A 56,804-nucleotide genomic window follows, 5' to 3' on the forward strand; every position below is an offset into this window, starting at 1 on the left:
GCGGCCGCCGCGGCTATCTCGTCAGCCTCGCGCCGGCGGTGCTCACGACGCTGCTCGGCGCGACGCCCGTGCAGTGCGCAAGCGTCGACTGAGGGTTTCACCTTCGTGGCAGGCCGTGCTCGTTCGGTAGAATGGGCGCCGTTTCGGCCGGTCGGACCGCACGACCGGCCGAAACGGCCTCCCGGCGGTTCGCCGCGACGGCGCCCGCCGCAACCGGCCGGCATGCCGCGTCCGGCCGCCAATTCACCGATACGTTGAAAGAAGAGTTCTCCGCATGCAGATCCTGCTCGCCGCACTTGTTGCCTACCTGATCGGTTCGGTGTCGTTCGCCGTCGTCGTCAGCGCCGCGATGGGCCTGGCCGATCCCCGTTCGTACGGGTCGAAGAATCCCGGCGCGACCAACGTGCTGCGCAGCGGCAACAAGAAGGCCGCGATCCTGACACTCGTCGGCGACGCATTCAAGGGCTGGCTCGCCGTCTGGCTCGCGCGGCACTTCGGGTTGCCTGACGTCGCCGTTGCGTGGGTCGCGATCGCCGTGTTCCTCGGCCACCTGTATCCGGTGTTCTTCCGCTTCCAGGGCGGCAAGGGCGTGGCGACCGCGGCCGGCGTGCTGCTCGCCGTGCATCCGGTGCTCGGCCTGGCGACCGCGCTGACCTGGCTGATCGTCGCGTTCTTCTTCCGCTATTCGTCGCTCGCGGCGCTGGTGGCGGCCGTGTTCGCACCGGTGTTCGACGTGTTCCTGTTCGGCACCGGCCACAACCCGGTCGCGTGGGCTGTGCTCGCGATGAGCGTGCTGCTCGTGTGGCGTCACCGCGGCAACATCTCGAAGCTGCTGGCGGGGCAGGAAAGCCGGATCGGCGACAAGAAGAAGGCCGCGTCCGACGGCGGCGCGCAGGACGGCGGGAAGGCCTGAGGAAGGGGATGACTGCTGCCGCCCGCAGGGGCGCCCGGCATGCGGGGCCCGGCGGCGCGGCGTGACCGGCGACGCTGCGGTCGATGGCGTCGATCAGTCGCGGAAGTTGTTGAAGTCGAGCGGGGTGTCGGTCACGTCCTTGCGCAGCATCGCGATCACGCTCTGCAGGTCGTCGCGCTTCGTGCCGGCCACGCGCACCGCGTCGCCCTGAATGCTCGCCTGTACCTTGATCTTGCTGTCTTTCACGAGCCTGACGATCTTCTTCGCGAGGTCGCCCGTCACGCCCTTCTTCACGGTGACGATCTGCTTGACCTTGTCGCCGCCGATCTTCTCGACTTTGCCATAGTCGAGGAAGCGCACATCGACGTTGCGCTTCGCGAGCTTGTTGATCAGCACGTCCTTGACCTGGCCGAGCTTGAAATCGTCGTCGGCGAACAGCGTCAGCTCGCGCTCCTTCTGTTCGACGCGCGCGTCGGAGCCCTTGAAGTCGAAGCGCGTCGAAATTTCCTTGTTCGACTGCTCGATGGCGTTCTTCACTTCGATCATGTTCGCTTCGGAAACGACGTCGAACGATGGCATGGCATTCTCCCTTGAGATGCGTGCGCCCGGCTCGCGCGCGGGCACTCGCTATAATTGCGGACTGTTTGCCATTTTACCGATGCCCTTCCGTTTGCCCAAGGCCGGCCGTAAGGCCGCCCGGCGGACGTGACCGCGAATGCCGATGCCTCCTGACGATTCCGCCCTGTCGCTGCTCCCCGACCATCCGCTTGCTGCGCACAATACGTTCGGCATCGCCGCGAAGGCGCGCTTTGCCGCGCGCATCACGCACGCGGCGCAGTTCGAGGCGCTGCACCGCGACCAGCGCGTCGCGTCGCTGCCGCAGCTCGTGCTCGGCGGCGGCAGCAACGTCGTGTTCACGCGCGATTTCGACGGCGTCGTGCTGCTCGACGAGATCGCCGGCCGCCGCGTCGTGCGCGAGGACGACGACGCGTGGTACGTCGAGGCCGGCGGCGGCGAGACCTGGCACGCGTTCGTCGCGTGGACGCTCGAGCACGGGATGCCGGGCCTGGAGAACCTTGCGCTGATTCCGGGCACCGTCGGCGCTGCGCCGATCCAGAACATCGGCGCATACGGCCTCGAGATGAAGACCTGTTTCGATTCGCTGGTCGCCATCGAGCTCGCGACGGGGCGCAGCGAGCGCTTCGACGCCGCGCGCTGCGCGTTCGGCTATCGCGACAGCTTCTTCAAGCGGGAAGGGCGCGGCCGGTTCGCGATCGTATCGGTGACGTTCCGGCTGCCCAAGCGCTGGACGCCGCGGCTCGGCTACGCGGACGTCACGCGCGAGCTCGACGCGCGCGGCATCGCGCCGGACGCGGCAACGCCGCGCGACGTGTTCGATGCAGTCGTCGCGATCCGCCGCGCGAAGCTGCCCGATCCGCTCGTGCTCGGCAACGCGGGCAGCTTCTTCAAGAATCCGGTGATCGATGCCGCGCAGTTCGACGCGCTGCGCGCGCGCGTGCCGGACGTGGTGTCGTATCCGCAGCCGGACGGGCAGGTGAAGCTCGCGGCCGGCTGGTTGATCGACCGCTGCGGCTGGAAAGGGCGCGCGCTGGGGGCGGCGGCCGTGCACGACCGGCAGGCGCTCGTGCTGGTGAATCACGGCGGCGCGACGGGTGTCGAGGTCCTCGCGCTGGCGCGCGCGATCCAGGACGACGTGCGCGAGCGGTTCGGTGTCGAGCTCGAACCCGAGCCGGTGTGCCTGTAACGCGGTCTTTCGTACCGCGCATTTCATTCGCTTCCGCCGCGTACAAACAAAAAGCGCCGATCGACGATCGGCGCTTTTTTGCATGCCGCCGGATGCCGGCGGTGCTCGGGTGCTGCGGGGTGCTGCGATCAGTGCTTGAGCCGGCCGAGCAGCAGGAACTCCATCAGCGCCTTCTGCACGTGCAGGCGGTTTTCCGCCTCGTCCCACACGACGCTCTGCGGGCCGTCGATCACGCCGGCCGTCACTTCCTCGCCGCGGTGCGCGGGCAGGCAGTGCATGAAGAGCGCGTCCGCGTTCGCATGGCCCATCATTTCCTCGTCGACGCACCAGTCGGCAAATGCCTGCTTGCGCGCTTCGTTCTCGGCTTCGAAGCCCATGCTCGTCCACACGTCGGTCGTCACGAGATCGGCGCCCTTGCACGCTTCGTTCGGATCGTCGAACACCTCGTAGAACGGCGCGCTGTCCGGCGACACGAGCTTCATGTCGAGCGCATAGCCCGGCGGCGTCGACAGGCGCAGCTTGAAGCCGAGGATCTGCGCGGCTTCGATCCACGTATAGAGCATGTTGTTCGCATCGCCGACCCACGCGACCGTCTTGCCGGCGATCGGGCCGCGGTGCTCGTAGTACGTGAAGATGTCGGCGAGCACCTGGCACGGGTGGTATTCGTTGGTCAGGCCGTTGATCACCGGCACGCGGGAGTTCTCCGCGAAGCGCTTGATGACCTCCTGCTCGAACGTGCGGATCATGATGATGTCGACCATCCGCGAGATGACCTGCGCGGAATCCTCGACCGGCTCGCCGCGGCCGAGCTGCGTGTCGCGCGTGCTCATGAACACCGCGTGGCCGCCGAGCTGGAAGATGCCGGCTTCGAACGACAGGCGCGTGCGCGTCGAGCTCTTCTCGAAGATCATCGCGAGCGTGCGGTCGTGCAGCGGGTGATAGGTCTCGTAGTTCTTGAACTTGCGCTTCAGGATACCCGTGCGTTCGAGCACGTACTCGTAGTCTTCCAGCGAGAAATCCTTGAACTGCAGGTAGTGACGAATGGTTTTGGCGGTCATGAAACGAAATACGGCGGGTCTGAACCGGCAGCGGAGCCGGACGGCGCCGCCGTCGGGTGTGGATAACTCAAAGCAGCATAAAGGATTTTCTGTGCTTTGACGAGCCGCGCCGAAAACCGGGGCGCGATCGCGGCGCACACTGGAGGATGCCGGAAGAGGGGGCGCGAGACGACGCGCGATGTCGCGCTGCGGTATAATTCAAAAGTTTTCTCCAGCCCGGCAGGCAAGGCTCTTCGCGCTCTGCCGGACACAAGCCATGCGCTGCACAAATCCGGTGCGGCGCGTCGGCGGCACGCAGCGACGGCCTGTTTTCGGGATATCGGAGCGCGTCTGTCGTCGTCCACTCCAGCTTTGTGTTCGCGTATCCAGGCGCCGTCGCCTGGACATCGCCGGGCCGTCACTTGGGTAACCACATGGCTGAAACCCCTCCGACCGAATTCTTCATCCAGGGCATCACGAAAGACGGGAAAAAGTTTCGCCCGAGCGACTGGTCGGAGCGTCTGGCCGGCGTGATGGCCTGTTTCGGGCCGGGTGCGAGCGGGCCGAACGCGCGCCTGAAATATTCGCTGTACGTGCGCCCGACGATGCTCGGCGACCTGAAATGCGTGATCCTCGATTCCCGGCTGCGTGACATCGAGCCGATGGCGTTCGATTTCGTGCTGAACTTCGCGAAGGACAACAACCTCGTCGTCACCGAGGCGTGCGAGTTGCCGGACTACAACGAGAAGAAGTGAATTCGGCGGGCGAGGGGGGGCATCCCGCGCCCGCGCCTGACGGTCGCCCGGCGCGATGCGCAGGCGACGCGCAACAAAAAAGCCCGCCTAGGCGGGCTTTTTTGTGATCGCAGGAAACAGGAACGCCCGCGAGAGCGGGCGCGCCGGATTTACGCTGCTGCCTGCAGGCCCTTGACGGCTGCGGCGAGGCGGCTCTTGCTGCGAGCGGCCTTGTTCTTGTGAACGATCTTCTTGTCGGCGATCGTGTCGATCGTCTTCACGGCAGCCTTGAACAGCTCGGCAGCCTTTGCCTGGTCGCCGGCTTCAACAGCCTTGCGAACCGACTTGATCGCGGTACGGAATTTCGAGCGCAGCGCCGAGTTGTGCGAATTTGCCTTCGCGGCTTGGCGGGCGCGCTTGCGTGCTTGTGCGGAGTTAGCCATGACGGTTCCTTATCCTGTCCTGTTTCCAGAGCTTGGAGCCTGACGGCCAAGCGCTGCTTTTCGATCCGTCCCCTGAGAGCGATTGCCCAGGGGCGCATAAAAAACGGTGATTTTAACCGAGGCCGAGACATGAAAACGACAGGCGCCGTGCATGTAACAGGCTCAGAAACCGGCGATTATAGCAACAAAATCAAGCGCGTGGCAAGGTCAACGTGACGTCGGACGGACGGGGCGCCGGCGACATGGGCCCTTTTCGGCATCCGTCCGTGCCGGGACACGCAACGTCCGTATAATAAGCGCCCCATGAATCTATTCCGAGCCCTGCTGACGGTCAGCGGCTTCACGCTGCTGTCGCGCGTGACCGGACTGGCCCGCGAGACGCTGATCGCCCGTGCGTTCGGCGCCAGTCAATACACCGACGCATTCTACGTCGCTTTCCGCATCCCGAACCTGCTGCGCCGCCTGTCCGCCGAAGGCGCGTTCTCGCAGGCGTTCGTGCCGATCCTGGCCGAATTCAAGAACCAGCAGGGGCACGATGCGACCAAGGCGCTCGTCGACGCGATGTCGACCGTGCTCGCCTGGGCGCTCGCCGTGCTGTCGGTCCTCGGGATCGCCGGCGCGTCGTGGGTCGTGTTCGCGGTCGCGTCCGGCCTGCATACCGACGGACAGGCGTTCCCGCTCGCGGTCACGATGACGCGGATCATGTTCCCGTACATCGTGTTCATCTCGCTGACGACGCTCGCGTCCGGCGTGCTGAATACCTACAAGAGCTTCTCGCTGCCGGCATTCGCGCCGGTGCTGCTCAACGTCGCGTTCATCGCCGCGGCCGTGTTCGTCGCGCCGCACCTGAAGGTGCCGGTCTATGCGCTCGCATGGGCCGTCATCGTGGGCGGCGTGCTGCAGTTCATCGTGCAGCTGCCGGGGCTGAAGAAGATCGACATGGTGCCGCTGATCGGCCTCAACCCGGTGCGCGCGCTGCGTCATCCCGGCGTGAAGCGCGTGCTCGCGAAGATGGTGCCCGCGACGTTCGCGGTGTCGGTCGCGCAACTGTCCCTGATCATCAACACCAACATCGCGTCGCGGCTCGGGCAGGGCGCCGTGTCGTGGATCAACTACGCCGACCGCCTGATGGAATTCCCGACCGCGCTGCTCGGCGTCGCGCTCGGCACGATCCTGCTGCCGAGCCTGTCGAAGGCGCACGTCGACGCCGATTCGACCGAATATTCGGCGCTGCTCGACTGGGGGCTGCGCGTCACGTTCCTGCTCGCGGCGCCGAGCGCGCTCGCGCTGTTCTTCTTTGCGACGCCGCTCACCGCGACGCTGTTCAACTACGGCAAGTTCGACGCGCATACGGTCACGATGGTCGCACGCGCGCTCGCGACCTACGGGATCGGCCTCGTCGGCATCATCCTGATCAAGATCCTCGCGCCGGGCTTCTACGCGAAGCAGGACATCAAGACGCCCGTGAAGATCGCGATCGGCGTGCTGATCGTCACGCAGATCTCGAACTACGTGTTCGTGCCGCTGATCGGCGCTGCGGGCCTCACGCTGAGCATCGGCGTCGGCGCATGCCTGAACTCGCTGCTGCTGTTCCTCGGGCTGCGCAAGCGCGGCATCTACCAGCCGTCGCCGGGCTGGCTGCGCTTCTTCGTGCAACTGATCGGCGCGGCGCTCGTGCTCGCGGGCCTGATGCACTGGTGCGCGATCAGCTTCGACTGGACCGGCATGCGCGCGCAGCCGCTCGATCGCATCGCGCTGATGGCGGCGTGCCTGGTGCTGTTCGCTGCACTATATTTCGGTATGTTGTGGGTGATGGGCTTCAAATACGCTTACTTCAGAAGGCGCGCCAAGTGATGACCGCAATGACCCGCGTCCTCGACTACTTCAGCACGCTCGTGGCGGACGACGACAGTCTGCCCGTCACGGAAGCCGCGCTGTCGCTGGCGCAGGACGCGTATCCCGACCTCGACCTGCAGGGCACGCTGGCCGAACTCGACATGCTGGCGGCGCGGCTGCGCCGGCGGCTCGCCGACGATGCGGACCTGAAGGGCCGCGTCGCCGCGCTGAACGATTTCTTCTTCCGCGAGCTCGGCTTCGCGTGCAATCACAACGATTACTACGACCCCGATAACAGCCACCTGAACGCCGTGCTCAAACGGCGGCGCGGGATCCCGATCTCGCTGTCGGTGCTGTACCTGGAACTCGCCGAGCAGATCGGCGTGCCGGCGCGCGGCGTGTCGTTCCCCGGCCACTTCCTGCTGCGCGTGACGCTGCCCGACGGCGACCTCATCATCGATCCGACCAACGGCCATTCGCTGTCCGAAGCCGAAATGGTCGAGATGCTCGAGCCGTACGTCGCGCGTGCGGCGGGCGCGGTCGACAGCGCGTTGCGCGCGCTGCTGCAGCCGGCCACGAGCCGCGAGATCATCGCGCGGATGCTGCGCAACCTCAAGACGATCTACCTGCAGACGGAACGCTGGCAGCGGCTGCTTGCCGTGCAGCAGCGGCTCGTGATCCTGCTGCCGGAACAACTCGACGAGGTGCGCGACCGCGGCTTCGCCTATGCGCGGCTCGACTATCTGCGCCCGGCACTCGAGGATCTCGAGCAGTATCTCGGCGAGCGGCCCGATGCGGACGACGCGACCGTCGTCGAATCGCAGGTGACCGAGTTGCGGCAGCGGATGCAGCGCGACGGCGAGGAGTGAGCCGTCACCGCATCCCCGGAGCCCCGAACGTAAAAACGCCCGCATCGCGGGTGTTTTTCGTTTGCAATTGCGTGACCCTTACTTCGGCTGCATCCGGATCGCGCCGTCGAGGCGGATCACTTCGCCGTTGAGCATCGGATTCTCGACGATCTGGCGCACCAGCATCGCGTACTCGTCCGGTTTGCCGAGCCGCGGCGGGAACGGCACCATCGCGCCGAGCGCATCCTGCACGTCCTTCGGCATGCCGAGCAGCATCGGCGTCTCGAACAGCCCGGGCGCGATCGTCATCACGCGGATGCCGTGGCGTGACAGATCGCGTGCGATCGGCAGCGTCATGCCCGCGACGCCGGCCTTCGACGCCGCGTATGCGGCCTGGCCGATCTGGCCGTCGTAAGCGGCGACCGACGCGGTGCTGACGATCACGCCGCGCTCGCCGCCGTCGTTCGGCGCGGTCGCAGCCATCGCAGCGGCCGCGAGCCGGATCATGTTGAAGGTGCCGACCAGGTTCACGTTGATCGTTTTCGCAAATACGTCGAGCGGATGCGCGCCGTCCTTGCCGACGGTCTTCGCGGCGGGCGCGATGCCCGCGCAGTTCACGAGGCCGCGCAGCGTGCCCGCGCGCGTCGCGGCGTCGACGGCCGCCTGCGCATCGGCCTCGCTCGACACGTCGCAGCGCACGAACACGCCGCCCAGCTCGCTCGCGAGCGCCGTGCCGGCCGCCTCGTTCAGGTCGGCGAGCACGACCTTGCCGCCGGCCTGCGCGAGCATGCGGGCCGTCCCGGCGCCGAGGCCCGATGCGCCGCCCGTGATCAGAAAGACGTTGCCGCGAATCTCCATCACTGTCTCCTTGGTTGGGTCCGATGCCGGTCGATCGGAGGAAAGGCGGTGCGCCGGTCCACGCGGCGCACGCGTTCGATCGATTGTACGGGGCGCCGTCGCACGCCGGCCAGTGCGGCACGGTCGTGCGAATCCAGGTCAGACGAAACGGTCGCGGCAGATGAAAAAAAAGCCGCCCGGAAGGGCGGCTTGCGGTGCACGACGCGGTGCTTACTTCAGTGCGTCGAACGCACGCTCGCGGATTTCATCGACGCTGCCGAGGCCCGAGATCTTGCGATACTGCGGGGCTTTCAGGCCGTTTTCCTCGCCGCGCTGCGCCCAGTCGCCGTAATACTTGATCAGCGGCTTGGTCTGCGCTTCGTACACTTCGAGACGCTTCTTGACGGTTTCTTCCTTGTCGTCGTCGCGCTGGATCAGCGGTTCGCCCGTCACGTCGTCCACACCCTCGACCTTCGGCGGGTTGAACTTGACGTGGTACGTGCGGCCCGACGCCGGGTGCGTGCGACGGCCGCTCATGCGCTCGACGATCTCCGAGAACGGGACGTCGATTTCGAGCACGTAATCGATCGCGACGCCAGCTTCCTTCATTGCGTCAGCCTGCGCGATCGTGCGCGGGAAGCCATCGAACAGATAGCCGTTCGCGCAATCGGCTTCCTTCAGGCGCTCCTTCACGAGACCGATGATCAGGTCGTCCGTCACGAGCTTGCCTTCGTCCATGAAGCGCTTCGCCTCGATGCCGAGCGGCGTGCCGGCCTTGACGGCCGCGCGCAGCATGTCACCCGTCGAGATTTGCGGGATGCCGAACTTTTCCTTGATGAAGTTTGCCTGGGTGCCCTTTCCCGCGCCGGGCGCGCCCAACAGGATCAAACGCATGGTGATATCTCCAGTATGTAGATTCGTGTGGCGAGACGCAAAAGCGTCGGCGACAACGTACGCGGGGCTTGCCTTGCGCGCGGCGGACCGGTCTGATGCGGCGCGTCGGCGAAAAGCGACGCGCGGCTGCCGGGGCGGGCCGTGGCGGGGTCAAGCGAGGACGCGCGGGTCGCGGACGGCTCGCACAATCGCCTGATTATGCCACGGGTTATTTTGAACCCGGCCGAAAAAGGGCCTGCACGCGTGCGAGATCGGCCGGCGTGTCGATGCCGGCTTCGGGTGCATGCTCGGTGATCAGCACTGCGATGCGCTCGCCGTGCCACATCGCGCGCAGCTGTTCGAGCTGCTCGGCCTGCTCGATCGGCGCCTGCGCGAGCGACGGATAGGTGCGCAGAAAACGCGCGCGATACGCGTACAGGCCGATGTGACGATGGACCGGAAAGGCCGGCGCCGGCATGGCCGCGACGTCGGGCCAGTGCGGCTGGTACGCATCGCGGCTCCACGGAATCGGCGCGCGCGAGAAGTACATCGCGACGTTGCGCGCGTCGAGCGCGACCTTCACGATGTTCGGGTTGAACACATCGGCGGCGGCGTGGATCGGATGCGCCGCGGTCGCGATCGCGCAGTCCGGATGCGCGGCGAGGTGCGACGCTACGTCGCGCACGAGCGCCGGGTCGATCAGCGGTTCGTCGCCCTGCACGTTGACGACGACGGTGTCGTCGCTCCACCCGAACGTCGCGGCGACTTCCGCGAGCCGGTCGGTGCCGGACGGATGATCGGCGCGCGTCAGCACGGCTTCGAAACCGTGCTCGCGGGCCGCGTCGAGCACGCTCTGTGCATCGGACGCGACGAGCACCTGCTGCGCGCCCGCTTCGCGCGCGCGCTCGGCGACGCGCACGACCATCGGCTTGCCGCCGAGATCGGCGAGCGGCTTGTTCGGCAGGCGCGTCGACGCGAGCCGGGCAGGAATGACGGCGATGAAGGGCTGCGGATGAGTCATCGGGGCTGGGCGTTGAGGAGGGCGGGGCGGGCGGCGCGTCGAAGGCAGGCCGCCCGGGGCAGGGGCCGGCACGCGGCCGCAGCGAACCGCGGCCAGGCGCCGGCGCAGCGGTGCGGCGTCAGCTGCCGGCCGGGCCGGCGGGGTCGACCGGCGTGCCTTCGACGGTCTGGCGTGCTTCGTCGACGAGCATCACGGGGATGCCGTCGCGGATCGGGTAGGCGAGCTTGTCCGCGTTGCAGATCAGCTCCTGCGCGGCGCGGTCATAGTGGAGCGGGCCTTTGCAGATAGGGCACACAAGGATTTCAAGCAGGCGAGCGTCCACGGAGTTTCTCCACAACGAGGGCAATGAGGCGAGGATCGAGCGCGGCTTCGACGGGGACGACCCACAGCCGAGCGTCGCGCCAGGAAGCGCCCAATTTTACTGCATCCTTCTCGGTGATCAGGATCGCATCGACCGCGTCGTCGACGAACGGATTGTCGGGGAACGCGTAGTGGTCGGGCAGCGCGCGCGTCGCCGGCGCGAGGCCGGCCGCGCGCAGCGTCGCGAAGAAGCGTTCCGGCGCGCCGATGCCGGCCGCGGCGAGCACGCGCTCGTTCGCGAACTGCGACAGCGGACGGCGCAGCGCCGGCTGGTCGAGGTGCCACGCGGCGCCCGGCGTGAGCGCGAGCGCATAGGTGTCGGGCCACGGCGGCAGCGCGCCGCTGTACGGATCGTTGACGAGCGTCGCGTCGCGGTGGCGCGACAGCGGCTCGCGCAGCGGCCCGGCCGGCAGCAGGAAGCCGTTGCCGCCGAGGCGGTGGTCGAACACGACGAGCTCGACCGTCCGTGCGAGACGGTAGTGCTGGAGGCCGTCGTCGCTGACGATCACGTCGACGTTCGGGTGCGCGGCGCGCAGCGCCTGCGCGGCCGCGACGCGGTCGGGGCACACCCAGACGGGCGCGCCGGTGCGGCGCGCGATCAGGAGCGGTTCGTCGCCGGCCGCGCTCGCGCGCGATGCGGGTGTGACCGCGATGGGTGCCTTCACGTTCGCGCCGTAGCCGCGCGACACGACGCCCGGCGTGAACCCGGCCGCGCGCAGCGCGTCGACGAGCGCGATCACGGTCGGCGTCTTGCCGGTGCCGCCGACGGTCACGTTGCCGACCACGACGACGGGCACACCGACGTCGACCGGTTGCTTCCAGCCCTGCGCGTAGGCCGTGCGGCGCAGCGCCGCGCACAGGCCGAACACGCATGCGAACGGCGTGAGCGCCCAGGCGAGGGCGCCGCGTCGCTGCCATTCGCGCGTGAGGCGTGCTTCGAGCCGCGCGAGCGGGCCGCCGGGCGCGCTCATCGGGCCGGACGCGGCGCGTCGTGCGCCGCGGCGTGGGACGGATTCATCAAGACGGATTCTCCGTTGGGCGGCGCATGCCGCAAGGTCTTCGGAAGGCGGCACTCTAGCGCGCCGCACGCGGGCGCGGCAAGCGCGGCCGGGCGACGCATCCGATGGGGGCGGATCGGAGCGGGTTGTGGATAACTCTGTGAAAAACTCCCCGCCCGTTCGCGTCAAACGCCCGTCGGATGGACATCGAATCGGCGTCGAATCAAACTGCAAGGTTTAAAAATATATAAAAATCAATGCGTTATACGGAATTGTCTGGTTTTTTCCGAGGTTTTCAAGTGTTTTTGGCGGACGATTGCCAGAGTGTGGACACCTTCTGCGTGTTGCAGTGCGGGCGTGCGGCGCTGGACGCCGCGCGCATGTCGGACTATCGTGTCGCCGCCAGCATTCATCCGACCGCCCATGCTTTCCGACTCTCCTTTTTCCGCTCCCGGCGCGACTCGCGGCGGCGACGAAGTGATTCCCGTTTCGGCGCTTAATCGCGCGATTTCGACGATGCTCGAGCGCTCGTTCCCGCTGCTGTGGATCTCGGGCGAAGTGTCGAATTTCACGCGCGCCGCCAGCGGCCACTGGTATTTCTCGATCAAGGACCAGCAGGCGCAGATGCGCTGCGTGATGTTTCGCGGTCGAGCGCAGTACGCGGAATTCACGCCGCGCGAAGGCGACCGGATCGAGGTGCGCGCGGTCGTCACGATGTACGAGCCGCGCGGCGAAGTGCAGCTCAACGTCGAAGCCGTGCGGCGCACGGGCCAAGGGCGTCTTTACGAGGCATTCCTGCGGCTGAAGGCGCAGCTCGAGGCCGAAGGGCTGTTCGCAGCCGAGCGCAAGCGGCCGCTGCCGGCGCACCCGCGCGCGATCGGCATCGTCACGTCGCTGCAGGCCGCCGCGCTGCGCGACGTGCTGACCACGCTCGCGCGCCGCGCGCCGCACATTCCGGTGATCGTCTATCCGGCGCCCGTGCAGGGGGCCGGTTCCGCCGAAAAGCTCGTCGCGGCCGTGCAGACCGCGAACGCGCGGCGCGAGGTCGACGTGCTGCTCGTGTGCCGCGGCGGCGGGTCGATCGAGGATCTGTGGTCGTTCAACGACGAAGCGCTCGCACGTGCGATCGCGGCGAGCGAACTGCCGGTCGTCAGCGGCGTCGGCCACGAAACCGATTTCACGATCGCGGACTTCGCGGCCGACCTGCGCGCGCCGACGCCGACCGGCGCGGCCGAGCTCGCGAGTCCGCAGCGCGCGTTGCTGTTGCGCGAGGTTGCCGATCGGCAGCGCGCGCTCGCGCGCAGCCTGGAACGCGGGCTCGAGCAGCGTGCGCAGCAGCTCGACTGGCTCGCGCGCCGGCTCGTCAGCCCGGCCGAACGGCTGCAGCGGCAACGTACCCACGTCGAACAGCTGGCGGTGCGGCTCGCATCGGCGGCGTCGCGGCCGGTGCGCGACGCGCGTGCGCGTTTCGCGCTCGCGCAATTGCGCTGGCAGCGCGCGCGGCCCGACCCGGCGCAGGCGCGTCAGGCCCTCGCCGGACTGTCGCAACGTCTCGCGGTGGCGATGCAGCGCCGTCACGAGCGCGATACCGCGCGCGTGTCGGCCTGCGCGGCGCGGCTCGAGGTGCTGAGCCCGCAGCGCACGCTCGAGCGCGGCTACGCGGCGCTGATCGACGCGCAGACCGGCCGCGCGGTGCGCGCGCCGAGCGCGCTGAAGCCGCAGCGCCGACTCACCGTGCATCTCGCCGAAGGCTCGGCCGACGTGTCGCTCGCCGACGTGCAGCCGCGGCTGACCGACACGATCTGACGACGACGGCGTAAGCGAAACGAAGGTCGCGCGCCCGGCGTTCCGGATGTATCGAACGCCGGGCGCGGAAACGGATGCTGCGCATCGTCGTCTCGTCCTGCCGGATGAAGCGCCAGCGGCGATTTTCTGCATACCGCGGATAAATGCCCGTGAGTTTGCGGGGATATTCGGACTCGCCTACAATCGGACGCTCGGCAGCATTCAACACAGCCTCCCTACATACTCAACGAAGGAATCGCCATGGCTCATACGCTCCCGCCGCTCCCGTACGCTGAAGACGCACTCGCGCCGACCATCTCGAAAGAGACGATCGAGTACCACTACGGCAAGCATCACCAGGCATATGTGACGAACCTGAACAATCTGATCCCGGGCACGGAATTCGAAAACCTGTCGCTGGAAGAGATCGTGAAGAAGTCGTCGGGCGGCATCTTCAACAACGCCGCGCAAATCTGGAACCACACGTTCTTCTGGAACAGCCTGTCGCCGAACGGCGGCGGCGCACCGTCGGGCGCGCTCGGCGACGCGATCAATGCGAAGTGGGGTTCGTACGACGCATTCAAGGAAGCGTTCACGAAGGCCGCGGTCGGCACGTTCGGTTCGGGCTGGGCATGGCTCGTGAAGAAGGCCGACGGTTCGCTCGACATCGTCTCGACGAGCAACGCCGCCACGCCGCTGACGACGGCCGACAAGCCGCTGCTGACGATCGACGTGTGGGAGCACGCGTACTACATCGACTACCGCAACGCACGTCCGAAGTTCGTTGAAGCGTTCTGGAACATCGTGAACTGGGACTTCGCAGCGAAGAACTTCGCGTAAGTCCGGGCATCCCGCGCCTCTGCGGCGCGCGGCATCCCCCAAAAAAAGCCCTCGTCCCGAGGGCTTTTTTGTTTTGATCGGGCATGAATCGACGCGCGGCATTCGCCCGCTCAGACGATCATCCCCGACAACCAGCCGAGCGCCGCGCTCGCGATCACGACGGCCCACGGCGGCACGCGCCAGAACACGAGCGCGACGAACGCGACGAGCGCGGCAGCGAAGTCGCGCGGCGACACGATCGTGTCGCTCCACACCGGATGATAGAGCGCGGCAAGCAGCAGCCCGACGACCGCCGCGTTCACGCCCGCGAGCGCGGCCTGCATACGCGTGCTGCGACGCAGGCGTTCCCAGAACGGGGCAGTGCCCGCGACAAGCAGGAACGACGGCGCGAAGATCGACACCAGCGCGATCATCCCGCCGAGCCAGCCGTTCGGCGCGTCGCGCAGCAACGCACCGAGGAAGGCCGAGAACGTGAAGAGCGGCCCCGGTACGGCCTGCGCGACGCCATAGCCGGCCAGGAATGCCGAGTCGCCGACCCAGCCCGGCGCGACGACGGCCGCTTGCAGCAGCGGCAGCACCACGTGGCCGCCGCCGAACACCAGCGCGCCGGTGCGGAAGAATGCATCGACGACGGCGAGTGTGTTCGAGTGGAGCGCGCTTGCCGCGACCGGTAACACGACGATCAGCGCGGCGAACAGTACCAGCCACAGCAGCCCCGCGCGGCGCGACACGTGCAGCGGCAACGGCTCGTGGGCGCCGCGCTCGGGCTGCGGCAGCAGCATGAGACCGGCGGCGCCTGCCGCGACGATCACGACCACCTGCAGCCACGCGGCCGGGACGAGCAGCGCGATGCAGGTCGCGATCGCCATCAGCGTGACGCGGCGCGCATCCGGGCAAAGCGTGCGCGCCATGCCCCACACCGCCTGCGCGATCACCGCGACCGACACGATGCGCAACCCGTGCAGGGCGCCTGCCGCGACCGGCATGCCCGTCGCGTGGACGCCGAGCGCGAACAGCATCATCAGCAGCGCGGACGGCAGCGTGAAGCCGAGCCATGCGGCGAACATCCCAGCATAGCCCGCGCGAGACAGACCGATCGCCATCCCGACCTGGCTGCTCGCCGGCCCCGGCAGGAACTGGCACAGGCCGACGAGATCCGCATAGGCGCGCTCGGTCAGCCAGCCGCGTCGCGTGACGAACGCGTCACGGAAGTAGCCGAGATGCGCGACGGGCCCGCCGAACGACGTGAGGCCGAGCCGCAGGAATGCGACGAATACGGGCCACGCATGACGGGACGGAGTAGTGACGGTGGACGTGTTCAAGAGCGGATGCGGGGAGGGCGAACGAGCCGCCACGATAGCGCAATGCCATGACGGCGGGAATGCGGCGTTGCGACGATTTCGCGGCGGCGTCAGGGCGCCGTCACGGCGTACCGCCGGGCAGGCCGCTCGCGCGGCGCAGCGCGTCGACGTCGACGAGTTCGATTTCGCCGACATGCAGCCGCACGATGCCGTCGGCCTGCAGCGCCTTCAGCAGCTGGTTGGTGGTCTGCCGCGTGAGCGAGAGCATTGCCGCGAGCTTTTCCTGCGACATCCGGATGCGCGTGCGGCCGGCGCTGATCCCGCCGTAGCCGTCGGCGATCATCAGCAGCCGCGCGGCAAGCCGCTGCGCGGCCGGCATCACGCTCATCGATTCGACGGTCAGGAAGCTCAGCCGGAGCTTTTGCGCCATCAGCAGCGCGAACTGCCGCCAGTATTGCGGTGTCGCGTCGAGCATCGCCACGAGCGCGGCCTGCGGGACGTGCAGCAGCAGCGTGTCGTCGAGCGCGATCGCATCGTGCGTGCGCGGTTGGCCGTCGAACAGCGCGATCTCGCCGAACCATGTGACGGGGTCGGCGACCGTCAGCAGCGCTTCCTTGCCCTGCGGATCGACCGCGCCTATGGTGAGGGAACCGGCCAGCACCGCATACAGCCCGCACGGCGGGTCGCCGCGGCGGAACAGCGCCTGGCCGGCCGGCAGGTGCCGCAACGCGGCGCGGGCGAGCAGCGTCTCGCGCAACGCGGGCGGCAGCGCGGCGAACCACGGGTGCGCTTCGATCTGCGGCAGGTACGGGGCGAGCGGCGAGGGCATGGGCACGCGATGTCGGGTAGCTGACAGAGGTTGTCGGGCGTGACGCGCATCATAGCGCTCGATGATCGTTCAGGAGACACCATGAAGACGCTCGAGGATCACCTTTCCCAGTATGCGGCCTACCATCGCGACGTGCGCAACATTGCGACGCATCTGGTCGGCATTCCGATGATCGTGTTCGCGGTCGAGGTGCTGCTGTCACGGCCGGCGATCGGCGCGCTGGCGGGCGTCGCGCTGTCGCCGGCGCTGCTGCTCGCCGTGGCGTTCGCGGCGTTCTACCTGCGTCTCGACCTGCGCTTCGGGTTGGCGATGACCGCGCTGTTTGCGCTCGGCCTGTGGGCTGCGCAGACGCTCGCGTTGCTGCCGACCGCGCAATGGCTCGGGATCGGCGTCGGCGCGTTCGTGGTCGGCTGGATCGTGCAGTTCGTCGGGCACTGGTTCGAAGGGCGCAAGCCCGCGTTCGTCGACGACCTGGTCGGCCTGATGGTCGGGCCGCTGTTCGTCGTCGCCGAAGTCGCGTTCTTCGTGGGCCTGCGCGGCGACGTGCGCCGTGAAGTCGAGCGGCGCGCGGGCCCGGTCCACGGCGGCGTGCACTCGCATGTCTGACGCGTCGGCCGCGCCGGTCTGCGTGTTGGGCGCGGGCGCGGTCGGCTGCTATCTCGGCGGCCGGCTCGCGGCGGCGGGGACGCCCGTCACGCTCGTCGGTCGCGCACGGATTGGCGACGCGATTCGCGCAAACGGGCTGACCCTGACAGACCGGCGCGGCTATCGCGCGACGCTCGCGCCGTCCGAGGTCGCATTCTCGACCGATCCGGCCGCCGCGGCCGCCGCGCGGCTCGTGCTTGTCGCGGTGAAGTCGGCCGCGACGCAGGACACCGCGGCGCAACTGGCCGACGTGCTGCGGCCCGGCACGGTCGTCGTCAGTTTCCAGAACGGTCTCTACAACGCCGACGTGTTGCGCGATGCGCTGCCGCAAGCGACCGTGCTGGCCGGCATGGTGCCGTTCAACGTGATCGAACGCGGGCCCGGCGCGTTTCACCAGGGCTCGGCCGGCGTGCTCGCGGCCGACGCGTCACCCGCGCTGCAGCCATTCGCCGGCGCGTTCGCCCGTGCCGGGCTATCGCTCGCTCTGCACCGCGACATGCGTGCCGTGCAGTGGGCGAAGCTGCTGCTGAACCTGAACAACGCGGTCAATGCGCTCGCGAACCTGCCGTTGCGCGACGAACTCTCGCAACGCGCGTATCGACGCTGCGTCGCGCTGGCGCAACGCGAGGCACTGCACGTGCTGGCGCGCGCCGCGATCCGGCCCGCGCGGCTCACGCCGTTGCCGGCTGCCTGGATTCCCGCCGTGCTCGACTCGCCCGATCCCGTGTTTCGCGCGCTGGGCGGCCGGATGCTCGCGATCGATCCGCTCGCGCGTTCGTCGATGTCCGACGATCTCGCCATGCGCCGTGCGACCGAAGTCGAGTGGATCAACGGCGAGATCGTCCGGCTGGCCGCGCGCTTCGGTGCGCAGGCGCCGGTCAACGCGCAGCTGTGCGCGCTCGTTCACGACGCCGAAACCTCGGCATCGCGGCCCGCCTGGCGCGGCGATGCGTTGTGGGCCGAGTTGACCGCGCACGCGCATCGCGCGGGCGACATGAGGGCGGCATAATCCCGCGCTACACCACGCGCGATGCGCAACGGCTAAGATGCGGGGTGCGTCGCACGACAGGACGCGTATGCGGAGCAATCGCCATGGTGGATCGCCCGACTCTCGACGCCTACGAAGCCCATGCCGCGCAATACGCGCAGGACTGGCTCGACCAGGCCGCCCCCGACGACATGTATGCGCTGCTCGAGCAATATTTCTCGCCGGGGCCGACCGCCGACGTCGGCTGCGGCGCGGGGCGCGACACTGCGTGGCTCGCGTCGCAAGGATTCGACGTGCGCGGCTACGATGCGAGCGCGGCGCTGCTCGCCGAGGCTCGCTTGCGTCACCCGTCCCTGACGTTCGAACTGGCTGCGCTGCCGGCGCTCGCGGGCGTGCCGTCCGGCGCGTTTCGAAACGTGTTGTGCGAGACGGTCGTCATGCATCTCGACCAGGCGGATGCTGCTGCGGCGGCCGCACGGCTGGCTGCGCTGCTGATGCCCGGCGGCACGTTGTACCTGAGCTGGCGGGTGGCCGGCAACGGCGCGTTGCGCGACGAGCGCGGCCGCTTGTACACACCGCTCGATTCGGCGCGCATGCATGCGGCGCTCGGCCCCGGCATGCACGTGATCGACGAGCACGAGGTGGTCAGCGCGTCATCCGGCAAGCGCGTGCATCGGCTGATCGCGCGCCGGGACGACGACGTCGATGGCGCCGCATGAGCGCGGCGCGCGAACTCAGTCGCGGTTGAGCGCCGCTTCCCAGTTGATGTCGACGCACAGCACCTGCATGCCGGTCGCGGCCGGCGCGGCGATCGATGCGGTCACGCACAGGTGCGCTTCGTTGATCGACAGGTACGGCGGCGTCAGATGCACGCGGCCCGGCGCGCGCATCGCATGGATGAAGTAGGGGCGGCGCTCCCAGCTCGCGCCTTCCGAATGCAGCAACGGCCGGAAGCGTTTGGCCCGCTGCGACACGCTGCCGCGCGCGAGCACGTTGTCGCCGATCTGGCGGCCCGATGCATCGAGCAGGAAGCAGCGCGCGGTTTCCGGCAACCCGAGCACGGCGCCGGCGGCGTCGATCAGCGGTTCGCCCGCGACGAGCTTCTGGCTCGCTTCCTCCAGCGCGGCGACATAAGGCGCGAGGCGTTCGGCCTGCGTGCGCTCGCGTTGCGCGACGCGCAGCCGCAACGCGGCCGACAGCGTATCCATGCAGCCCGCGGCGGCCTGCGGTTGCACGGGGTCGACGCTCGGCCCCGCGAAGTATTGCCCTTGCACGAAATCGACGTCACATTCGAGCGCGATCAGCGCGTCGCGCTCGGTCGAGAGCCCGCCCATCAGCACGAGCTGGCCGGATTCGTGCAGCAGCGACACGAGCCCCGGCAGCACGCGCTCGAGATGCGAGTGTTCGCTCGCCTGCGCGAGGATCCCGCGGTCGAGCGTGACAATGTCGGGATGCAGGTGCCACACGCGGTCGATGTTCGAATGTTTCGCACCGAAGCCGCCGAGCGCGATCAGGAAGCCGGCCTTGCGCAGACCGTCGACGATCGCCGCATAGCGCGGCGTCTCGCCGCCTGCCTGCTCGGGCACTTCGAGCACCACGCGATGCGGCGGCAGGCCGAGCGCCTTCAGGTTCGCGAGCAGCGCGTCGCCGTAGACGGTGTCCATCAGCGCGGCCGGATGCAGGCTCAGGAAGAGCCATTCGTCGTGACTGTCGAACGCGTGGAAGTTGCCGAGATGCAGCGATTCGGCGAGCCGGCCGAGCTCGAGCAGGTCGCCGCGCCGCGCCGCCTGTGTGAACACCTCGTGCGACGCGACCTGGCGGCTGTCCTCGTCGTGCGCGCGCAGCGACGCGTGGTAACCGATCGCGCGGCGGTGCGACACCGAGAAAACGGGCTGGAACACGCTAAACACGGTGTACGCACCGTACAGCACGGTGCGCCGCTTCCCGTCGTCGCCGGCGACGGGGCGGGGCGGCTGAAAGCCGGGTGGATCGATGTCGATCATGCTCATGATGTCGGCCGAAGGAAGACTGCCAGTTTACCTAGAGAATAGGCCAGCAAGAAGCATGCACGGCATCGGGCCCCGTGCCACGCCCCGTCGCGGTCGCCGGGTGCCGCGCAGCGCAGCCATGTTGCACCGACATGGTGCGCGGCGCGCCGTCGTGGGGTTTCCCGGCACGGCGCGCGCGGTGCGTCACGCGCGCTCGGACGGATCGGTCTTGTGCTGCGCGCGGCCGCGGATCTCGGGCGCGAGCTGCGCGAAGATCCACGCGGACGCGGCCGTGATGATCCCGACGCAGACGAAGGTCGCATGGAACGCGGGCAGCGTGTTGCTCGGCGTCACCGTGCGCAGCATCCCGGTGAAGGTGGCCAGCAGCGCGCCCGCGACCGTGACGCCGAGGCTCATCGACAGCATCTGCACGAGCGAGAACAGGCTGTTGCCGCTGCTCGCGCCGCCGGTGCCGAGGTCCTTCAGCGTCAGCGTGTTCATCGCGGTGAACTGCATCGAGTTGAAACCGCCGAACAGCGCGAGATGGATGACCTTCACCCAGACGGGCACCGAGTCGCGCATCAGCGCGAAGCTTGCCATCATCACGCCGACCATGATCGTGTTCGCGAGCAGTACCTTGCGGTAGCCGTGCTGCGTGATCAGACGCGTGATGATCCGCTTCGAGAACATCCCGGCCGCCGCGACCGGCAACATCATCAGCCCGGCCTCGAATGCCGAATAACCGAGACTCACCTGCAGCAGCAGCGGAATCAGGTACGGCATCGCGCCGCTGCCGATCCGCGCGAACAGGTTGCCGAGCAGGCCCACGCTGAACGTGTGGATCTTGAACAGTTCGAGCGAGAAGATCGGCTGCGGCGCGCGCACCGCGTACAGCCCGTACGCGACGAAGCACGCAAGGCTCAGGATCAGCAGCACGAGCACGGCCGCGTGCTGCATGCCGAGATCGGCGAGCCCGTCGAGCGACAGCGAGATCGCGACCATCCCGATCGTCAGCAGCAGATAGCCCTTCAGGTCGAAGCGGCCGACGGCCGGGTTGCGCGAGTCGGGCATCGAGTAGAAGGTCGCGACGCAGCCGGCGATGCCGACCGGCACGTTGATCAGGAAGATCCAGTGCCACGACGCGATCTTCACGAGCCAGCCGCCAAGCGTCGGCCCGATCAGCGGACCGATCAACCCGGGGACCGCGACGAACGACAGCGCGGCCAGGTAGCGCTCGGCCGGGAACGTGCGCAGCACGGCGAGCCGCCCGACCGGCAACAGCATCGCGCCGCCCACCCCCTGCACGACGCGGAACACGACGAGCTGCGACAGCGTATGCGCGTTCGCGCACAGCAACGAACCGAGCGAGAACACCAGGATTGCGCTGAAGAACACGCGCCGCGTGCCGAACGTGTCGGCGAGCCAGCCCGAGACGGGGATCATCACCGCCATCGTCAGCGAGTACGCGATCACGACCGACTGCATCCGCAACGGCGATTCGCCGAGGCTCGCGGCCATCGACGGCAGCGCCGTGTTGACGATCGTCGCATCGAGCGTCTGCATGAAGAAGCCCGTCGCAACGAGCCAGAGCATCACGGTGAGGTTCTTTTCGCCGGGAGCGGCGGCGGGCGGGCGTTGGAACATGGGGGCGGACCAGTGGCGCGGGACAGCCGCCATTGTAGGCAAAGCCGCCGTGCCGCGCAGGATCGGCGCGGGTGCGCCGGACGCCCGTCCGTCAGCCGACCGGTACAGTTCAGCCGAAAGTGTCTGCGGGCGTATCTGTCCGGGGGGCGACGCTGTCCGAAATACTGGTGTCCTCGAACCCACGCGATCCGGAGGCGGCCATGCGAGAACTGCGACTCTACGAGATGGACGGCAACGAGCCGGCCGGGCGGTGGCGCATCGTCGATCGCACCGCGCTGCAGGTCGCGGACGGCGACCTGTGGGTGACGATCGAGGGCCGGCCCGACGATCACTGGCTGCGCGCCGGCGAGACGCTGGCGCTGCTGCCCGGCATGCGCGTATGGATCAGCGCGGCGGCGGGCGGTGCGGTATTCGCGTTCGGCCCGCAAGCGGCGCCGGACCTGCGGGCCGCGCCGATCGCGTGGCGACGGTTCGCCGCATGGCGCGCCGGCCGTGGTCAGGCAGCCGCGTCGCTGCCGACGTAGCGCGCGCGGGGCCGGATCAGCTTGCCGTCCGCATATTGTTCGAGCGCGTGTGCGATCCAGCCCGCGGTGCGGCCAGCCGCGAACAGCGTGAACGCGGCGCCCTCGGGTAGCGCAAGCGAGCGTTCCAGCACCGCGAGCGCGAAATCGATCGCCGGTCGCAGGCCGGTCGCCGCCTCGACGCGCGCGGCGAGCCCACGGGCCATGCGTAGCGGCGTCCGGTCGGGCAGCATCGCGTGCAGCGCGTCGAGCAACGCGCGGGCGCGCGGATCGCCGTCGGGATAGAGCGGGTGCGCGAAACCGGACAGCGCGGTGCGCGCACCGTCCGCCCGTTCGTCGTGCGCGACGCGCAGCGCGAGGTAGCGGTCGAGGTCGGCGGCACGCGCCGCTTCGTCGAGCAGCGCGCCCGCGCGGAACGTCTCGCCGCCGTGGCGCGGGCCCGACAGCGCTGCGAGCCCGCCCGCGATCGCACCGAACAGGTGGGTGCCGGTCGACGCGATGCAGCGCACCGCAAAGGTCGACGGGTTCAGTTCATGATCGGCGCACAGCACGAGGGCGCGGCGCAGCAGGTCGGCTTCGTCGCGTCGCCGGAGCCGCCATGCTGCGGCGAGCTGCCGATGCACGGGCGCGTCGCCCGGCGCGCTGCCGGCCAGCGCGGCCGTCGTCACGCGCAGCAGCAGCGTGGCCGAGTCGAGCTGCGCGTCGCGCCCTTGCGCCCACAGGCGCGGCAGCGAGGCGGCCGCGGCGGGGAGCAGCACCAGCGTGCGCTCGAGCGGCGCGAGATGTGCCCAGCGGCGAGCCCAGTCGTCCCACTGCGCGGCGTCGAAACCGGTCGACGCAAGCGATGCCGCGCCGAGCCGCGCGGGCGGACAATCCCACAGTCGTGCGGCCGTTTCCTCGAGTGTCGCGTCGTTCGCGAGCGCGATCGCATCGGCGCCGCGATAGTGCAGGCGGCCGCCGGCGATCTGCGTGATCCGTGATTCGAGCACGGGCACGCCCCAGTCGAGCGAGCGTTCGGCGACGCCGCCCGCGCGTTTTGCATCGGCGCGGCGGCGCGCAAGCAGGCGCACTTCGTCCGCGTCGTAGCGGCGGCGCTTGCTCGCGCCGTCCGGCAGCGAGCGCAGCAGGCCGCGGCTCACATACGCGTAAAGGGTGCTCACGCTGACACCAAGGATGCCGGCGGCTTCCGGCGCGCTGAGGGACGTCATGCCGATCGCTCCTGTCGGGGCGCATGTAGCGCGGCCCGGCTACAACTATTCGTTATGTATTGATTCGCGCAATCAAGATTGATCGCGCCCGTCGCGAATTCTAGACTCGAATCCGTGTCCTCAACGGCTCGCTTTCACCATGACACCCGAACTCGCATTGTCCCGCTTGTGGCAACTTGCACGCGGCGAACCCGGCGCGCTGGCCCGCGCGGCCGTGACGGGGCAGGACCCCACGCTGCCGTCGACGTTCCACGTCGGCACGCTCGCCGCGGCGACGATCGCGGCAGCCGGGCTCGCGGCGGCGGAATGCCACCGGCTGCGCACGGGCGTGGCGCAGCGCGTCGACGTGTCGATGCGCGACGCGCTCGTCGCATTTCGCAGCGAACGCTACCTGCGCGTGGACGACGGCCTGCCGCCCGAGCCGCGCCATCCGGTAACGGGTTTCTACGACACGCGCGACGGACGCTGGATCCAGCTGCATGCGAACTTTCCGCATCACCTGCACGGGATTCTCGACGTGCTCGGCTGCGGCCCGCAGCGTGACGACGTTGCGGCAGCGATCCGCACGTGGGACGGCGCGGCGCTGGATACCGCGCTGGCCGAGGCCGGCCTGTGCGCGGCATTGATCAGAACCCCTGACGAATGGGCGTCGCACGACCAGGCACGCGCGCTCGCGTCGCTGCCGTTGTTCGAGATCGAGCGGATCGGCGACGCGCCCGTCGAGGCGATCGGCCGCGGCGAGCCCGACCAGCCGCTCGCGGGCGTGCGCGTGCTCGATCTCACGCGCATCATCGCGGGGCCGGTCGCGGGCCGCACGCTGGCATCGCACGGTGCACAGACGCTGCTCGTCAACGGTCCGCACCTGCCGAACATCGCATCGCTCGTGATCGACAACGGGCGCGGCAAGCGCTCGACGTGGATCGACCTGCGCGAGGCGGCCGGCGTTGCCACGCTGCGCGAGCTTGCACGCGACGCCGATGTATTCCTGCAGGCCTATCGCCCCGGCGCGCTCGCGGCGCGCGGGTTCTCGCCGCAGGCGCTGGCGGAATTGCGGCCCGGCATCGTGTGCGTGTCGGTGTCCGCATACGGGCATGCGGGGCCGTGGTCGATGCGGCGCGGCTTTGACAGCCTCGTGCAGTCGGCGAGCGGTATCGCCTGGCGCGAGCAGCATGCCGCGCACGCGGACGGCCCGCGCCATCTGCCGTGCCAGGCGCTCGATCATGCGACCGGTTATCTCGCGGCGTTCGGCGCGATGATCGCGCTTGCGCGCCGTGCAACGGAAGGGGGGAGCTGGCACGTGCGGCTGTCGCTCGCGCAGACGGGACGCTGGCTGCAATCGTTCGGCACGGTGCCGGACGGCCTGCATGCGCCGGATTTCACGTTCGACGACGTGCGCGACCGGATCGACCGGACCGCTTCGCCGTTCGGCATGATCGATGCCGTGCGTCCGGCCGAACGTCTGTCGACGACCCCGCCGCGATTCACGCGGCCGCCCGTGCCGCTCGGCACGGACAAAGCGCGCTGGCAATGAGCGCCGGCGGCACCGTGCGCATTACTTGCGCAGCTCGACGACGAAGTCGTAGTAGTCATTGCGGCAGTAGGTATCGGTGAGCTCGATCGCGCGCTGGTCGGCCGTATAGCCGATTCGCGTGATCAGCAGCAGCGCGTCGTGCGGCGCGATGCCCATCTGCTGCGCGATCTCGTCGGTCGCGTTGACCGCGCGGAAATGCTGCAGCGCGCGCACGATGGGCGTGCCGCGTGCTTCGAGATAGCTGTACAGCGAACCGCCGATCGCCTGCGGATCGGGAATCAGCGTGGCGGGGAACGTCGAGTTCTCGACGGCCATCACGATGCCGTCGGCGAGGCGCAGGCGTTTCAGCCGTGTAACCGATGCGGCCGGCGACAGGCCGAGCTGGATGACTTCGTCCCGGTTCGCCGGCTGAATCTCGCGTTCGAGCCACTGCGAGCTCGGCTTGAAGCCACGGCGCTCGAGCATCTCGCTGAAGCTCGACAGCCGCGACAGCGGATCCTCGTAGCGCGGCTGGATGAAGTTGCCGGCGCCTTGCGTGCGGCGGATCAAGCCCTGCTCGACGAGCAGCGCGATCGCCTTGCGCGCGGTGATGCGCGACACGCCGAGCGCTTCGGACAGCACGCGTTCGGACGGCAGCGCCTCGCCGGCCGCCCAGCGATTGTCGTGGATCGCGTCGCCGAGCTTGCGGGCGAGCTGCAGGTAGAGCGGCGTATCGTTCTCGGGGTCGGGGCGCAGGTCCTGCCAGCGGTCGTCCGTGGGTGCCTTCATGGAATGGGTATCGATCAGATTGCCGGCCATTCTAAGTCATCATGCGGCGCCGTTATATCCGGTTTTTGCCGTGCAGCAGGTGGACGCCGCGCCGATTGACTACACTGATGCGTCGTATTCGATGCTACGGCCGCGGGTGCGCGGCCACCAATCCGCAGCGAGGAGCGCATGACAGACACGATCGCCACGGTCGTCCTGCCGGACGGCGAGACGATTCCGAAGCTCGGCCTGGGCACTTGGGAAATGGGCGAGCGGCCCGCGCGTCGCGCGGACGAGATCGCCGCATTGCGTGAGGGTATCGCGCTCGGGATGACGCTGGTCGACACCGCCGAGATGTACGGAGACGGCGCGACCGAGGCGCTCGTCGGCGAGGCGCTGACCGGACTGCGCGACGGCGTGTTCCTTGTCAGCAAGGTGTATCCGCATCATGCGAGCAGGCGTGGCGTCGTCGCCGCGTGCGACGCGAGCCTCAAGCGTTTGCGTACCGACCGTCTCGACCTGTACCTGCTGCACTGGCGTGGTTCGGTGCCGCTCGAGGAGACGGTCGAGGGATTCGAGGCGCTGCGGCGCGCGGGCAAGATCCGCCATTGGGGTGTCAGCAACTTCGACACGGCCGACATGGCGGAACTCGTCGACGAGGCGGGCGGCAGCGCGTGCGCGACCAACCAGATCCTCTACAACATCGCGCGGCGCGGCCCGGAATTCGACCTGCTGCCATGGCTCGCCAAGCATCGGATGCCGGCGATGGCCTACAGCCCGGTCGATCACGGGCGGCTGCCGAAGCGTTCGCCGCTCGACGAGATCGCGCGGCAACGCGGTGTATCGGTGATGCGCGTCGCGCTTGCCTGGGTGCTCTCTCGGCCGGGTGTATTCGCGATCCCGAAGGCGTCGCGGATCGAACACGTCCGCGACAATCGCGCGGCGCTCGATCTCGAGTTGAGCGATGACGAGCGCGCGCAACTCGACGGCTACTTCCGTCCGCCGCGCAGCAAGCGCGCGCTCGAAATGCTCTGACCGTGCCGGGTCAGGCGATGCATCGGTCAGTGGCCATGGCCACCGGCCGATCCACCGTTGCCGCCATTGCCGTTTCCGTTGCCGACACCGTTGGCACCGCCGTTGCCGGCGCCACCACTCCCGTTGCCATTGCCGTTGCCGCCGCCATTGCCGTGGCCACCGTTGCCGCCGTTGCCGCCGTTGCCGCCGCTGCCACCGCTGCCACCGCTGCCACCGCTGCCACCGCTGCCACCGCCGTTGCCGCCGTTGCCGCCGCCGTTACCGTGACCGCCGTTGCCGCCGCCGCCGTTACCGCCGCCATTGCCGCCGCCATTGCCACCGCCATTGCCACCGCCATTGCCACCGCCGTTACCGTGACCGCCGTTGCCGCCGCCGTTGCCGCCGCCGTTGCCGCCGCCATTGCCACCGCCGTTACCGTGACCGCCGTTGCCGCCGCCGTTACCGCCGCCATTGCCGCCGCCATTGCCGCCGCCATTGCCGCCGCCATTGCCGCCGCCATTGCCACCGCCGTTGCCACCGCCGTTGCCACCGCCGTTGCCACCGCCGCCGTGGCCACCATGACCACCCGAGGTACCGCCACCTGAGGTACCGCCACCCGAGGTACCGCCACCTGAGGTGCCACCACCCGAGGTACCGCCACCCGAGGTACCGCCTCCTGAGGTGCCGCCACCCGAGGTACCGCCACCCGAGGTACCGCCACCTGAGGTGCCGCCACCCGAGGTACCGCCTCCTGAGGTGCCGCCACCCGAGGTGCCACCTCCTGAGGTACCCCCACCGGAGGTACCGCCACCCGAGGTACCGCCACCCGAGGTGCCGCCACCCGAAGTACCACCACCTTTACCCTCGTTGCCTGATGCACCGCCGCTACGACCTGTTCCGCTCGTACCACCGGATGTCGCCCCGGTCGATCCACCGACGCCTGCAGGCCCGACGGTGCCGCTTCCACCATTCCCGCTGCTGCCTGGGCTGCTACTGCCAGAGGTGCTTCCGGCGCCGCTGCCCACAGCGCCTCGGCCGGCATAGATGTGGACCGCGCAAGCAGCCGGACTGGCGGCACAGGACGCCGTGTCGTCGGCGAGCATCATGACGGGGTCTGCGCTGGCGGTCGGGTCGGACGCGACGTCGGGCATCGAATCCTGGGCAATCGCGTAAGAACAGCAGCATGCAAACGCGGCTGCGGCCAGCAGGGTCGTGCGATAGCACCATCCCGCCGTACGGGACAGTTGATTCGTTCTGCTCATTATTGATCTCCCCGATGCGCGCGATGCCTCGTCACGCGCGACCATCAACGTGTGATGCAGGGGACCAGCAACGATGCATTGTCGTATCGGCGGCCGATGCGTGTCGGACCGGCGTCAGAAGCCAGCCGGGAACACGAATCGGCACGCGGGCCCGCCGTGCGAATCCCTAACTGCGAGATTCGTGCCACCGACCGGCCGTGCCCGTGGCGCAAGGCGCGCACGTATCGCGCGACAGCGTGTAATACGCCGTCGTGAGCTTTTTGTTTCCGAAATGAAACGTCTGACTACGTCTATCGTGCCGTCGGGCCGGCAGCACGCGGCCAGCGATGGCAAAGGATCGATGCGATCCAGGCGACGAGAAACAGCGCGACGATGCCATAACCGATCGCGCCGAAGCGCGCGCCGAGTGCGTCGAGCGCCTCGCGTACCGGGCCCGTCAGCGACAGCTTGTCGGCGAGCAGGCCGGCGGCCTCGATCCCGCCGACCGCCAGTGCGACGGCCGCCGAGAGCAGCGTGATGCTCGCGTTATAGAGCAGCTTGCGCCGCGGGTCGTCCATCGCCCAGCCGTACGCATGAATCATCAGCACATTATCGGTAGAGTCGATCAGCGTCATGCCGGCTGCGAACAGCGCAGGAAACAGCATGACCGAATGGATCGGTAGCGCGTGGCTTGCCTGCGCGGCAGCGATCGCGAGCAACGCGATTTCTGTTGCAGTATCGAAACCCAGGCCGAACAGCACGCCGACCGGATACATGTGCCAGCTTTTCGACACGAACCGGAACAGCGGGCGCAGCAGCCGCGACACGAGGCCGCCCGCGCGATGCGCGTGCGCGGCACCGTGAGCCGCGTCCGGCGCGCCGCGATAACGCCGCCACACGTCGCGCAGGATCACGAGGTTCATGCACGCGAGCACGAGCAGGAAGGTTGCTGATACCGCCGTGCCGATCGTGCCTCCGATTTCGCGGAATGCGTCGAAGCGGTCGCGCAGCGCGAACGCGCTCAGCGCGATGCCGAGCGTCGCGACGACCACGATCGTCGAGTGGCCGAGCGAGAAGAACAGGCCGACCGTCACCGGACGCTGGCCGTCCTGCATCAGCTTGCGCGTCGCGACGTCGATCGCGGCGATGTGATCGGCGTCGACCGCATGACGCAGCCCGAGCCCGTACGCGATCGCCGCGGTGCCGAGCAGCAGCGGACGGTCGTGCAGCACCGCCAGCGCCCACAGCCAGACGGCGACGTTCGCGGCGATCAGGCCGGCATACAGCATCAACAGGCGGCGCAGGGCAGGGGTGGGCGGCATCGGGGTGGTTCCATCGGACGAATCGCGATGCATTGTGGCATGCGCAAAAATGGCCTGGCGTGCCGATCAAAAACGGCGTCGGGGCGTCGGCCACCCGCCGTGCTGTGCTGGACGGATAAAAAAAAGCCCGTCCGGAACCGGACGGGCCTGAGGTCTGCGCGCAGCTGGGCGCGCACCCCGCGCTTACTTCACTTTCGCGTTGATCACGCCTTCCGACACGTTCGCCGGCGTTTCCGCGTAATGCTTGAACTCCATCGTGTACGTCGCACGACCTTGCGTCGCCGAGCGCAGCGACGTCGAATAGCCGAACATCTCGGCGAGCGGCACTTCGGCGCGCACCAGCTTGCCGCCGCCGCCCGCGATGTCCTCCATGCCCTGCACGATGCCGCGCCGGCTCGACAGGTCGCCCATCACGTTGCCCATGAAGTCCTCGGGCGTCTCGACCTCGACCGCCATCATCGGCTCGAGCAGCACCGGCTTCGCGCGGCGCATCGCTTCCTTGAACGCCATCGAGCCGGCCATCCGGAACGCGTTTTCGTTCGAGTCGACGTCGTGGTACGAACCGAACGTCAGGTGCACCTTCACGTCGACGACTGGGTAGCCCGCGAGCACGCCGCTCTTGAGCGTTTCGGTGATGCCCTTGTCGACGGCCGGGATGAATTCGCGCGGAATCACGCCGCCCTTGATCTCGTCGAGGAACTCGTAGCCCTTGCCCGGGTTCGGCTCGAGCGTGATCACCGCATGCCCGTACTGGCCGCGCCCGCCCGATTGCTTGACGAACTTGCCTTCGACATCGGAGGCGGTCGTGCGCACCGTTTCGCGATACGCGACCTGCGGCTTGCCGACCGTGGCCTCGACGCCGAACTCGCGCTTCATCCGGTCGACCAGGATTTCGAGGTGGAGCTCGCCCATCCCCGAAATGATCGTCTGGCCGGATTCCTCGTCGGTCTGCACGCGGAACGACGGATCTTCCTGCGCGAGACGGTTCAGCGCGAGGCCCATCTTTTCCTGGTCGGCCTTCGTCTTCGGCTCGACGGCCTGCGAGATCACCGGCTCCGGGAATTCCATCTTCTCGAGGATGATCGGCTTGGCCGGATCGCACAGCGTGTCGCCCGTCGTCGCTTCCTTCAGGCCGACCGCCGCCGCGATGTCGCCCGCGCGCACTTCCTTGATTTCCTTGCGCTCGTTCGCGTGCATCTGCAGGATCCGGCCGAGCCGCTCCTTCTTGTCCTTCGTCGCGTTCAGCACCGTGTCGCCCGATTCGACGACGCCCGAATACACACGGAAGAAGATCAGCTGGCCGACGAACGGGTCGGTCATGATCTTGAACGCGAGCGACGAGAACGGCTCGTCGTCGCTCGGGTGACGTTCCGCCGGCTTCTCGGGATCGTGGAAGTCGTGACCGAGGATCGCGGGCACGTCGACCGGCGACGGCAGGTAGTCGATCACCGCATCGAGCATCGCCTGCACGCCCTTGTTCTTGAACGCGCTGCCGCACAGCATCGGCACGATCTCGTTCGCGATCGTGCGCTGGCGCAGCGCGGCCTTGATCTCGTCCTCGGTCAGCGATTCATGGTCGTGCAGGTACTTCTCGAGCAGTTCCTCGCTGGCTTCCGCGGCGGCTTCGACCATCTTCTCGCGCCATTCGTGTGCAAGCTCGACGAGATTCGCCGGGATCTCCTCGTACGTGAACTTCACGCCCTGGCTTTCGTCGTCCCATACGATCGCCTTCATCTTCACGAGATCGACGACCCCCTGGAAATGATCTTCCGCGCCGATCGGAATCTGGATCGGCACGGCGACGCCCTTCAGGCGCTCGCCGATCTGGCGCTGCACGCGGAAGAAGTCCGCGCCGACGCGGTCCATCTTGTTGACGAACGCGATGCGCGGCACCTTGTACTTGTTCGCCTGGCGCCACACGGTTTCGGATTGCGGCTGCACGCCGCCGACCGAGTCGTAGACCATGCACGCACCGTCGAGCACGCGCATCGAGCGCTCGACCTCGATCGTGAAGTCGACGTGCCCGGGGGTGTCGATGATGTTGATCCGGTGCTCCGGATAGTTGCCGGCCATGCCCTTCCAGAAGGCCGTGGTCGCGGCCGACGTGATCGTGATGCCGCGTTCCTGCTCCTGCTCCATCCAGTCCATCGTGGCCGCGCCGTCGTGCACTTCACCGATCTTGTGGCTCACGCCGGTGTAAAACAGGATGCGCTCGGTCGTCGTGGTCTTGCCGGCATCGATGTGAGCGCTGATCCCGATATTGCGATAGCGCTCGATGGGGGTTTTGCGGGGCACGTGAACCTCCTGGTGGTTCGGATCGTAAGCGGGCCGGCTGCACCGGCCCGGGCTGAAACAAGCGAGATTTAAAGCATAGCGCTTGTCCGAGGCTTTTGCAGATGCGGGCAGCGTTGGCCGAATCAAGGCGCGCGTCGCCAGCGGCCGGCGAAAAAAAACCGGCGCCCAACAACGAATGATGGGCGGCCGGCTTCGGTCGACGTGCGGCGGCGCCGCGGCAATGGCCGTTACTGGGCCTTGGGCAGGCCTTCGAGCTTCATGCCCGGCTTGATGCCCTTCGCCGCGAACCAGCCCTTGCTCATTTCGAGCGCATAGACGCCGTTGTTGCGCGGGCAGTGGTTGTCGGTCGTCTCGGCCTTCATTTCGTCGATGTCGGTGATCGTGCCGTCCGCGCGGATGAACGCGATCGACAGCGGGATCAGCGTGTTCTTCATCCAGAAGCAGTGCACGGCGTTCTCGTTGAACACGAACAGCATGCCTTCGTTCGGTGCGAGCTGCGACCGGTACATCAGCCCCTGTTCGCGGTCGGCGTCGTTCGCGGCGACGGCCGCGTCGATCACGTACATGCCGGCGCGCAGCTTCGCGCGCGGGAACTCGCTCGGCTGCTTGGCGCCGGGCGGCATCTGCGCGTGGGCGGTCTGCATGCCGAGCGCGAGGACGGCGAGCGCGGCGGGAAACACGGCGGCGCGCGCAAGGCGGCCGAGCGACGAGCGCAGGGAGAATCGCACAGCAGGGCTCCTATCGGGAAAACGAGACCCGCATGGTACGCGAAGCGCGCCGGCGGGCACAAAAAAGAAAAAGGCAGATCGCCTCGCGGTGATCTGCCTTTCAACGCCGTAAGAACGGCAAGACTGCGTGTTCTTGACTGCGTTATTACAACCAGCTTGCTTAGTTCGAAGCAGCTGCCGGTGCTTCGGCTTCGCTAGCTGCCTTCTTAGCTGCGTGGTGCTTCTTCTTTGCGTGGTGCTTCTTGGCAGCGTGCTTTGCCGGTGCCGAAGCAGCTGCCGGAGCAGCAGCCGAAGCAGCTTCCGGAGCCGAAGCTTGTGCGAAAGCTGCCGTTGCGAAGAGGCCAGCGACCAGAGCGGCGATCAGTTTGTTCATGTTGTGTTCCTCAGCTTTAGTTAATTAACCAAATGACCCGGCAATAGGAGTCATGTCGTCTAACGGTGCCATCCACCTTTCGGTTGACAGACGCTTCGAGAAATTTCTCATTGCGCTGCGGGCGCCGAATCGTATTCGATAAAAACGTCGCTTTCGTGACGCAAACACGGGTTCGGCTGCCAATGCCGGATAGCTAAGGTTGGCATCTGCGTGGTTTAACGCGCGATCTTCGCAGGCGGTTGACGAAAAAGATGACGAAAAATTCGCGCGTCCGGAATGTGTCATTCGGCGCGTGCGAAACCGTCCCACGGGGCACGCGGTGGGAGCGCGATTGTTTCGCCCGGTGCAATGCCGAGCGCGAATATGTCGAGCGCGCCGATGCCGACGCGCACGAGACGCAACGTCGGGAAGCCGATAGCGGCAGTCATCCGCCGCACCTGCCGGTTCTTGCCTTCGGTGATCGCAAGTTCGATCCACGTGGTCGGGATCGCGGCGCGATAGCGGATCGGCGGATTGCGCGGCCACAGCGTGTCCGGCGGTTCGATGAATTCTGCGCGGCACGGGCGCGTCACGTAGTCGCCGAGATCGACGCCGCGCGCGAGCGCCTTCAGGTCGGCCGGGCCCGGCGCACCGTCGACCTGCGCCCAGTAGCGCTTGACGAGCTTGTGGCGTGGTTCGGCGATGCGCGCCTGCAGCGCGCCGTCGTCGGTGAGCAGCAGCAGGCCCTCGCTGTCCGCGTCGAGCCGGCCGGCCGGGTAGACGCCGGGTGCTTTTACCCAGTCGCCGAGCGACGGCCGCGTCTCGTGCGCGGAAAACTGGCAAATCGTGCCGAACGGCTTGTTGAGGGCGATCAGGGTCATGGCGGGCGTCCGCCCGGCGTGCCGCGGCGGAAGCGGGACGGGCGGTCTATGGCAAATGGCGGAATCTTAATGCATAATACGGAACGGCAAGTCCTCTGTCTTATATAAGACATAAGGGAAGACTTGATACGCAGCGTCGCGCTTCGTGCCGCCGGCCCCGGTTGGGGCGCTAGAATAGCGCTCGCTGTTGCCGTCACGAGGGTGGCAGGGCCACCTCGCCGCGCGCGCAGTTTCGACCAGCATCACCTGCTCAGCCACGTCACTGGAGTCGATCATGCCGTATCAGCACATCAAGGTTCCGGAGGGCGGTGACAAGATCACCGTCAACAAGGACTTCTCGCTCAATGTTTCCGATCAGCCGATCATTCCCTATATCGAAGGCGACGGTACGGGCTTCGATATCACGCCGGTGATGATCAAGGTCGTCGATGCGGCGATCGCGCATGCCTACAAGGGCAAGCGCAAGATCCACTGGATGGAGATCTTCGCGGGCGAGAAGGCGACGAAGGTGTACGGTCCGGACGTGTGGCTGCCGGACGAAACGCTGCAGGTGCTGAAGGAATACGTGGTGTCGATCAAGGGGCCGCTGACGACCCCGGTCGGCGGCGGCATCCGTTCGCTGAACGTCGCGCTGCGCCAGGAGCTCGACCTCTACGTGTGCCTGCGCCCGGTCCAGTATTTCAAGGGCGTGCCTTCGCCGGTGCGCGAGCCGCAAAAGATCGACATGGTGATCTTCCGCGAGAACTCGGAAGACATCTACGCGGGCATCGAATGGGCCGCGGGCTCCGAGCAGGCGAAGAAGGTCATCAAGTTCCTGCAGGAAGAAATGGGCGTGAAGAAGATCCGCTTCCCGGAAACCTCGGGGATCGGCGTCAAGCCCGTGTCGACCGAAGGCACCGAGCGTCTCGTGCGCAAGGCGATCCAGTACGCGATCGACAACGATCGCAAGTCGGTCACGCTGGTGCACAAGGGCAACATCATGAAGTTCACGGAAGGCTTGTTCCGTGACGCCGGCTATGCGCTCGCGCAGAAGGAGTTCGGCGGCGAGCTGATCGACGGCGGCCCGTGGATGCGCGTGAAGAATCCGAAGACGGGCAACGAGATCGTCATCAAGGATTCGATCGCCGACGCGTTCCTGCAGCAGATCCTGCTGCGTCCGGCCGAATACGACGTGATCGCGACGCTGAACCTGAACGGCGACTACATCTCCGACGCGCTGGCCGCTCAGGTCGGCGGCATCGGGATCGCGCCGGGCGCGAACCTGTCTGATTCGGTCGCGATGTTCGAGGCGACCCACGGCACGGCACCGAAGTACGCGGGCAAGGATTACGTGAACCCCGGTTCCGAGATCCTGTCGGCGGAAATGATGCTGCGCCACCTCGGCTGGACGGAAGCGGCCGACACGATCATCGCCGCGATGGAGAAGTCGATCCTGCAGAAGCGCGTCACGTACGACTTCGCGCGCCTGATGGAAGGCGCGACGCAGGTGTCGTGCTCCGGCTTCGGCGAAGTGCTGATCGAGAACATGTAAGTCCCCTTCCGGGGCAGGCCGGCGGACAGCCGGCAGCCCCGGCGCCTACTGCCGGCGCCGGGGCGTTTCATGAACGGCAGGTTTGTTGGCAGGGCGGTCCGGCATGCGGGCCGCGGCGCCGCGATGCGGCCCGCATGCCCTGCAAGGTAGAACATGACGGCCCTCGCAACACCACCGCCCGGCTAGCCGGCACGCCCCTTTCGCGATCGACCCGGTCGCTCCCCGCCGATTACCGTCGGCGCCCCTCAGTCCCAAATTTTCACGTAGCAACGCATCGACCATGTCCACTTCGCCCAAGATCATCTACACCCTCACCGACGAAGCGCCGGCGCTCGCGACCTATTCGCTGCTGCCGATCGTCAAGGCCTTCACGCGCTCCTCGGGCGTCGCCGTCGAAACGCGCGACATCTCGCTCGCCGGCCGCATCATCGCGGCATTCGCCGACGTCCTGCCGCCGGAGCAGAAGGGTTCCGACGATCTGGCCGAACTGGGCCAGCTCACGCTGAAGCCGGAAGCGAACATCATCAAGCTGCCGAACATCAGCGCATCGGTGCCGCAGCTCAAGGCCGCGATCGCCGAACTGCAGGCGCAGGGCTACAAGCTGCCGGCGTACCCGGAAGAGCCGTCGACCGACGAAGAGAAGGCCGTCAAGGCCCGCTACGACAAGATCAAGGGCAGCGCGGTGAACCCGGTGCTGCGCGAAGGCAACTCCGACCGTCGCGCGCCGCTGTCGGTCAAGAACTACGCACGCAAGCACCCGCACAAGATGGGCGCGTGGAAGGCCACGTCGAAGGCGCACGTCGCGCACATGAGCGAAGGCGACTTCTACGGCAGCGAGAAGTCGGCGCTGATCGCCGATGCCGGCAGCGTGAAGATCGAACTCACGACGGCCGACGGCGTGAAGAAGGTGCTGAAGGAAAAGACGGCCGTGAAGGCCGGTGAAGTCATCGATGCATCGGTGATGAGCCGCAAGGCGTTGCGCAGCTTCATCGAAGCGCAGATCGCCGACGCGAAGGCGCAGGACGTGCTGTTTTCGGTGCACCTGAAGGCGACCATGATGAAGGTCTCGGACCCGGTCCTGTTCGGTCACTTCGTGTCGGTGTTCTACCGCGACGTGCTCGCGAAGCACGCGGAGGTGCTGGCGCAGGTCGGCTTCAACCCGAACAACGGCATCGGCGACCTGTACGCGCGCCTGAAGGACCTGCCGGCCGACACGCGCGAAGCGATCGAAGCCGACGTCAAGGCCGAATACGCAGTGCGTCCGCGCCTCGCGATGGTCAACTCGGACAAGGGCATCACGAACCTGCACGTGCCGAGCGACGTGATCGTCGATGCATCGATGCCGGCGATGATCCGCGAGTCGGGCTGCATGTGGGGCCCGGACGGCGAACTGTACGACGCGAAGGCCGTGATTCCGGACCGCTGCTACGCGGGTGTCTATCAGGCCGTGATCGAGGACTGCAAGCAGCACGGCGCATTCGACCCGGTCACGATGGGCAGCGTGCCGAACGTCGGCCTGATGGCGCAGGCGGCCGAGGAATACGGTTCGCATGACAAGACGTTCCAGATCCCGGCCGACGGTGTCGTGCGCGTCACGGACGAAGCCGGCAACGTGCTGCTCGAGCACGCGGTCGAGTCGGGCGACATCTGGCGCATGTGCCAGACGAAGGACGCGCCGGTGCAGGACTGGGTCAAGCTCGCGGTGAACCGCGCCCGCGCGACCGGCGTGCCGGCCGTGTTCTGGCTCGATCCGGCACGTGCGCACGACGCGCAGATCATCGCGAAGGTCGAACGCTACCTGAAGGATCACGACACGAACGGCCTCGACATCCGCATCATGACGCCGGAAGACGCGACGCGTTTCTCGCTCGAGCGCATCCGCGCGGGCAAGGACACGATTTCGGTCACGGGCAACGTGCTGCGCGACTACCTGACCGACCTGTTCCCGATCATGGAACTCGGCACCAGCGCGAAGATGCTGTCCATCGTGCCGCTGATGGCCGGCGGCGGGATGTTCGAAACGGGCGCGGGCGGCTCGGCACCGAAGCACGTGCAGCAGTTCGTCGAGGAAGGCTTCCTGCGCTGGGATTCGCTCGGCGAATTCCTCGCGCTGGCCGCGTCGCTCGAACACCTCGGCAACGCGTACCAGAACCCGAAGGCGCTCGTGCTCGCGAAGACGCTCGACCAGGCGACCGGCAAGTTCCTGGACGAGAACAAATCGCCGGCGCGCAAGGTCGGCGGCCTCGACAACCGCGGCAGCCACTTCTATCTGTGCCTTTACTGGGCGCAGGCGCTGGCCGAGCAGACCGAGGATGCCGCGCTGAAGGCGCAGTTCGAAGGCGTCGCGAAGTCGCTGTCCGACAGCGAAGCGCGCATCCTGGAAGAACTGTCGGCCGCGCAGGGCACCGCGCAGGCGATCGGCGGCTACTACCGTCCGAACGTCGAGCTGACGAGCCGGGCGATGCGCCCGAGCGCAACGCTGAACGGCATCGTCGACGCAGTCGCCTGACGCAGGCCGAGCTCCCGCGCGCGCCACGGCAACGGCAGCGGCCGATGCGGCTCGCCGTTCCGCCGAACATGAAAACGCCCCGGTCACCCGGGGCGTTTTTCGTTGCCGGCGTGCCATTCAGACGTGAACGATTTCCCACTCGGCGATTTCGTGCGGCACTTCGAGCGTGGCCGTATCCAGTTCGGACAATTGCTCGCAGTCGCCGCGGGAGATGTGGTCGGCCGCCACTTCCGGGCACGAGAACGCGCCGAGCAGGGCGTTGCCGAACGTCGCTTCCCAGCCGCCGTTACCCGGCAGGATATAGAACGACCCGAGCGCTGAACCAAAGCGAAATCCCTTCATTTCCGTTCTCCCTTTCTGATCACAAGCGATTCTGTTGTGCCGCCCGCCGGCTCGTCCGGCTGTGGCCCGACTGGCTGCTTGCGCCGGGGTCCATATCGACCGTCGTGGCGAAGCGTCAGTGCATGGAACAAAGTCTACGTCCGGGGCGGCGCCCGATGGTGCGCGTAGAGCGCTTTCTCGAAACAAAAAATCTCTCGTAAAAACAGAAGCTTATTGCGCGCGTTTTGTATCGCGGAACGTTTTTTGGCATCGCGAAACAGCGAATTTGTGCCATGCACCACGAATTTTTATAACGCAGTGACTTATTCCGCATCGTGAAAAATTGGCGGGTTCATGCGTGGCTGCCGCGCGGCATGCCGATCGCGGGATGAGCGGCAGGGGCGAACTGTCTCGACCGGGCGTGGCGAAAGCGATCGGCGAAGGCCGGCGGTCGGCTCCAATTGCGATGAATGCGGTGAGGTGCCGCAGCACCCGGCGACGATCGAAAACGCTCGATGATCGCAAGCCGGCCTGTTCGTCCGACCGGCCGCCCTGCGTCGTATCGACGCTCGTCCGCTGCTGCCGTGCCTCAGCCGGGGGCTGCGGTTATGATGACGCGGGCATCAGGATTCGCGTCGCGCACGAGCGCTTCTCCGTGCCCGCCGGTGCGAGTGTCGCGACGGCGGCGCGACGCGGCATGGATAACGAGGAACGATTGATGATACGGAGAACCTTCCTGTCGCACGCCATCGGCGTCGCGGCGGCATCGCTGTTTGCGCGCACCGCCTGGGCGCAGCATGCCGGTCATACGGGCATGGCAGGCACGGATCAGATGGACGACATGCCGGGCATGTCAGGGATGGCAGACCACGCGCAACACGCGAAACCGGCGCCGGCTGCGCTCGCGGCGGCCGATGCGCTGCCGGCCGGCGCGCCGCTCGCGTCGCTGCGCACGCTTGCGAACGAAAGCCGCGAGCCGGGCACGTTCCGCGCGACGCTGGTCGCCCAGCCGGTCGCGCGTCCGATGCTGCACGGTGCGCGTCCGACGACGTTCTGGCAGTTCGGCGCGGGCACGCAAGGGCCGGTGGTCGGCTCGCTGATCGACGTGCGCGAGGGCGACACGGTCGAAATCCGCTTCGTAAACAAGCTGCCGCAGCCGTCGACGATCCACTGGCACGGCCTGCCGGTGCCGCCCGACCAGGACGGCAACCCGTCCGATCCCGTCGCGCCGGGCGCGTCGCGCGTGTATCGCTTCACGCTGCCGAAGGGGAGCGCCGGCACATACTGGTATCACCCGCATCCGCACATGATGACCGCCGAGCAGGTGTTCCGCGGGCTGGCCGGCCCGTTCATCGTGCGTGCCGCCGACGATCCGCTCGCCGGCTGGCCCGAGCGCAACCTGTTCGTGTCCGACCTGAAACTCGCGCGCGACGGCACGATCCCGCCGAACGACATGATGGACTGGATGAACGGCCGCGAAGGCCAGTTCGTGCTGGTCAACGGTGCGCGCCGGCCGCGGATCGACGTCTCGGGCGACGAGCGCTGGCGCGTGTGGAACGCGTGCAGCGCGCGCTACCTGCGCATTGCGTTCGACGACGGCCGCGCGTTCGAGCAGGTCGGCACCGACGGCGGGTTGTTCGATGCGCCGCGCCGCGTGACGTCGCTGCTGCTCGCGCCGGGCGAGCGCGCGGAACTGCTGGTGCGCGCCGGCGATCGCGCGTCACGCGCGGTGCTGCAGGCGGCCGAATACGACCGCCGCAAGATGGCGATGTCGCACGACGGCGGCCGCGGCAGCCTGCCGCCCGATCCGGCGCTGCCGCTCGCCGACGTCGCGTTCGCACCGGCCGCCGCCCGTGCGCTGCCGGCCACGCTGCGCGCGGTGCCCGCCCTCGGCGAACCGGTCGCGCACAAGGAAGTCGCGTTCGGCGAAGAGATGGACATGGACGCGATGATGAGCAGCCCGGCGCATGGTCGCCCGGCCGGGATGCGCTTCACGATCAACGGCGCGACCTACGCGCCGCACCGTGCGACGCTGACGAGCCGCCGAGGCGACGTCGAACGCTGGGCAATTCGCAACGCCACCGACATGGATCACCCGTTCCACTTGCACGGCACGCAATTCCAGGTGATCGAGCGCGCATCGGGCGGCACGCGCACGAGCGAACCGTTCCGCGCGTGGCGCGACACCGTGAACGTGCGCAGCGGCGAGACCGTGACGATACTCGTCATGCAGGACATGCCCGGCGAGCGCATGTTTCACTGCCATATTCTCGAACACGAGGATCTCGGCATGATGGGCACGCTGAAGGTCGTGTAACGAGTATTGAATATGTTTCACGCGTATGTCGGCATTCGATTTGCGCGTGAAACAGGACAATGCATGTTCAATTATCGGGATTGAACGAAAAGGCCTGCCAATCGAATTAACGCGTGGCTGGTCTGAAAAAAAAGAAACCCGGCGCAATGCCGGGTTTCTTCGTCTGATATCCGGTGCCTTTACGCGGCCTGGATGTTCGACGCTTGCTTGCCCTTCGGCCCTTGAACGACCTCGAAGCTCACCTTCTGGCCTTCCTTCAGGGTCTTGAAGCCCTGCATGTTGATGGCCGAGAAGTGCGCAAACAGATCTTCACCGCCCTCGTCGGGAGTGATGAAACCGAAGCCCTTCGCGTCGTTGAACCACTTAACGATACCAGTTGCCATTTTCCTACTTCCCCTGTCACACAGTCGCTGCTACTTACCACGAGCACGCTCGAAAAGCTAAACGACCGGAAAATACAGCCGTTCCCCCCTCACAAGCTCACCTTCGGCCTCTTTCATTTCGCCAACCGACGAGTTGAAAAAAGTGCCAGCTTGATTGTTGGCGCTCTTTATTTGAGTGTCAAGCGGAATTTTTAGACGGTTAGAGGGCCGTTGTAAAGAACCCATTTTCAGGGTTTTTCCGGCTTTGCTTTGCAGCATGCCGCCGAGCGCGCGGACTTGAAAAGTCGCATAATCGGCTCATATACCAGGCTCGAGTGACACGCGATCGAGTCGTCCCGGCTTGTGGGATACTGGATGCGGATGCGACGTCCGTGCGGTTTCCCCCTGACGGTTCGTGTTCCGCGCCACGCGTGAAAGCCGGCACCGCAGCCGGCTTTCGTATGGTGCGAAGACGATCGCGAGTCGTCGGGAACCAGGGAGGGCGCCGGCCGGTCGGTCGGGTAATGGCAGGATTGCGGGCCTGTCCGAGTTGTTTAGAATGGGTGTATGGCGATTATCCCGGACAAGCAGGACAGCACCGTCCTGGAACGCAAGCAGCAGAAGCTCAAGCCGCCTTCGATGTACAAGGTGGTGCTGCTGAACGACGACTTCACGCCGATGGAGTTCGTCGTGATGGTCGTACAGGAGTATTTCAAGAAGGATCGCGAGACGGCCACGCAGATCATGCTGAAGGTCCATCGTGAAGGGCGAGGGGTATGTGGGGTCTATACGCGGGACATCGCGTCGACCAAGGTTGAGCAAGTCGTTACCCATGCGCGGCAGGCCGGGCATCCGCTGCAGTGCGTGATGGAGGAAGCATGATTGCCCAGGAATTGGAAGTCAGCCTGCACATGGCGTTCATGGAAGCACGCCAGGCGCGCCATGAGTTCATTACGGTCGAGCATCTGTTGCTGGCCCTGCTGGATAATCCGACGGCAGCCGAGGTGTTGCGCGCGTGTGCGGCCAACATCGAGGACTTGCGTCAGAACCTGCGCAATTTCATCCACGACAACACACCTACCGTCCCGGGCACCGACGATGTCGATACCCAGCCGACGCTCGGTTTCCAGCGCGTGATCCAGCGCGCGATCATGCACGTCCAGTCGACGTCGAATGGCAAGAAGGAAGTCACCGGCGCGAACGTGCTGGTTGCGATCTTCGGCGAGAAGGACTCGCACGCCGTCTATTACCTGCAGCAGCAGGGCGTCACGCGCCTGGACGTCGTGAACTTCATTTCGCACGGCATCGCGAAGACGAACGGCGGCGAAGCCGCGAAGTCGACCGACGCGAACGCGGAAAGCGAAGACGCGAACGCGCAGAAGGAAACCCCGCTCGCGCAGTTCACGCAGAACCTGAACCAGATGGCGAAGGACGGCCGCATCGATCCGCTGATCGGCCGCGAGCCGGAGGTCGAGCGCGTCGTGCAGGTGCTGTGCCGTCGCCGCAAGAACAATCCGCTGCTCGTCGGCGAAGCCGGCGTCGGCAAGACCGCGATCGCCGAAGGGCTCGCTTACCGCATCACGCGCGGCGAAGTGCCGGACATCCTCGCGAACGCGCAGGTGTATTCACTCGACATGGGCGCGCTGCTCGCGGGCACCAAGTATCGCGGCGACTTCGAGCAGCGTCTGAAGACGGTGCTGAAGGAGCTGAAGGAACGGCCGCACGCGATCCTGTTCATCGACGAAATTCACACGCTGATCGGCGCGGGCGCCGCTTCGGGCGGCACGCTCGACGCATCGAACCTGCTGAAGCCGGCGCTGTCGTCGGGCACGCTCAAGTGCATCGGCGCGACCACGTTCACCGAATATCGCGGCATCTTCGAAAAGGATGCGGCGCTGTCGCGGCGCTTCCAGAAGGTCGACGTGACGGAGCCGACCGTCGAGCAGACGGTCGCGATCCTGCGCGGGCTGAAGTCGCGCTTCGAGGAGCATCACGGCGTCAAGTATTCGTCGGGTGCCCTGTCGGCCGCGGCCGAGCTGTCGGCACGCTTCATCACCGACCGTCACCTGCCGGACAAGGCGATCGACGTGATCGACGAAGCGGGCGCCGCGCAGCGCATCCTGCCGAAGTCGAAGCAGAAGAAGACGATCGGCAAGAGCGAGATCGAGGAAATCATCTCGAAGATCGCGCGCGTGCCGGCGCAGAGCGTGTCGCAGGACGATCGCAGCAAGCTGCAGACGCTCGATCGCGACCTGAAGAGCGTCGTGTTCGGCCAGGATCCGGCGATCGACGCGCTCGCTGCGTCGATCAAGATGGCGCGAGCCGGTCTCGGCAAGATGGACAAGCCGATCGGCGCGTTCCTGTTCTCCGGCCCGACGGGCGTCGGCAAGACCGAAGTGGCGCGCCAGCTTGCGTTCACGCTCGGCATCGAGCTGATCCGCTTCGACATGTCGGAATACATGGAGCGTCACGCGGTGAGCCGCCTGATCGGCGCGCCGCCGGGCTACGTCGGGTTCGACCAGGGTGGCCTGTTGACCGAAGCCGTCACGAAGAAGCCGCACTGCGTGCTGCTGCTCGACGAGATCGAGAAGGCGCATCCGGACATCTTCAACGTGCTGCTGCAGGTGATGGACCACGGCACGCTTACCGACAACAACGGTCGCAAGGCGGATTTCCGCAACGTCATCATCATCATGACGACGAATGCGGGCGCCGAGTCGATGCAGAAGGCGACGATCGGCTTCACGACGCGCCGTGAAACGGGCGACGAGATGACCGACATCAAGCGCCTGTTCACGCCGGAGTTCCGCAACCGCCTGGATGCGATCATCAGCTTCCGCTCGCTCGATGAGGAAATCATCATGCGCGTGGTTGACAAGTTCCTGATCCAGCTCGAGGAGCAGCTGCACGAGAAGAAGGTCGACGCGCTCTTCACCGACGCGTTGCGCAAGCATCTCGCGAAGCACGGCTTCGACCCGCTGATGGGCGCGCGGCCGATGCAGCGGCTGATCCAGGACACGATCCGTCGCGCGCTGGCCGATGAACTGCTGTTCGGCAAGCTCGTCAATGGCGGTCACGTGACGGTCGACGTCGACGAAAACGACAAGGTGCAGCTGTCGTTCGACAAGCTGGCGAATCCGCCGCACAAGCCGAACGAAGAGACGGTCGAAGTCGAGTAAGCGATAATTCGTTGTTCATGCGAACGGCGCGGGAAGTTTTCCGCGCCGTTTCGTTTTATCTGGCGCCGGTGGCGCGATGGTGGTGCAGGGGAGTGGTAACGCGGTGACACAACAACAACGGTCGTTCGACAACATCGTCGCGCGCGAACAAGGGTTGCGCCATGCGCTGACGTCGGGGCAGATGGCGATGATCGCGATCGGCGGCGCGATCGGCACGGGGCTGTTCCTCGGCAGCGGGTTCGCGATCGGGCTCGCGGGCCCGAGCGTGCTGGTTTCGTACGCGATCGGCGCGCTGATCGCGCTGCTGCTGATGGGCGCGCTCGCGGAAATGACGGTCGCGCATCCGACGGCCGGCTCGTTCGGCGCGTACGCCGAGCACTACGTCGGCCCGCTCGCGGGCTTTCTCGTGCGCTATGCGTACTGGTTCGCGGTCGTGTTCGCGATCGGCACCGAGATCAGCGCGATCGCCGTCTTCATGAAGTACTGGTTCCCGGCCGTGCCCGGCTGGTACTGGGTGATCGGCTTCTCCGCGCTGCTGATCGCGGTGAATCTCGCGAGCGTCACGCTGTACGGCTCGGTCGAATATGCGTTCTCGCTGCTGAAGATCGCGGCGATCGTCGTGTTCATAGTGCTCGGGGCTTATTTCGTGTGGTCGGCGCCGACCGCATCGGGCATCGGCTTCGCGAACTACACCGCGCACGGCGGCTTCATGCCGAAGGGGCCGTGGGGCACCTGGGTCGCGGTGATCGTCGCGATCTTCAGCTACATGAGCATCGAGGCGGTCGCGATCGCGGCCGGCGAGGCGCGCGATCCGCAGCACGCGGTCACGCGCGCGTTCCGCTCGACGGTATTCCGCCTCGTTCTGTTCTACCTGCTCACGCTCGCGCTGATGCTCGCGATCGTGCCGTGGACGCAGGCCGGCACCGACGAGAGCCCGTTCGTGAAGGTGATGGCCGCAACGCACGTGCCGTATGCGGCCGGCGTAATCAACTTCGTGCTGCTGATCGCGGCGCTGTCGGCGATGAACAGCCAGCTCTACGTGACGACGCGGATGATGTTCAGCCTGTCGCGCGCGCGGCTCGCGCCGGCCGTGTTCGGCCGGCTCGGCAACAACGGCGTGCCGCGTGCGGCGCTGTGGATCTCGACCAGCGGCGTCGCGGTCGCGGCCGTGCTGGTCGCGCTGTCGCCGGATACCGCGTTTACCGTGATGATGGCGATCGCGATGTTCGGCGCGCTGTTCACGTGGCTGATGATCTTCGTCACGCACCTGCGTTTTCGCGCGCAATATCGCGGCCCGACGCTCCCGTTCCGGATGTGGGGGCACCCGTTCGGCAGCCTGCTCGGAGCCGGGCTCGTCGGCGCGATCCTGCTGACGACCGCGTTCACGCGCGAATTCCGGATGACGATGGTGGTCGGCGTCGTGTTCGTCGTGCTGCTGACGCTCGCGTATGCGCTGCACTACCGGCACGAACACGCACGCTGACGGTGCCCGCGCGGCCGCCCACGGCCGCGCTCGCCGGCCATACCGTTCTTCGCGTTCGCTAAGGTTTCGTTAAGCCGGCGGAGACTAGCATTCGATCCTGTCTGCACCGCGGGCCGGCACGCGCCGGCTCGCCGCTTTCCTGCAAAAAGGGGTTCGAATGAACAAACTTCCTGAAATCACGCTCGCGTTCTGGATCATGAAGATCTGCGCGACGACGCTTGGCGAGACCGGCGGCGACCTGCTGTCGATGACGCTGAACGTCGGCTACGCGGTGAGCTCGATCCTGCTGTTCGGTTTCTTTCTCGTGACGCTGGGCGCACAGCTCAGAACGACGCAGTATCGCCCGGCGATCTACTGGGCCGTGATCGTCGCGACGAGCACGGCCGGCACGACGATGTCCGATTTCATGGACCGGACACTCGGCCTCGGCTATGCGGCCGGCTCGTCGATTCTCGTCGCGATCCTGCTGGCAATCTTCGCGGTGTGGCGCCTGAGCGGCGAATCGCTGTCGGTCGATCTGATCCGCACGCGCAAGGTCGAACTGCTGTACTGGATCGCGATCCTGTTCTCGAACACGCTCGGCACGGCGCTCGGCGATTTCCTCGCGGACAGTTCTGGCCTCGGCTTCGGCGGCGGCGCGCTGCTGATCGGCGGGCTGCTCACGCTGATCGTTCTGGCCCACTATTTCACGCGCATTTCAGGCGTGCTGCTGTTCTGGGCCGCATTCGTGCTCACGCGGCCGTTCGGGGCGACGGTCGGCGACCTGTTGACGAAACCGGTTGCCAAGGGCGGACTCGCGCTCGGCACGGTCGGATCGTCGGCGGTGCTGCTCGGCGTGCTCGTCGCGATGGTGATCTATGCAAGCATCGCGCAGGCGCGGCGACGCGAGCTTGTGCCCGCGCGGATCGCGCAGACGGCCGATCGGTGAGCGGTAAAGGAAAAAGGAAAGGGGCCGCGAGGCCCCTTTTTTGCATGGTGTCGTTCAGTGTCGGCCGGTGCTGCCGAAGCCGCCTTCGCCGCGATCGCTTTGCGCGAAGTCGTCGACGATGTTGAACTGCGCCTGCACGACCGGCACGATCACGAGCTGCGCGAGCCGCTCGAACGGGTTCAGCACGAATTCGGTCTGGCCGCGATTCCACGTCGAGACCATCAACTGGCCCTGGTAGTCGGAATCGATCAGGCCGACGAGGTTGCCGAGCACGATACCGTGCTTGTGGCCGAGGCCCGAGCGCGGCAGGATCAGCGCCGCGTAGCCGGGATCCGCGAGGTGGATCGCGAGGCCTGTCGGCACGAGCGTCGTTTCGCCCGGCTGCAGCGTGACGGGTGCGTCGAGACACGCGCGCAGGTCGAGGCCCGCGCTGCCGCTGGTGGCGTAGGCGGGCAGGTAATCGCGCATGCGCGCGTCGAGAATCTTCAGATCGAGTTTCATGCGGTCGTCGAATCGGTCGGGAAGGGCGCGGCGGTGCGGGCCGCCGCGCGGGTGATCAGATCAGGCGGTTGTCCGGCAGGCGCTTCGCGATTTCCGCGACGAGCACGTGCGCGAGTTCGTCCTTCGGTGCGCGCGGCAGGCGCGTAAGGCCGGCCGCCTCGAACAGCACGACTTCGTTGTCGTCGCGGCCGAACGTCAGCGGGCCGAGATTGCCGACCAGGAGCGGCACGTTCTTGCGCTTGCGCTTCTCGTCGCCGTGCACGTCGAGGTCGCCGCTTTCGGCCGCGAACCCGACGCAATACGGCGGATCGGGCAGCGCCGCGACCGACGCGAGGATGTCCGGGTTCTCGACGAACGCGAGCGCGGGCATCTTGCGGTCGGCCGTCTTCTTCATCTTGTGCTCGGCCGGATGATCGACGCGCCAGTCGGCGACTGCGGCCACCGCGATGAAGATGTCGGCGTCGGACACCGCTTGCATCACTGCGTCGTACATCTGCTGTGCCGTCTGCACGTCCTGGCGGGTCACGCCCCACGGCGTGTCGAGCGCGACCGGTCCCGCGACGAGATGCACATCGGCGCCGGCCTGTTGCGCGGCGCGCGCGAGCGCGAAGCCCATCTTGCCGCTCGAGCGGTTCGTGAGGCCGCGCACCGGATCGAGCGGCTCGAACGTCGGGCCGGCCGTGATCAGCACGCGCCGGTGCGCGAGCACCTTCGGCGCGAAGTGCGCGACGATCGCTTCGTAAATCGCCTCGGGTTCGAGCATGCGGCCGTCGCCGACTTCGCCGCAGGCCTGGGCGCCCGAATCGGGGCCGAGCACCGACACGCCGTCGGCGCGCAGCTGCGCGACGTTGCGCTGCGTGGCCGGGTTCTGCCACATCTGGCGGTTCATCGCGGGCACGACGAGCAGCGGGCAGTCGCGCGCGACGCACAGCGTCGACAGCAGGTCGTCCGCGAACCCGTGCGCGAGCTTCGCGAGGAAATCCGTCGACGCGGGCGCGATCACGATCGCGTCGGCTTCGCGCGACAGGTCGATGTGCGCCATGTTGTTGTCGATGCGTGCGTCCCACTGGCTCGTGTAGACGGGCCGGCCGGACAGCGCCTGCATCGTGACGGGCGTGATGAACTGCGTCGCGGCTTCGGTCATCGCGACCTGCACGGTCGCGCCTGCCTTCGTCAGCAGCCGGGTGAGCTCGGCGATCTTGTAGCAGGCGATGCCGCCCGTCAGGCCGAGAACGAGGTGTTTTCCTGCGAGTTCTGCGTGTGCCAACTCAGGCCTCCAAGGGTCAAACGGAACGGCCGGCGCGAAGCCGGCCGTCGACACCGAGTATGCGCGCTCAGCGCGAGCCGCGCACGCGACGCAGTTCGTCGTAGATCAGCAGCACCGCACCGATCGTGATCGCGGAATCGGCGAGGTTGAACGCCGGGAAGTGCCAGGCGCCGACGTGGAAATCGAGAAAGTCGATCACGTGGCCGTAGATCAGCCGGTCGATCACGTTGCCGAGCGCGCCGCCGAGGATCAGCGCGAGCGACAGGCTGAACAGCCGCTGCTGGCCGTGACGGCGCAGCAGGAAGCAGATCACGAGCGTGGCGCTGATGCCGAGCGCGGTGAACGCCCAGCGCTGCCAGCCGCTCGCGGTCGACAGGAAGCCGAACGCGGCGCCGCGGTTGTACACCAGCACGAGGTTGAAGAACGACGTCAGCGCATGCTGCGCGCCGTACGCGAACGTTTTCAGGATCGCGATCTTCGACAGCTGATCGAACAGGATCACGATCAGCGAAATGCCGAGCCAGGGCGCGAGCGCGCCGCTGGCCGGTTTCGACACAGTCTTCGCCATATTCAAGCAGCGCTCCGGGTTTCGCCGTTTTCAAACAGGTTCGAGAAGCAGCGGCCGCACAGCGTCGGATGATCGGCGTGCGCGCCGACGTCCTCGCGATAGTGCCAGCAGCGTTCGCACTTCTGGTACTTCGACGCCGCAACGTCGACGCTTTCCTGCGCTTCGTCGTCGACCTTCACGACTGTTGCCGCCGACGTGATCAGCACGAACTTCAGGTCTTCGCCGAGGCTCGCGAGTGCGTCGTAGCGCGCGCCGCTCGCATGCACGGCCACTTCCGCCTGCAGCGACGAACCGATGCGGTTCGCGGTGCGTGCCTCCTCGAGCGCCTTCGTCACGTTGCCGCGTACGTCGCGCAGCAGCGCCCACTTCTCGATCAGCGCGGCCGAGCCGGCAACTTCCGGATACGCGTAGTAGGTTTCCGTGAATACGGTGTCGCTGGCCGGCTGGAACACCTTCCACGCTTCTTCCGCCGTGAACGACAGGAACGGCGCGAGCACGCGCAGCAGGCCGTGCGTGAGGTGGTACAGCGCGGTCTGCGCGGAGCGGCGTGCGCGCGAATCGGCCGCGCTCGTGTACAGGCGATCCTTCAGCACGTCGAGGTAGAAGCCGCCGAGGTCTTCCGAGCAGTACGTCTGCAGCTTCGCGACGACCGGGTGGAACTCGTACTTCTCGTAGTGGCCGAGCAGTTCCGTCTGCAGTTGCGCGGAGAACGCGACCGCGTAGCGGTCGATCTCGAGCCATTCGTCGACCGGCACCGCGTGCTGCGCATAGTCGAAGTCCGACAGGTTCGCGAGCAGGAAGCGCAGCGTGTTGCGGATGCGGCGATAGCCTTCCGTCACGCGCTTCAGGATTTCCTCGGAGATCGCGAGCTCGCCCGAATAGTCGGTCGACGCGATCCACAGGCGGATGATTTCCGCGCCGAGACGGTTCGCGACTTCATGCGGGTCGATGCCGTTGCCGAGCGACTTGCTCATCTTGCGGCCTTCGCCGTCGACCGTGAAGCCGTGCGTGAGCAGGCCCTTGTACGGCGCGCGACCGTCGATCATCGACGCGGTCAGCAGCGACGAGTGGAACCAGCCGCGGTGCTGGTCGGAGCCTTCGAGGTACAGGTCGGCCGGGAACTGCAGCTGATCCTTGTGCGAGCCGCGCAGCACGTGCCAGTGCGTCGTGCCGGAATCGAACCACACGTCGAGCGTGTCGCGGTTCTTTTCGTACAGGTTCGCGTCGTCGCCGATCAGCTCGCGCGGGTCGAGCGTCTGCCACGCCTCGATGCCCGACTGCTCGACACGTTTCGCGACTTCCTCGAGCAGCTCCAGCGTGCGCGGGTGCAGCTCGCCGGTTTCCTTGTGCACGAAGAACGCCATCGGCACGCCCCACTGGCGCTGGCGCGACAGTGTCCAGTCGGGACGGTTCGCGATCATGCTGAACAGGCGCTGCTTGCCCCACGACGGGTAGAACGCGGTCGCCTCGATGCCCTCGAGCGCGGTTTCGCGCAGCGTCTTGCCGTCGTCGCGCGGGGTGACGTCCATGCCGGCGAACCACTGCGACGTCGCGCGGTAGATGATCGGCGTCTTGTGGCGCCAGCAGTGCATGTAGCTGTGCGTGTACTTCTCGCTGCGCAGCAGCGAGCCGGCCGCGTTCAGCGCATCGACGATCTTCGGGTTCGCGTCCCAGATCGACAGGCCGCCGAACAGCGGCAGCGATTCGATGTAGCGGCCGTCGCCCATCACCGGGTTGATGATGTCCGAGTCGGTCATCCCGTGCGCCTTGCACGACTGGAAGTCCTCGATGCCATACGCGGGCGACGAGTGCACGACGCCGGTACCCGTGTCGGTCGTCACGTAGTCGCCGAGGTAGACGGGCGCGGTGCGCTTGTAGCCGGGGTGGGCCGATGCGAGCGGGTGGTGGAAGCGCAGGTTCGCGAGCTTCACGCCGGGGGTGGTCGCGACGACGCGGCCGGTCAGCTTGAACTCGGTCATGCAGGCTTCGACGCGTTCTTGCGCGATGATCAGCAGCCCGCGCTCGGTGTCGACCAGCGCATAGACGATTTCCGGATGGAGGTTCAGCGCCTGGTTGGCGGGGATCGTCCACGGCGTGGTGGTCCAGATCACGATGCCGCCCTCGGCGCGCGGCAGCGCCGGCAGGCCGAACGCCTGCGCGGTCTTTTCCGGTTCCGCGAATGCGAACATCACGTCGATCGTCGGGTCGGTGCGGTCCTTGTACTCGACCTCCGCCTCGGCGAGTGCCGAGCCGCAGTCGAAGCACCAGTTCACCGGCTTCAGCCCGCGATACACATAGCCCTTCTCGATGATCTTGCCGAGCGCGCGGATCTCTTCCGCCTCGTTGACGAAGTTCATCGTCTTGTACGGATTCGCCCAGTCGCCGAGCACGCCGAGGCGCTTGAAGCCGACCTTCTGCTTCTCGATCTGCTCGGTCGCGTACGCGCGCGCCTTGCTCATCACTTCGGCCGCGGGCAGCGACTTGCCGAACTGCTTTTCGATCTGGATCTCGATCGGCATCCCGTGGCAATCCCAGCCCGGCACGTACGGTGCGTCGAAGCCGGCCATGTTGCGCGACTTGACGACGATGTCCTTCAGGATCTTGTTGACCGCGTGACCGAGGTGGATGTCGCCGTTCGCATACGGGGGGCCGTCGTGCAGGATGAACTTCGGCCGGCCCTGGCTGGCCGCGCGGATCTTCTCGTAGATGCCGCGCTCTTCCCATTCCTTGACCCACTGCGGCTCGCGCTTGGGCAGGTCGCCGCGCATCGGGAACGGCGTGTCGAGCAGGTTGACCGGATACTTGGCCTGCGGTTTCGAATCGGCTTTCTTGTTGCTCATGATGGGATCGCTATCTAAATCGGGGGACGCTCGGGCGTCGTGAATCGGGGATGCGCGCGAGTGGGCGGCGCGAGGGTGCGGCGCCAGGCGCCGCCGTCCGGATCAGCTAATTCGGTCGGTTGCCGACGTCGAGAAGCCGGTCGCGCGGCTGCCCGGCGCACGGTCGCGCTCGATGAAGTACGCACGCGCGTTCGCGACGTCCAGTGCGATCGCGCGCGACAGCGCCTCGAGATCGTCGTACTTCGCCTCGTCACGCAGCTTCTTCAGGAATTCAACGCGGATCAGCTTGCCGTACGCGTCGCCGTGCCAGTCGAGCAGGTGGACTTCGAGCAGCACGCGGCCGGAATCGTCGACGGTCGGGCGCAGCCCGAGGCTCGCGACGCCCGGCAGCGGGTCGGGGCCGAGGCCGTGCACCTGCACGACGAAGATGCCCGCGAGCGCCGGCCGCTTGTGCGCGATCGGCAGGTTCAGCGTCGGGAAACCGAGGTCGCGGCCGAGCTTCAGCCCGTGCGCGACGTGGCCGCTGATCGCATAGCCGTGGCCCAGCGCCTGCGCAGCCGCGCCGAGATCGCCCGCGGCGAGCGCGGCGCGCACGCCCGAGCTCGAGATGCGCGTGCCGTCGCTGCCGGCGACCGTGCCCATCTGCTCGACCTCGAAGCCGTACTGTTCGCCGGCCGCCTTCAGCGTGTCGAAGGTGCCCGCGCGCTTCGCGCCGTAGCAGAAATCGTCGCCGACCATCATCCAGCGCGTGTGCAGCCCGTTCACCAGCGTGCGTTCGACGAACGCCTGCGGCGACTGGCTCGCGAAGGTGTGGTTGAAGTGCTCGACGACGACGCGGTCGACACCGTGATCGCGCAGCGCCTCGAGCTTGTCGCGCAGCATCGCGATGCGCGGCGGCGCGCCGGCCGGATTGAAGAATTCGCGCGGGTGCGGCTCGAACGTCATCACGCACACGGGCAGGCCGCGCGCGTCCGCTGCCGCGCGCACGCGCGCGAGCAGGGCCTGGTGGCCGCGATGGACACCGTCGAAGTTGCCGATCGTCAGCGCGCACGGGGCACGGCTCTCGGCGTTGGGCAGGCCGCGGAAGACTTTCACGATAGCGGATGCAGCGGTCGGGGAATGGGCGGTGGGATGCCGCAAAGCAGAAGATTATAAACGTTCGGGCGGCCCGGCGGCCGAGAAGGGGGGAAACGCGGGGGCGAATGGTAAAATTCGCGGATGAAAAAACTCGTGATCCTGATTTCCGGTCGCGGCAGCAACATGGAGGCCATCGTCCGCGCGTGCGCGCAGGAACGCTGGCCGGCCGAGGTCGCTGCCGTGATCGCCAACCGGCCCGACGCGGCCGGCCTGGCTTTTGCCGCGTCGCACGGGGTGGCGACCGCGGTGGTCGACCATCGCTCGTTCGACGGCCGCGACAGCTTCGACGCGGCGCTCGCCGCCGAGATCGACCGTTTCGCGCCCGATCTCGTCGTGCTCGCCGGCTTCATGCGCATCCTCACGCCTGATTTCGTCAGACGATACGAGGGCCGGCTGCTGAACATCCATCCGTCGTTGCTGCCGAGCTTCAAGGGCATCCACACGCACCAGCAGGCGCTGGATGCCGGCGTTGCGCTGCATGGCGCGAGCGTGCATTTCGTGATTCCCGAGCTCGACAGCGGCGCGATCGTCGCGCAGGGCGCGGTGCCCGTGCGCGCGGGCGACGACGCGGCCGCGCTCGCGCAGCGCGTGCTGACGGTCGAGCACGAGCTGTATCCGCGTGCCGTGCGCTGGTTCGTCGAGGGGCGCCTGCGCCTCGAGAACGGCCGGGCAGTGGTGCCGCCGGATGAGGCGCGCTGGATTTTCGCGGATCAACCGCATACCGAAACGAGCGAGGGCGTATGAAGCTGCACGGATTCCTGATTGGCCAGACCGAGACCTTGCTGGCCGAGGTGCTGAAGTTCACCGGCCCCGCCGACGCGACCACGAGCCGGTTCTTCCGCGCGCACCCGAAGCTCGGCCACGCCGAGCGCGGCGTGATCGCCGAGGCGGTGTTCGCGGTGCTGCGCCGGAAGATGGAGTTTTCGCACCTGGCCGAGAGTGGCACGGGCAGCCCCGCGCGGCGCCTGACGCTGCTCGGCCTGATGCAGACGCTCGGCCGCAATGCGCTGAAGCCGTTCGTGTCCGACACCGAGGCCGCGTGGCTCGAGCACGTGTCGAAGATCGATCCGGCGAGCCTGCCGGTGCGCGTGCGCACGAACCTGCCGGACTGGATCTACCAGGCGCTGTCGGCCCGTTTCGATGCCGAGGAACTCGCGCAGCTCGCCGCGGCGCTGAACTACCCGGCGCCGCTGGACCTGCGCGCCAACGCACAGAAGGCGACGCGCGATCAGGTGATCGACGCGCTGCGCGCGAACGGCATCGACGCGGGCGAGACGCCGTTTGCGCCGCACGGCGTGCGCGTCGTCGGCAAGCCGGCGCTCACGCGCCTGAAGCTGTTCGAGGAAGGTCAGATCGAGGTGCAGGACGAGGGCAGCCAGCTGCTGTGCTCGCTGGTCGCGCCGCGACGCGGCGAGATGGTCGTCGATTTCTGCGCGGGCGCCGGCGGCAAGACGCTCGCGCTCGGCGCGATGATGCGCTCGACCGGGCGCCTGTATGCGTTCGACGTGTCGGAAAAGCGCCTCACGAAGCTGAAGCCGCGCCTCGCGCGCAGCGGGCTATCGAACGTGAATCCGGTGCTGATCGACAGCGAGCACGACGCGAAAATCAAGCGGCTCGCCGGCAAGATCGACCGCGTGCTGGTCGACGCGCCGTGCAGCGGTCTCGGCACGCTGCGCCGCAACCCCGACCTCAAGTGGCGCCAGACGCGCACGTCGATCGAGGAACTCACGCCGAAGCAGGCGTCGATCCTCGCGAGCGCCGCGCGTCTCGTGAAGAAGGGCGGCCGGCTCGTGTACGCGACCTGCAGCGTGCTCGACGCGGAGAACGAAGCGATCGTCGAGCAGTTCCTGGCCGATCATCCGGACTTCGTGCTGGTGCCCGCGCAGAAGGTGCTGGCCGACCAGCGCATCGCGCTCGAGACCGGCGACTACCTGTCGCTGTGGCCGCACCGCCATGCGACCGACGGCTTCTTCGCCGCGGTCCTTGAACGGCGCGCGCAGTAACGGCAGGACCCACGGATGATGCAGAACCGCCTGCTGTCGCACCGGCTCGCGTCGGTGATCCGCGACTTCAACCAGCCCGTGATGATCTGGCAGGCAGCGATCCTCGTCGGCGCGCTGTGTTTCGCGTGGGTTGCCGCGCGCTTCGTGCACGGCCGCATCGACGCGCGCCGGCGCGCGGCCGGCCGGACGCCGGGCGCCGGTGCGCAAAGCCTGAAGCGCGCGCTGTTCCCGCTGTTCGGCGGCCTGTTCGTGCTGGCCGCGCAGCTTGGGTTCGACCCGTTCATGTCGACGTCGCTGTTGTCGCTCGCGCTCGTGCCGCTGTTCGGCATCGGGTTGATCTACGTACTGTTCTTCTTCGCGCGGCGCGTGTTTGCCCGTGACGGCCACACGCATGCGTGGCTGTCGATCGTCGAGAAGATCGTGTCGGTGATCGTCTGGGCGGCGATGGTGCTCACGGTGCTGGGGATCCAGCGCGACGTGATCGCGTGGCTCGACAGCGTGCAGTTCCGCGTCGCGAATGCGCACCTGACGCTGCTGTCGGTGATTTCCGGCGCGCTGTGGGTGTGCGTGACGCTGATGGTCGCGATGTGGCTCGGCTCCGTGTTCGAGGAGCGTCTCGCGCGCGCCTCCACGCTCGACGCGAACCTGAAGGTCGTGCTGTCACGGGTCGGCCGCGCGCTGCTCGTGTTCGCGGCGATCCTGATCGGGCTGTCGCTCGTCGGCATCGACGTGACGGTGCTCGGCGTGTTCGGCGGCGCGGTGGGCGTCGGCCTTGGCTTCGGGCTGCAGAAGATCGCCAGCAATTACGTGTCGGGCTTCATCATCCTGCTCGACCGCTCGTTGCGGCTCGGCGACGCGATCAGCGTCGGCGGGCTGCAGGGCGTCGTCACGCAGATTCGCACGCGTTATACGGTCGTGCGCGGCCTCGACGGCAACGAGACGCTGATCCCGAACGAGAAACTGATCACCGACGTCGTGCAGAACCAGTCGTCGTACCTGACGCGCGGCTATGCGAAGGTCGCCGTGCAGGTCGCCTATACCAGCGACGTCGAGCAGGCGCTCTCGGTGCTCGCGGAAGCCGCGAACGGCGTGCCGCGCGTGCTCGCGGAGCCGGCGCCGACCGCGTACCTGGTCAGCTTCGGCGCGGACGGGATCGATCTGGAGCTCGGTTTCTGGATCGAGGATTCGGCGAAAGGCACGTCGGGCGTGCGTTCGTCCGTGAACCGCAACATCTGGCGGCTTTTCGGCGAGCACGGAATCTCGATTCCGTTCCCGCAGCGCGAAGTGCGCGTGGTCGGCCTGCCCGACGGGTTTGCCGCGACCGGCGTGGTGGCCGAGGGCGTGCCCGTGGCGGCGGTCAACGGCGCGGGGGACGGGCGGGCGTCGGCGGCCTAGGCGCGAATCGGGCAAATCGGGCGGTCAGAACCGGAGCGCGGGGCTTTCCCGGTCCGCCGATGGACTGTCCGCGTTGCGTCAAGACAAGAAAATATTCATTTTTTACAAAGACTTGGAACGGTTGAAGTAAAATTCCGGTCTACACGCGGTATGCTTTCATTTTTATGACGTCGGCCTGCGTCGGCGTCGCTCTCACCACAGGTAACTGCCTTGTTGAATTCCCTGCTCGATTTTCTTTCCCACGGGCTCCTGCGCTTTTCGTGGTGGCAGGTCGCGCTGTTCGCGCTCGCCGTCACGCACGTCACGATCATCGGCGTGACGGTCTACCTGCACCGCTGCCAGGCGCACCGCGCGCTGGAGCTGCACCCGATCGCGAGCCACTTCTTCCGTGTCTGGCTGTGGATGACGACGGGCATGCTGACGGGCCAGTGGGCCGCGATCCATCGCAAGCACCACGCGAAATGCGAAACCGAGGAAGATCCGCACAGCCCGCAGACGCGCGGCATCTGGAAGGTGTTCCTCGAAGGCGCCGAGCTGTATCGCGCGGAAGCGAAGAACGAAGAAACGATGCGCAAGTTCAGCCACGGCACGCCGAATGACTGGATCGAGCGCAATCTGTACTCGAAGTACCCGATCCTTGGCGTGAGCCTGATGATGGTGATCGACGTCGCGCTGTTCGGCGTGCTCGGCCTGACCGTGTGGGCCGTGCAGATGGTCTGGATTCCGTTCTGGGCCGCGGGTGTCGTGAACGGGTTCGGCCACTTCTGGGGCTACCGCAACTTCAACTCGGCCGACGCGAGCACGAACCTGTTCCCGTGGGGCATCGTGATCGGCGGCGAAGAACTGCACAACAACCACCACACGTTCGCGACGTCGGCGAAGCTGTCGAACAAGTGGTACGAGTTCGATATCGGCTGGATGTATATCCGCATCATGTC

The 56,804-nt window shown here is 67.1% G+C and carries 52 protein-coding genes (2 of these 52 running past the window's edge); 26 read left to right on the forward strand and 26 right to left on the reverse strand.

The genetic code is table 11. The features are described from left to right. Together ybaK and plsY are read left to right on the forward strand one after the other, a co-directional pair. Window positions 1–92, forward strand: partial view of a Cys-tRNA(Pro) deacylase gene (gene ybaK, locus LGM71_RS21200; RefSeq protein WP_059607993.1) — the 3' portion only. The gene continues 400 nt to the left of window position 1, outside the view; the window shows 92 of its 492 coding nt (coding positions 401–492); its start codon lies off the left edge, out of view; the stop codon is at window positions 90–92. A 182-nt stretch (window positions 93–274) separates the two neighbouring features. Continuing rightward, window positions 275–913: a glycerol-3-phosphate 1-O-acyltransferase PlsY gene (gene plsY, locus LGM71_RS21205; protein WP_059607994.1), complete on the forward strand. Its 639-nt coding sequence runs from the start codon at window positions 275–277 to the stop codon at window positions 911–913. Between the two features lie 93 nt (window positions 914–1,006). Here the strand turns inward: plsY and LGM71_RS21210 are convergent, their stop codons facing one another. Next, a complete protein-coding gene (locus LGM71_RS21210; protein ID WP_006762345.1) occupies window positions 1,007–1,492 on the reverse strand; it encodes a YajQ family cyclic di-GMP-binding protein in 486 nt (161 codons plus the stop codon). Window positions 1,493–1,628: 136 nt separating this feature from the next. Between LGM71_RS21210 and murB the strand changes: the two genes are divergently transcribed. Then, the gene (gene murB, locus LGM71_RS21215) at window positions 1,629–2,678 is read left to right on the forward strand and encodes a UDP-N-acetylmuramate dehydrogenase (protein WP_226116288.1); all 1,050 of its coding nucleotides are present in this window, start codon (window positions 1,629–1,631) and stop codon (window positions 2,676–2,678) included. 128 nt (window positions 2,679–2,806) lie between these two features. Here the strand turns inward: murB and argF are convergent, their stop codons facing one another. Continuing rightward, the gene (argF, locus tag LGM71_RS21220) at window positions 2,807–3,736 is read right to left on the reverse strand and encodes an ornithine carbamoyltransferase (RefSeq protein WP_059607996.1); all 930 of its coding nucleotides are present in this window, start codon (window positions 3,734–3,736) and stop codon (window positions 2,807–2,809) included. 413 nt (window positions 3,737–4,149) lie between these two features. On the opposite strand from argF, the gene LGM71_RS21225 reads away from it, so the two are divergent. After that, complete coding sequence (locus LGM71_RS21225; RefSeq protein WP_006762342.1) at window positions 4,150–4,470, forward strand: DUF3579 domain-containing protein; 321 nt, start codon at window positions 4,150–4,152, stop codon at window positions 4,468–4,470. 149 nt (window positions 4,471–4,619) lie between these two features. Here the strand turns inward: LGM71_RS21225 and rpsT are convergent, their stop codons facing one another. Further along, window positions 4,620–4,892 (reverse strand): 30S ribosomal protein S20, encoded by a 273-nt coding sequence (gene rpsT, locus LGM71_RS21230; protein WP_006482211.1) that lies wholly within the window; start codon window positions 4,890–4,892, stop codon window positions 4,620–4,622. Between the two features lie 258 nt (window positions 4,893–5,150). Here rpsT and murJ point away from each other — a divergent pair, with 258 nt between their 5' ends. Further along, window positions 5,151–6,746 carry a murein biosynthesis integral membrane protein MurJ gene (murJ, locus tag LGM71_RS21235; protein ID WP_319000395.1) on the forward strand — a complete coding sequence of 532 codons (1,596 nt, stop codon included), beginning with the start codon at window positions 5,151–5,153 and terminating at the stop codon, window positions 6,744–6,746. An 8-nt stretch (window positions 6,747–6,754) separates the two neighbouring features. Then, window positions 6,755–7,597, forward strand: coding sequence for a SirB1 family protein (locus LGM71_RS21240; RefSeq protein ID WP_226116467.1), 843 nt, complete (start codon window positions 6,755–6,757; stop codon window positions 7,595–7,597). 78 nt (window positions 7,598–7,675) lie between these two features. Here LGM71_RS21240 and LGM71_RS21245 read toward each other — a convergent pair whose 3' ends face one another. The 5 genes from LGM71_RS21245 to lpxK all read right to left on the reverse strand — a co-directional run bounded on the left by LGM71_RS21245 (window position 7,676) and on the right by lpxK (window position 11,638). Continuing rightward, window positions 7,676–8,434: an SDR family NAD(P)-dependent oxidoreductase gene (locus LGM71_RS21245; RefSeq protein ID WP_226116290.1), complete on the reverse strand. Its 759-nt coding sequence runs from the start codon at window positions 8,432–8,434 to the stop codon at window positions 7,676–7,678. 210 nt (window positions 8,435–8,644) lie between these two features. After that, window positions 8,645–9,307, reverse strand: coding sequence for an adenylate kinase (gene adk, locus LGM71_RS21250; RefSeq protein ID WP_059607999.1), 663 nt, complete (start codon window positions 9,305–9,307; stop codon window positions 8,645–8,647). Between the two features lie 208 nt (window positions 9,308–9,515). Beyond that, window positions 9,516–10,307 (reverse strand): 3-deoxy-manno-octulosonate cytidylyltransferase, encoded by a 792-nt coding sequence (gene kdsB / locus LGM71_RS21255; RefSeq protein WP_059527793.1) that lies wholly within the window; start codon window positions 10,305–10,307, stop codon window positions 9,516–9,518. A gap of 118 nt (window positions 10,308–10,425) precedes the next feature. Further along, window positions 10,426–10,629 carry a Trm112 family protein gene (locus LGM71_RS21260; protein ID WP_006750935.1) on the reverse strand — a complete coding sequence of 68 codons (204 nt, stop codon included), beginning with the start codon at window positions 10,627–10,629 and terminating at the stop codon, window positions 10,426–10,428. Next, window positions 10,610–11,638 carry a tetraacyldisaccharide 4'-kinase gene (gene lpxK / locus LGM71_RS21265; RefSeq protein ID WP_059608000.1) on the reverse strand — a complete coding sequence of 343 codons (1,029 nt, stop codon included), beginning with the start codon at window positions 11,636–11,638 and terminating at the stop codon, window positions 10,610–10,612. The genes LGM71_RS21260 and lpxK overlap by 20 nt, the downstream gene beginning before the upstream one ends. A 450-nt stretch (window positions 11,639–12,088) precedes the next feature. On the opposite strand from lpxK, the gene xseA reads away from it, so the two are divergent. After that, window positions 12,089–13,471 carry an exodeoxyribonuclease VII large subunit gene (xseA, locus tag LGM71_RS21270; protein WP_059608001.1) on the forward strand — a complete coding sequence of 461 codons (1,383 nt, stop codon included), beginning with the start codon at window positions 12,089–12,091 and terminating at the stop codon, window positions 13,469–13,471. A gap of 240 nt (window positions 13,472–13,711) precedes the next feature. Next, window positions 13,712–14,290, forward strand: a complete 579-nt coding sequence (gene sodB / locus LGM71_RS21275; RefSeq protein WP_044848579.1) for a superoxide dismutase [Fe] — start codon at window positions 13,712–13,714, stop codon at window positions 14,288–14,290. Window positions 14,291–14,400: 110 nt separating this feature from the next. Here sodB and chrA read toward each other — a convergent pair whose 3' ends face one another. Next, on the reverse strand, window positions 14,401–15,612 hold the full coding sequence (gene chrA, locus LGM71_RS21280) for a chromate efflux transporter (RefSeq protein WP_175817691.1): 1,212 nt from the start codon (window positions 15,610–15,612) through the stop codon (window positions 14,401–14,403). Between the two features lie 100 nt (window positions 15,613–15,712). After that, window positions 15,713–16,420 carry a Crp/Fnr family transcriptional regulator gene (locus tag LGM71_RS21285; RefSeq protein WP_226116292.1) on the reverse strand — a complete coding sequence of 236 codons (708 nt, stop codon included), beginning with the start codon at window positions 16,418–16,420 and terminating at the stop codon, window positions 15,713–15,715. An 81-nt stretch (window positions 16,421–16,501) separates the two neighbouring features. On the opposite strand from LGM71_RS21285, the gene LGM71_RS21290 reads away from it, so the two are divergent. The 3 genes from LGM71_RS21290 (at window position 16,502) to LGM71_RS21300 (ending at window position 18,772) form a co-directional block, all read left to right on the forward strand. Beyond that, entirely contained in the window at window positions 16,502–17,026 is a 525-nt protein-coding gene (locus LGM71_RS21290) for a DUF962 domain-containing protein (RefSeq protein ID WP_124901005.1), read from the forward strand. Then, the gene (locus tag LGM71_RS21295; RefSeq protein WP_226116294.1) at window positions 17,019–18,074 is read left to right on the forward strand and encodes a 2-dehydropantoate 2-reductase; all 1,056 of its coding nucleotides are present in this window, start codon (window positions 17,019–17,021) and stop codon (window positions 18,072–18,074) included. Before LGM71_RS21290 ends, LGM71_RS21295 begins: the two co-directional genes overlap by 8 nt. A gap of 83 nt (window positions 18,075–18,157) precedes the next feature. After that, window positions 18,158–18,772, forward strand: a complete 615-nt coding sequence (locus LGM71_RS21300; RefSeq protein WP_124621518.1) for a methyltransferase domain-containing protein — start codon at window positions 18,158–18,160, stop codon at window positions 18,770–18,772. 15 nt (window positions 18,773–18,787) lie between these two features. On the opposite strand, the gene LGM71_RS21305 is transcribed toward LGM71_RS21300, so the two are convergent. Next, window positions 18,788–20,062 carry an EAL domain-containing protein gene (locus LGM71_RS21305; protein ID WP_059608007.1) on the reverse strand — a complete coding sequence of 425 codons (1,275 nt, stop codon included), beginning with the start codon at window positions 20,060–20,062 and terminating at the stop codon, window positions 18,788–18,790. Between the two features lie 183 nt (window positions 20,063–20,245). Next, entirely contained in the window at window positions 20,246–21,685 is a 1,440-nt protein-coding gene (gene mdtD / locus LGM71_RS21310; RefSeq protein ID WP_059608008.1) for a multidrug transporter subunit MdtD, read from the reverse strand. Window positions 21,686–21,885: 200 nt separating this feature from the next. Here mdtD and LGM71_RS21315 point away from each other — a divergent pair, with 200 nt between their 5' ends. Continuing rightward, window positions 21,886–22,209, forward strand: a complete 324-nt coding sequence (locus LGM71_RS21315) for a DUF2917 domain-containing protein (protein WP_226116296.1) — start codon at window positions 21,886–21,888, stop codon at window positions 22,207–22,209. Here the strand turns inward: LGM71_RS21315 and LGM71_RS21320 are convergent. Next, entirely contained in the window at window positions 22,182–23,414 is a 1,233-nt protein-coding gene (locus LGM71_RS21320; protein ID WP_226116298.1) for a citrate/2-methylcitrate synthase, read from the reverse strand. The two genes, LGM71_RS21315 and LGM71_RS21320, sit on opposite strands and share 28 nt — an antisense overlap. A 139-nt stretch (window positions 23,415–23,553) precedes the next feature. On the opposite strand from LGM71_RS21320, the gene LGM71_RS21325 reads away from it, so the two are divergent. Continuing rightward, on the forward strand, window positions 23,554–24,945 hold the full coding sequence (locus LGM71_RS21325; RefSeq protein WP_226116300.1) for a CoA transferase: 1,392 nt from the start codon (window positions 23,554–23,556) through the stop codon (window positions 24,943–24,945). 21 nt (window positions 24,946–24,966) lie between these two features. Here the strand turns inward: LGM71_RS21325 and LGM71_RS21330 are convergent, their stop codons facing one another. Further along, window positions 24,967–25,713 carry a GntR family transcriptional regulator gene (locus tag LGM71_RS21330; RefSeq protein WP_059528318.1) on the reverse strand — a complete coding sequence of 249 codons (747 nt, stop codon included), beginning with the start codon at window positions 25,711–25,713 and terminating at the stop codon, window positions 24,967–24,969. Window positions 25,714–25,881: 168 nt separating this feature from the next. Here LGM71_RS21330 and LGM71_RS21335 point away from each other — a divergent pair, with 168 nt between their 5' ends. After that, window positions 25,882–26,727, forward strand: coding sequence for an aldo/keto reductase (locus LGM71_RS21335; RefSeq protein ID WP_059608012.1), 846 nt, complete (start codon window positions 25,882–25,884; stop codon window positions 26,725–26,727). Window positions 26,728–26,762: 35 nt separating this feature from the next. Next, window positions 26,763–27,311, forward strand: coding sequence for a hypothetical protein (locus tag LGM71_RS33440; protein ID WP_413226896.1), 549 nt, complete (start codon window positions 26,763–26,765; stop codon window positions 27,309–27,311). Between the two features lie 947 nt (window positions 27,312–28,258). Here LGM71_RS33440 and LGM71_RS21345 read toward each other — a convergent pair. The 5 genes from LGM71_RS21345 to LGM71_RS21365 form a co-directional block, all read right to left on the reverse strand. Next, on the reverse strand, window positions 28,259–29,269 hold the full coding sequence (locus LGM71_RS21345) for a HoxN/HupN/NixA family nickel/cobalt transporter (protein WP_226116304.1): 1,011 nt from the start codon (window positions 29,267–29,269) through the stop codon (window positions 28,259–28,261). 183 nt (window positions 29,270–29,452) lie between these two features. Then, window positions 29,453–31,564, reverse strand: coding sequence for an elongation factor G (gene fusA / locus LGM71_RS21350; protein WP_124621530.1), 2,112 nt, complete (start codon window positions 31,562–31,564; stop codon window positions 29,453–29,455). A gap of 227 nt (window positions 31,565–31,791) precedes the next feature. Continuing rightward, the gene (locus LGM71_RS21355) at window positions 31,792–32,292 is read right to left on the reverse strand and encodes a DUF192 domain-containing protein (RefSeq protein ID WP_059465624.1); all 501 of its coding nucleotides are present in this window, start codon (window positions 32,290–32,292) and stop codon (window positions 31,792–31,794) included. A 160-nt stretch (window positions 32,293–32,452) separates the two neighbouring features. After that, on the reverse strand, window positions 32,453–32,665 hold the full coding sequence (locus LGM71_RS21360; RefSeq protein WP_072465376.1) for a hypothetical protein: 213 nt from the start codon (window positions 32,663–32,665) through the stop codon (window positions 32,453–32,455). Window positions 32,666–32,946: 281 nt separating this feature from the next. After that, window positions 32,947–33,525 carry a pseudouridine synthase gene (locus LGM71_RS21365; RefSeq protein WP_059527744.1) on the reverse strand — a complete coding sequence of 193 codons (579 nt, stop codon included), beginning with the start codon at window positions 33,523–33,525 and terminating at the stop codon, window positions 32,947–32,949. 274 nt (window positions 33,526–33,799) lie between these two features. Between LGM71_RS21365 and icd the strand changes: the two genes are divergently transcribed. Further along, window positions 33,800–35,056 (forward strand): NADP-dependent isocitrate dehydrogenase, encoded by a 1,257-nt coding sequence (gene icd / locus LGM71_RS21370; RefSeq protein ID WP_124621532.1) that lies wholly within the window; start codon window positions 33,800–33,802, stop codon window positions 35,054–35,056. A gap of 280 nt (window positions 35,057–35,336) precedes the next feature. Then, the gene (locus LGM71_RS21375) at window positions 35,337–37,565 is read left to right on the forward strand and encodes an NADP-dependent isocitrate dehydrogenase (RefSeq protein ID WP_124621534.1); all 2,229 of its coding nucleotides are present in this window, start codon (window positions 35,337–35,339) and stop codon (window positions 37,563–37,565) included. 117 nt (window positions 37,566–37,682) lie between these two features. Here LGM71_RS21375 and LGM71_RS21380 read toward each other — a convergent pair whose 3' ends face one another. After that, window positions 37,683–37,907 (reverse strand): hypothetical protein, encoded by a 225-nt coding sequence (locus LGM71_RS21380; protein WP_006490888.1) that lies wholly within the window; start codon window positions 37,905–37,907, stop codon window positions 37,683–37,685. 697 nt (window positions 37,908–38,604) lie between these two features. Here LGM71_RS21380 and LGM71_RS21385 point away from each other — a divergent pair. Beyond that, complete coding sequence (locus LGM71_RS21385; protein ID WP_226116306.1) at window positions 38,605–40,203, forward strand: multicopper oxidase family protein; 1,599 nt, start codon at window positions 38,605–38,607, stop codon at window positions 40,201–40,203. Window positions 40,204–40,382: 179 nt separating this feature from the next. Here LGM71_RS21385 and LGM71_RS21390 read toward each other — a convergent pair whose 3' ends face one another. After that, entirely contained in the window at window positions 40,383–40,586 is a 204-nt protein-coding gene (locus LGM71_RS21390; RefSeq protein ID WP_004196460.1) for a cold-shock protein, read from the reverse strand. Between the two features lie 546 nt (window positions 40,587–41,132). On the opposite strand from LGM71_RS21390, the gene clpS reads away from it, so the two are divergent. The 4 genes from clpS (at window position 41,133) to LGM71_RS21410 (ending at window position 46,155) form a co-directional block, all read left to right on the forward strand. Beyond that, complete coding sequence (clpS, locus tag LGM71_RS21395) at window positions 41,133–41,447, forward strand: ATP-dependent Clp protease adapter ClpS (protein ID WP_006398529.1); 315 nt, start codon at window positions 41,133–41,135, stop codon at window positions 41,445–41,447. Next, window positions 41,444–43,744, forward strand: coding sequence for an ATP-dependent Clp protease ATP-binding subunit ClpA (gene clpA / locus LGM71_RS21400; RefSeq protein ID WP_124621538.1), 2,301 nt, complete (start codon window positions 41,444–41,446; stop codon window positions 43,742–43,744). The genes clpS and clpA overlap by 4 nt, the downstream gene beginning before the upstream one ends. A 103-nt stretch (window positions 43,745–43,847) precedes the next feature. Next, on the forward strand, window positions 43,848–45,227 hold the full coding sequence (locus LGM71_RS21405) for an amino acid permease (RefSeq protein ID WP_226116308.1): 1,380 nt from the start codon (window positions 43,848–43,850) through the stop codon (window positions 45,225–45,227). 157 nt (window positions 45,228–45,384) lie between these two features. Continuing rightward, the gene (locus tag LGM71_RS21410) at window positions 45,385–46,155 is read left to right on the forward strand and encodes a hypothetical protein (RefSeq protein ID WP_124621542.1); all 771 of its coding nucleotides are present in this window, start codon (window positions 45,385–45,387) and stop codon (window positions 46,153–46,155) included. Between the two features lie 54 nt (window positions 46,156–46,209). On the opposite strand, the gene dut is transcribed toward LGM71_RS21410, so the two are convergent. The 5 genes from dut to LGM71_RS21435 all read right to left on the reverse strand — a co-directional run bounded on the left by dut (window position 46,210) and on the right by LGM71_RS21435 (window position 52,426). Then, window positions 46,210–46,656, reverse strand: a complete 447-nt coding sequence (gene dut, locus LGM71_RS21415; protein ID WP_226116310.1) for a dUTP diphosphatase — start codon at window positions 46,654–46,656, stop codon at window positions 46,210–46,212. 55 nt (window positions 46,657–46,711) lie between these two features. Next, window positions 46,712–47,923, reverse strand: a complete 1,212-nt coding sequence (gene coaBC, locus LGM71_RS21420) for a bifunctional phosphopantothenoylcysteine decarboxylase/phosphopantothenate--cysteine ligase CoaBC (protein ID WP_151048328.1) — start codon at window positions 47,921–47,923, stop codon at window positions 46,712–46,714. Window positions 47,924–47,990: 67 nt separating this feature from the next. After that, window positions 47,991–48,491, reverse strand: a complete 501-nt coding sequence (gene lspA, locus LGM71_RS21425; protein ID WP_226116313.1) for a signal peptidase II — start codon at window positions 48,489–48,491, stop codon at window positions 47,991–47,993. A gap of 2 nt (window positions 48,492–48,493) precedes the next feature. Continuing rightward, window positions 48,494–51,331: an isoleucine--tRNA ligase gene (ileS, locus tag LGM71_RS21430; RefSeq protein ID WP_124621546.1), complete on the reverse strand. Its 2,838-nt coding sequence runs from the start codon at window positions 51,329–51,331 to the stop codon at window positions 48,494–48,496. A 102-nt stretch (window positions 51,332–51,433) separates the two neighbouring features. Then, window positions 51,434–52,426, reverse strand: a complete 993-nt coding sequence (locus tag LGM71_RS21435) for a bifunctional riboflavin kinase/FAD synthetase (protein WP_059603965.1) — start codon at window positions 52,424–52,426, stop codon at window positions 51,434–51,436. A gap of 123 nt (window positions 52,427–52,549) precedes the next feature. Here LGM71_RS21435 and purN point away from each other — a divergent pair, with 123 nt between their 5' ends. The 4 genes from purN to LGM71_RS21455 all read left to right on the forward strand — a co-directional run. Next, window positions 52,550–53,212 carry a phosphoribosylglycinamide formyltransferase gene (gene purN, locus LGM71_RS21440; protein WP_226116315.1) on the forward strand — a complete coding sequence of 221 codons (663 nt, stop codon included), beginning with the start codon at window positions 52,550–52,552 and terminating at the stop codon, window positions 53,210–53,212. Then, entirely contained in the window at window positions 53,209–54,471 is a 1,263-nt protein-coding gene (locus LGM71_RS21445; protein ID WP_124621548.1) for an RsmB/NOP family class I SAM-dependent RNA methyltransferase, read from the forward strand. The genes purN and LGM71_RS21445 overlap by 4 nt, the downstream gene beginning before the upstream one ends. A gap of 18 nt (window positions 54,472–54,489) precedes the next feature. Beyond that, window positions 54,490–55,866, forward strand: a complete 1,377-nt coding sequence (locus LGM71_RS21450; RefSeq protein ID WP_124621680.1) for a mechanosensitive ion channel family protein — start codon at window positions 54,490–54,492, stop codon at window positions 55,864–55,866. 210 nt (window positions 55,867–56,076) lie between these two features. Then, window positions 56,077–56,804: the 5' portion of an acyl-CoA desaturase gene (locus tag LGM71_RS21455; protein WP_059468287.1), read on the forward strand. 469 nt of this gene lie beyond the right edge of the window; 728 of the gene's 1,197 nt are visible here — the first part of the coding sequence; it begins with the start codon at window positions 56,077–56,079; the stop codon falls past the right edge of the window.

Source organism: Burkholderia sp. AU33545, assembly GCF_020419685.1.
GTDB lineage: Bacteria > Pseudomonadota > Gammaproteobacteria > Burkholderiales > Burkholderiaceae > Burkholderia > Burkholderia diffusa.

Bases quoted from the DNA above. Each gene is read 5' to 3' on its own strand.
- plsY (WP_059607994.1), top strand. From the start codon at position 275: ATGCAGATCCTGCTCGCCGCACTTGTTGCCTACCTGATCGGTTCGGTG.
- LGM71_RS21210 (WP_006762345.1), bottom strand. From the start codon at position 1,492: ATGCCATCGTTCGACGTCGTTTCCGAAGCGAACATGATCGAAGTGAAG.
- murB (WP_226116288.1), top strand. From the start codon at position 1,629: ATGCCGATGCCTCCTGACGATTCCGCCCTGTCGCTGCTCCCCGACCAT.
- argF (WP_059607996.1), bottom strand. From the start codon at position 3,736: ATGACCGCCAAAACCATTCGTCACTACCTGCAGTTCAAGGATTTCTCG.
- LGM71_RS21225 (WP_006762342.1), top strand. From the start codon at position 4,150: ATGGCTGAAACCCCTCCGACCGAATTCTTCATCCAGGGCATCACGAAA.
- rpsT (WP_006482211.1), bottom strand. From the start codon at position 4,892: ATGGCTAACTCCGCACAAGCACGCAAGCGCGCCCGCCAAGCCGCGAAG.
- LGM71_RS21240 (WP_226116467.1), top strand. From the start codon at position 6,755: ATGACCCGCGTCCTCGACTACTTCAGCACGCTCGTGGCGGACGACGAC.
- LGM71_RS21245 (WP_226116290.1), bottom strand. From the start codon at position 8,434: ATGGAGATTCGCGGCAACGTCTTTCTGATCACGGGCGGCGCATCGGGC.
- adk (WP_059607999.1), bottom strand. From the start codon at position 9,307: ATGCGTTTGATCCTGTTGGGCGCGCCCGGCGCGGGAAAGGGCACCCAG.
- kdsB (WP_059527793.1), bottom strand. From the start codon at position 10,307: ATGACTCATCCGCAGCCCTTCATCGCCGTCATTCCTGCCCGGCTCGCG.
- lpxK (WP_059608000.1), bottom strand. From the start codon at position 11,638: ATGAGCGCGCCCGGCGGCCCGCTCGCGCGGCTCGAAGCACGCCTCACG.
- xseA (WP_059608001.1), top strand. From the start codon at position 12,089: ATGCTTTCCGACTCTCCTTTTTCCGCTCCCGGCGCGACTCGCGGCGGC.
- sodB (WP_044848579.1), top strand. From the start codon at position 13,712: ATGGCTCATACGCTCCCGCCGCTCCCGTACGCTGAAGACGCACTCGCG.
- LGM71_RS21285 (WP_226116292.1), bottom strand. From the start codon at position 16,420: ATGCCCTCGCCGCTCGCCCCGTACCTGCCGCAGATCGAAGCGCACCCG.
- LGM71_RS21290 (WP_124901005.1), top strand. From the start codon at position 16,502: ATGAAGACGCTCGAGGATCACCTTTCCCAGTATGCGGCCTACCATCGC.
- LGM71_RS21295 (WP_226116294.1), top strand. From the start codon at position 17,019: ATGTCTGACGCGTCGGCCGCGCCGGTCTGCGTGTTGGGCGCGGGCGCG.
- LGM71_RS21300 (WP_124621518.1), top strand. From the start codon at position 18,158: ATGGTGGATCGCCCGACTCTCGACGCCTACGAAGCCCATGCCGCGCAA.
- LGM71_RS21305 (WP_059608007.1), bottom strand. From the start codon at position 20,062: ATGAGCATGATCGACATCGATCCACCCGGCTTTCAGCCGCCCCGCCCC.
- mdtD (WP_059608008.1), bottom strand. From the start codon at position 21,685: ATGTTCCAACGCCCGCCCGCCGCCGCTCCCGGCGAAAAGAACCTCACC.
- LGM71_RS21315 (WP_226116296.1), top strand. From the start codon at position 21,886: ATGCGAGAACTGCGACTCTACGAGATGGACGGCAACGAGCCGGCCGGG.
- LGM71_RS21320 (WP_226116298.1), bottom strand. From the start codon at position 23,414: ATGACGTCCCTCAGCGCGCCGGAAGCCGCCGGCATCCTTGGTGTCAGC.
- LGM71_RS21325 (WP_226116300.1), top strand. From the start codon at position 23,554: ATGACACCCGAACTCGCATTGTCCCGCTTGTGGCAACTTGCACGCGGC.
- LGM71_RS21330 (WP_059528318.1), bottom strand. From the start codon at position 25,713: ATGAAGGCACCCACGGACGACCGCTGGCAGGACCTGCGCCCCGACCCC.
- LGM71_RS21335 (WP_059608012.1), top strand. From the start codon at position 25,882: ATGACAGACACGATCGCCACGGTCGTCCTGCCGGACGGCGAGACGATT.
- LGM71_RS33440 (WP_413226896.1), top strand. From the start codon at position 26,763: ATGGCCACCGGCCGATCCACCGTTGCCGCCATTGCCGTTTCCGTTGCC.
- LGM71_RS21345 (WP_226116304.1), bottom strand. From the start codon at position 29,269: ATGCCGCCCACCCCTGCCCTGCGCCGCCTGTTGATGCTGTATGCCGGC.
- LGM71_RS21360 (WP_072465376.1), bottom strand. From the start codon at position 32,665: ATGAACAAACTGATCGCCGCTCTGGTCGCTGGCCTCTTCGCAACGGCA.
- LGM71_RS21365 (WP_059527744.1), bottom strand. From the start codon at position 33,525: ATGACCCTGATCGCCCTCAACAAGCCGTTCGGCACGATTTGCCAGTTT.
- icd (WP_124621532.1), top strand. From the start codon at position 33,800: ATGCCGTATCAGCACATCAAGGTTCCGGAGGGCGGTGACAAGATCACC.
- LGM71_RS21375 (WP_124621534.1), top strand. From the start codon at position 35,337: ATGTCCACTTCGCCCAAGATCATCTACACCCTCACCGACGAAGCGCCG.
- LGM71_RS21380 (WP_006490888.1), bottom strand. From the start codon at position 37,907: ATGAAGGGATTTCGCTTTGGTTCAGCGCTCGGGTCGTTCTATATCCTG.
- LGM71_RS21385 (WP_226116306.1), top strand. From the start codon at position 38,605: ATGATACGGAGAACCTTCCTGTCGCACGCCATCGGCGTCGCGGCGGCA.
- LGM71_RS21390 (WP_004196460.1), bottom strand. From the start codon at position 40,586: ATGGCAACTGGTATCGTTAAGTGGTTCAACGACGCGAAGGGCTTCGGT.
- clpS (WP_006398529.1), top strand. From the start codon at position 41,133: ATGGCGATTATCCCGGACAAGCAGGACAGCACCGTCCTGGAACGCAAG.
- clpA (WP_124621538.1), top strand. From the start codon at position 41,444: ATGATTGCCCAGGAATTGGAAGTCAGCCTGCACATGGCGTTCATGGAA.
- LGM71_RS21410 (WP_124621542.1), top strand. From the start codon at position 45,385: ATGAACAAACTTCCTGAAATCACGCTCGCGTTCTGGATCATGAAGATC.
- dut (WP_226116310.1), bottom strand. From the start codon at position 46,656: ATGAAACTCGATCTGAAGATTCTCGACGCGCGCATGCGCGATTACCTG.
- lspA (WP_226116313.1), bottom strand. From the start codon at position 48,491: ATGGCGAAGACTGTGTCGAAACCGGCCAGCGGCGCGCTCGCGCCCTGG.
- ileS (WP_124621546.1), bottom strand. From the start codon at position 51,331: ATGAGCAACAAGAAAGCCGATTCGAAACCGCAGGCCAAGTATCCGGTC.
- purN (WP_226116315.1), top strand. From the start codon at position 52,550: ATGAAAAAACTCGTGATCCTGATTTCCGGTCGCGGCAGCAACATGGAG.
- LGM71_RS21445 (WP_124621548.1), top strand. From the start codon at position 53,209: ATGAAGCTGCACGGATTCCTGATTGGCCAGACCGAGACCTTGCTGGCC.
- LGM71_RS21450 (WP_124621680.1), top strand. From the start codon at position 54,490: ATGCAGAACCGCCTGCTGTCGCACCGGCTCGCGTCGGTGATCCGCGAC.